Annotated in this window: 36 protein-coding genes; 16 read left to right on the top strand and 20 right to left on the bottom strand. The window is 74.7% G+C overall.

Annotated elements, in window-relative coordinates:
- Positions 1 to 98: 98 nt before the first annotated feature.
- The 4 genes from ACZ7MX_RS34460 to ACZ7MX_RS34445 all read right to left on the bottom strand — a co-directional run bounded on the left by ACZ7MX_RS34460 (position 99) and on the right by ACZ7MX_RS34445 (position 3,867).
- Positions 99 to 449, bottom strand: a complete 351-nt coding sequence (locus tag ACZ7MX_RS34460) for a PRC-barrel domain containing protein (RefSeq protein ID WP_472137971.1) — start codon at positions 447 to 449, stop codon at positions 99 to 101.
- A gap of 46 nt (positions 450 to 495) precedes the next feature.
- Positions 496 to 666: a hydrophobic protein gene (locus tag ACZ7MX_RS34455; RefSeq protein WP_472137969.1), complete on the bottom strand. Its 171-nt coding sequence runs from the start codon at positions 664 to 666 to the stop codon at positions 496 to 498.
- A gap of 79 nt (positions 667 to 745) precedes the next feature.
- A complete protein-coding gene (locus ACZ7MX_RS34450) occupies positions 746 to 1,243 on the bottom strand; it encodes a DUF6328 family protein (RefSeq protein ID WP_472137968.1) in 498 nt (165 codons plus the stop codon).
- 59 nt (positions 1,244 to 1,302) lie between these two features.
- A complete protein-coding gene (locus ACZ7MX_RS34445; protein ID WP_472137966.1) occupies positions 1,303 to 3,867 on the bottom strand; it encodes an ATP-dependent Clp protease ATP-binding subunit in 2,565 nt (854 codons plus the stop codon).
- Between the two features lie 336 nt (positions 3,868 to 4,203).
- Between ACZ7MX_RS34445 and ACZ7MX_RS34440 the strand changes: the two genes are divergently transcribed.
- Positions 4,204 to 4,842, top strand: a complete 639-nt coding sequence (locus ACZ7MX_RS34440) for a UdgX family uracil-DNA binding protein (protein ID WP_472137964.1) — start codon at positions 4,204 to 4,206, stop codon at positions 4,840 to 4,842.
- Between the two features lie 2 nt (positions 4,843 to 4,844).
- Positions 4,845 to 6,326, top strand: a complete 1,482-nt coding sequence (locus ACZ7MX_RS34435) for an aminotransferase class I/II-fold pyridoxal phosphate-dependent enzyme (RefSeq protein WP_472137962.1) — start codon at positions 4,845 to 4,847, stop codon at positions 6,324 to 6,326.
- 151 nt (positions 6,327 to 6,477) lie between these two features.
- Here the strand turns inward: ACZ7MX_RS34435 and ACZ7MX_RS34430 are convergent, their stop codons facing one another.
- Positions 6,478 to 8,670, bottom strand: a complete 2,193-nt coding sequence (locus tag ACZ7MX_RS34430; RefSeq protein ID WP_472137960.1) for an FUSC family protein — start codon at positions 8,668 to 8,670, stop codon at positions 6,478 to 6,480.
- A gap of 122 nt (positions 8,671 to 8,792) precedes the next feature.
- Here ACZ7MX_RS34430 and ACZ7MX_RS34425 point away from each other — a divergent pair, with 122 nt between their 5' ends.
- Together ACZ7MX_RS34425 and ACZ7MX_RS34420 are read left to right on the top strand one after the other, a co-directional pair.
- Entirely contained in the window at positions 8,793 to 9,398 is a 606-nt protein-coding gene (locus ACZ7MX_RS34425) for a PadR family transcriptional regulator (RefSeq protein ID WP_472137958.1), read from the top strand.
- A gap of 234 nt (positions 9,399 to 9,632) precedes the next feature.
- Positions 9,633 to 11,129, top strand: coding sequence for a DEAD/DEAH box helicase (locus ACZ7MX_RS34420; RefSeq protein WP_472137957.1), 1,497 nt, complete (start codon positions 9,633 to 9,635; stop codon positions 11,127 to 11,129).
- 96 nt (positions 11,130 to 11,225) lie between these two features.
- Here the strand turns inward: ACZ7MX_RS34420 and ACZ7MX_RS34415 are convergent, their stop codons facing one another.
- From ACZ7MX_RS34415 to ACZ7MX_RS34395, 5 genes are all read right to left on the bottom strand, one after another.
- The gene (locus ACZ7MX_RS34415) at positions 11,226 to 12,026 is read right to left on the bottom strand and encodes a uracil-DNA glycosylase (RefSeq protein WP_472137955.1); all 801 of its coding nucleotides are present in this window, start codon (positions 12,024 to 12,026) and stop codon (positions 11,226 to 11,228) included.
- A 220-nt stretch (positions 12,027 to 12,246) separates the two neighbouring features.
- Entirely contained in the window at positions 12,247 to 12,954 is a 708-nt protein-coding gene (locus ACZ7MX_RS34410) for a pyridoxamine 5'-phosphate oxidase family protein (RefSeq protein WP_472137953.1), read from the bottom strand.
- Positions 12,955 to 13,033: 79 nt separating this feature from the next.
- Positions 13,034 to 14,275, bottom strand: coding sequence for an ATP-grasp domain-containing protein (locus tag ACZ7MX_RS34405; RefSeq protein ID WP_472137952.1), 1,242 nt, complete (start codon positions 14,273 to 14,275; stop codon positions 13,034 to 13,036).
- Between the two features lie 39 nt (positions 14,276 to 14,314).
- A complete protein-coding gene (locus ACZ7MX_RS34400) occupies positions 14,315 to 15,550 on the bottom strand; it encodes an MFS transporter (RefSeq protein ID WP_472137950.1) in 1,236 nt (411 codons plus the stop codon).
- Between the two features lie 23 nt (positions 15,551 to 15,573).
- Complete coding sequence (locus ACZ7MX_RS34395; RefSeq protein ID WP_472137948.1) at positions 15,574 to 17,193, bottom strand: AMP-binding protein; 1,620 nt, start codon at positions 17,191 to 17,193, stop codon at positions 15,574 to 15,576.
- A gap of 338 nt (positions 17,194 to 17,531) precedes the next feature.
- Between ACZ7MX_RS34395 and ACZ7MX_RS34390 the strand changes: the two genes are divergently transcribed.
- From ACZ7MX_RS34390 to ACZ7MX_RS34340, 11 genes are all read left to right on the top strand, one after another.
- The gene (locus tag ACZ7MX_RS34390) at positions 17,532 to 18,803 is read left to right on the top strand and encodes a condensation domain-containing protein (RefSeq protein WP_472137946.1); all 1,272 of its coding nucleotides are present in this window, start codon (positions 17,532 to 17,534) and stop codon (positions 18,801 to 18,803) included.
- A gap of 190 nt (positions 18,804 to 18,993) precedes the next feature.
- On the top strand, positions 18,994 to 21,462 hold the full coding sequence (locus tag ACZ7MX_RS34385; protein ID WP_472137944.1) for an ATP-grasp domain-containing protein: 2,469 nt from the start codon (positions 18,994 to 18,996) through the stop codon (positions 21,460 to 21,462).
- The gene (locus tag ACZ7MX_RS34380; protein WP_472137942.1) at positions 21,459 to 23,228 is read left to right on the top strand and encodes a carbamoyltransferase C-terminal domain-containing protein; all 1,770 of its coding nucleotides are present in this window, start codon (positions 21,459 to 21,461) and stop codon (positions 23,226 to 23,228) included. The genes ACZ7MX_RS34385 and ACZ7MX_RS34380 overlap by 4 nt, the downstream gene beginning before the upstream one ends.
- Complete coding sequence (locus tag ACZ7MX_RS34375) at positions 23,228 to 24,610, top strand: KamA family radical SAM protein (protein ID WP_472137940.1); 1,383 nt, start codon at positions 23,228 to 23,230, stop codon at positions 24,608 to 24,610. Before ACZ7MX_RS34380 ends, ACZ7MX_RS34375 begins: the two co-directional genes overlap by 1 nt.
- Positions 24,607 to 25,878 (top strand): pyridoxal phosphate-dependent aminotransferase, encoded by a 1,272-nt coding sequence (locus ACZ7MX_RS34370; protein ID WP_472137939.1) that lies wholly within the window; start codon positions 24,607 to 24,609, stop codon positions 25,876 to 25,878. Before ACZ7MX_RS34375 ends, ACZ7MX_RS34370 begins: the two co-directional genes overlap by 4 nt.
- A gap of 32 nt (positions 25,879 to 25,910) precedes the next feature.
- Entirely contained in the window at positions 25,911 to 27,068 is a 1,158-nt protein-coding gene (locus ACZ7MX_RS34365; protein ID WP_472137937.1) for a hypothetical protein, read from the top strand.
- A 20-nt stretch (positions 27,069 to 27,088) separates the two neighbouring features.
- Complete coding sequence (locus tag ACZ7MX_RS34360; protein ID WP_472137935.1) at positions 27,089 to 27,367, top strand: acyl carrier protein; 279 nt, start codon at positions 27,089 to 27,091, stop codon at positions 27,365 to 27,367.
- Positions 27,364 to 28,545, top strand: a complete 1,182-nt coding sequence (locus ACZ7MX_RS34355; protein WP_472137933.1) for an acyl-CoA dehydrogenase family protein — start codon at positions 27,364 to 27,366, stop codon at positions 28,543 to 28,545. The genes ACZ7MX_RS34360 and ACZ7MX_RS34355 overlap by 4 nt, the downstream gene beginning before the upstream one ends.
- The gene (locus ACZ7MX_RS34350; protein WP_472137931.1) at positions 28,538 to 29,644 is read left to right on the top strand and encodes an acyl-CoA dehydrogenase family protein; all 1,107 of its coding nucleotides are present in this window, start codon (positions 28,538 to 28,540) and stop codon (positions 29,642 to 29,644) included. The genes ACZ7MX_RS34355 and ACZ7MX_RS34350 overlap by 8 nt, the downstream gene beginning before the upstream one ends.
- Positions 29,641 to 30,330 carry a 4'-phosphopantetheinyl transferase family protein gene (locus ACZ7MX_RS34345; RefSeq protein ID WP_472137929.1) on the top strand — a complete coding sequence of 230 codons (690 nt, stop codon included), beginning with the start codon at positions 29,641 to 29,643 and terminating at the stop codon, positions 30,328 to 30,330. Before ACZ7MX_RS34350 ends, ACZ7MX_RS34345 begins: the two co-directional genes overlap by 4 nt.
- A complete protein-coding gene (locus tag ACZ7MX_RS34340; RefSeq protein WP_472137927.1) occupies positions 30,327 to 31,889 on the top strand; it encodes an AMP-binding protein in 1,563 nt (520 codons plus the stop codon). The genes ACZ7MX_RS34345 and ACZ7MX_RS34340 overlap by 4 nt, the downstream gene beginning before the upstream one ends.
- Positions 31,890 to 31,907: 18 nt before the next feature.
- Here ACZ7MX_RS34340 and ACZ7MX_RS34335 read toward each other — a convergent pair whose 3' ends face one another.
- Together ACZ7MX_RS34335 and ACZ7MX_RS34330 are read right to left on the bottom strand one after the other, a co-directional pair.
- Entirely contained in the window at positions 31,908 to 34,310 is a 2,403-nt protein-coding gene (locus ACZ7MX_RS34335) for a glycoside hydrolase family 65 protein (protein WP_472137926.1), read from the bottom strand.
- Positions 34,310 to 35,071 carry an HAD family hydrolase gene (locus ACZ7MX_RS34330; RefSeq protein ID WP_472137924.1) on the bottom strand — a complete coding sequence of 254 codons (762 nt, stop codon included), beginning with the start codon at positions 35,069 to 35,071 and terminating at the stop codon, positions 34,310 to 34,312. Before ACZ7MX_RS34330 ends, ACZ7MX_RS34335 begins: the two co-directional genes overlap by 1 nt.
- 179 nt (positions 35,072 to 35,250) lie before the next feature.
- Here ACZ7MX_RS34330 and ACZ7MX_RS34325 point away from each other — a divergent pair, with 179 nt between their 5' ends.
- Positions 35,251 to 36,132, top strand: coding sequence for a universal stress protein (locus ACZ7MX_RS34325; protein WP_472137922.1), 882 nt, complete (start codon positions 35,251 to 35,253; stop codon positions 36,130 to 36,132).
- 73 nt (positions 36,133 to 36,205) lie between these two features.
- Here the strand turns inward: ACZ7MX_RS34325 and ACZ7MX_RS34320 are convergent, their stop codons facing one another.
- From ACZ7MX_RS34320 to ACZ7MX_RS34285, 8 genes are all read right to left on the bottom strand, one after another.
- On the bottom strand, positions 36,206 to 37,552 hold the full coding sequence (locus ACZ7MX_RS34320; RefSeq protein ID WP_472137920.1) for a nicotinate phosphoribosyltransferase: 1,347 nt from the start codon (positions 37,550 to 37,552) through the stop codon (positions 36,206 to 36,208).
- Between the two features lie 41 nt (positions 37,553 to 37,593).
- Positions 37,594 to 37,893: a DUF1876 domain-containing protein gene (locus ACZ7MX_RS34315; RefSeq protein ID WP_472137918.1), complete on the bottom strand. Its 300-nt coding sequence runs from the start codon at positions 37,891 to 37,893 to the stop codon at positions 37,594 to 37,596.
- A gap of 32 nt (positions 37,894 to 37,925) precedes the next feature.
- Positions 37,926 to 38,807: a universal stress protein gene (locus tag ACZ7MX_RS34310; RefSeq protein ID WP_472137916.1), complete on the bottom strand. Its 882-nt coding sequence runs from the start codon at positions 38,805 to 38,807 to the stop codon at positions 37,926 to 37,928.
- Positions 38,808 to 39,561: 754 nt separating this feature from the next.
- Positions 39,562 to 40,800 carry a sugar ABC transporter permease gene (locus tag ACZ7MX_RS34305; protein WP_472137914.1) on the bottom strand — a complete coding sequence of 413 codons (1,239 nt, stop codon included), beginning with the start codon at positions 40,798 to 40,800 and terminating at the stop codon, positions 39,562 to 39,564.
- A complete protein-coding gene (locus ACZ7MX_RS34300) occupies positions 40,797 to 41,573 on the bottom strand; it encodes an ATP-binding cassette domain-containing protein (RefSeq protein WP_472137912.1) in 777 nt (258 codons plus the stop codon). Before ACZ7MX_RS34300 ends, ACZ7MX_RS34305 begins: the two co-directional genes overlap by 4 nt.
- 11 nt (positions 41,574 to 41,584) lie before the next feature.
- Positions 41,585 to 42,679 (bottom strand): sugar ABC transporter substrate-binding protein, encoded by a 1,095-nt coding sequence (locus ACZ7MX_RS34295; protein ID WP_472137982.1) that lies wholly within the window; start codon positions 42,677 to 42,679, stop codon positions 41,585 to 41,587.
- Positions 42,676 to 45,135, bottom strand: coding sequence for a SpoIIE family protein phosphatase (locus ACZ7MX_RS34290; RefSeq protein WP_472137910.1), 2,460 nt, complete (start codon positions 45,133 to 45,135; stop codon positions 42,676 to 42,678). The genes ACZ7MX_RS34295 and ACZ7MX_RS34290 overlap by 4 nt, the downstream gene beginning before the upstream one ends.
- A 175-nt stretch (positions 45,136 to 45,310) precedes the next feature.
- Positions 45,311 to 46,363, bottom strand: coding sequence for a zinc-dependent alcohol dehydrogenase family protein (locus ACZ7MX_RS34285; protein WP_472137908.1), 1,053 nt, complete (start codon positions 46,361 to 46,363; stop codon positions 45,311 to 45,313).
- Positions 46,364 to 46,485 lie beyond the last annotated feature (122 nt).

The raw sequence follows: 46,485 nt of genomic DNA, 5'->3' as shown, positions 1-46,485 counted from the left end.
AAAGGGAAACTGGAAGAGAGGGGGGGACATGGGGTCGCCCCCTCCCCTTCCTTCTCCCCCCCCCCCGCGCCCGTCGGCGTCCGCCGCGGCCGGCCGGCTCAGGTGTGCGGGGCGCCGTAGTGACCGGCCAGCATCCGGTGGTACTCGTCGTCCCCGATGTGCTTCTCCCGCTCGAACTCTGGGGCGTCCTCGATGTCCTTCTTCGTGCACGCGAGGTAGATCGTGCTGCGGTCCAGGTCGATCGAGGAGATGAGCCCGGCCGGCAGCAGGATCTCCAGGCCGAAGATCCACACCCCGGTGTCGACGACCAGATAGCTGGCCCCGGCCTCGTCGGAGTGCTCGTCGACCGACCCGACGGTGCCGTCGATCGCCTCGACGGCGAAACCGGTGAGATCGGTCCCGGCCACGTACCCCACGCTGTCCTGGTAACCCCAGATGTTCTGCGTCATGGAAACCTCCCCTGTGCGTGCCGGACGACGGCCCGTGAGGCCGGCGCTACCAGCGGTACCAGCGGCCGCGCCCGCCATCCGGCCCGGGCGAGCGGACGAGGAACCCGACCAGCCAGATCGCCAGCGCCACCAGGGCGACGATCCACAGTGCCTTCAGCACGAAGCCCAGCCCGAAGAAGATCAGGACGATGAGCAGGACCAGAAGCAACGGAACCATGGCGTTCGACCTCCGTCTTCGCGGATCCCCCTGTGACCATCATGCCCCCGGCCGCCGGGCCGGGCGCCCGGGGCGGGGCTCACTCCCTCGACGAGTACCGGCGCAGGGCCCACGCCGGCAGCGCGAACCAGCAGAGCGCGAACCAGACGACCATCCCCACCACGATCCAGGGCACGACCGCGTCGCGCATCGCGAGCCGCAGGATCAGCAGCAGCGCCGAGGCGACCGTCGCCAGCAGCAGCACGAGGCCCACCAGCGCCAGCCGCGACGCCCACACCACCGTCTCCGGCTTGAGGCGGTGACCGGTGACCAGCCGGTGGAACGTCACCGTGCCGATCAGTGCGCCCGTGGTGGCCGCGCCCAGCAGCACCGTCACCACGTAGATGAGCTGGTCGGTGTGGCTGAGCGTCGGGAACCGCGGGGTGAAGACCACGGTGAGCAGGAAACCGAAGAGGATCTGCACCCCGGTCTGGATGACCCGCACCTCCTGGAGCAGCTCGATCCACCGCCGGTCGGCCCGTTCCTCCGGCGACTCGTCGCGGCCCTCCGACGTCTGACGCGGCCCCAGTGCCCGCACCGGTCCTCCCTCCGTCCGCCCGTTCCCGAAGGCTCTGCTGCAGCTTCTGCCCCGCCTCGCTACGTCCTTTCGGGTTGGTTGATGCGGAACGTCAGCTCCTGGTCCGCCACCTCCACGCACACCTCGTCGCCCGCGGACAGCGCGCCGTCCAGCAGCAGCCGCGACAGCGCGTTGTCGACCTCGCGCTGGATGGTGCGCCGCAGCGGGCGGGCCCCGTACTCGGGCTGGTGGCCGCGGTGGGTGAGCCAGTCCACGGCCTCCGGGCGGAAGTCCACGGAGATGTCCTGGGCGTGCAGCCGGCGCCGGGTGCCGTCCAGCAGCAGGCCGGTGATCTGCCGCAGCTGCTCGTCGGTGAGCCGGCGGAACACGATGATCTCGTCGAGCCGGTTGAGGAACTCCGGGCGGAAGTGCTCGCGCAGACTGGCCAGCGCCCGCTCCCGGGCCCCGTCACCGGCCTCCGGCCCGGTCATGTCCGGGCCGAAGCCCAGCACCCCGCGCCCGCCGCTGAGCGCCTCCGAGCCCAGGTTGCTGGTCATCACGATGACGGTGTTCTTGAAGTCGACGGTGCGGCCCTGGGAGTCCGTCAGATGCCCGTCGTCAAGCACCTGCAGCAGCATGTTGAAGACGTCCGGGTGGGCCTTCTCCACCTCGTCGAACAGCAGCAGCGAATACGGGTGCAGCCGCACCGCCTCGGTCAGCTGGCCGGCGTCCTCGTGGCCGACGTACCCGGGCGGCGCACCCACCAGCCGGCTGACCGTGTGCCGCTCCTGGTACTCGCTCATGTCCAGCCGCACCATGCGGTCCTCGCTGCCGAACAGCGCCTCGGCGAGCGCCCGGGCCAGCTCCGTCTTGCCCACCCCGGTGGGGCCCAGGAAGAGGAAGCTGCCGATCGGGCGGTCCGGGTCGGAGAGCCCGGCGCGCGACCGCAGGATCGCCTCGGAGACCGCCGTGACGGCGTCGTCCTGCCCGATCACCCGGGTGTGCAGCCGCTCCTCCAGCCCCAGCAGCCGCTCCTTCTCCTCCTGGGTCAGGCTGCTGACCGGCACACCGGTCTGCCGGGACACGATCTCGGCGATGTCCTCGCCGGTGACCGACACGATCCGGCCGTCCCCGCTCGGCGCCGACCCCTGGGCGGCCTCGATCCGCGCGGTCAGCTCCGCGAGCCGGTCCCGCAGTTCGGTCGCCCGCTCGTACTGCTCCGACGCCACCGCCTGGTCCTTGTCCATCGCCAGCTGCTCCACCTCGCGCTCCAGCGCCCGCACGTCGGTGGTCTTGGTGCCCGAGCGCAGCCGCACCCGCGCACCGGCCTGGTCGAGCAGGTCGATGGCCTTGTCGGGCAGGAAGCGGTGGGTGATGTAGCGGTCGGAGAGCTCGACGGCGGCACGCAGCGCCTCGGGGGTGTACCGCACCTGGTGGTGGGCCTCGTAGCGGTCCTGCAGTCCGCGCAGGATGGCCACCGTGTCCTCGACCGTCGGCTCGGGCACCAGGATCGGCTGGAAGCGGCGGGCCAGCGCGGCGTCCTTCTCGATGTGCCGCCGGTACTCCTCCAGCGTGGTCGCGCCGATCACGTGCAGCTCACCGCGGGCCAGGGCGGGCTTGAGCATGTTGCTCGCCTCCAGCGAACCGCCGTCGCCGCTGCCGCCGCCGGCCCCGACGACCGTGTGCAGCTCGTCGATGAAGATGATCAGCGAGTCCGGGTGGGCCCGGACCTCCTCCATGATCGCGTTCATCCGCTCCTCGAAGTCGCCGCGGTAGCGGGTGCCGGCCACGACGGAGGTCAGGTCCAGGGCGACCACCCGGCGGCCCGCCAGGATGTCCGGCACCTCGCCGTCGGCCAGCCGCTGCGCCAGCCCCTCGACGATCGCGGTCTTGCCCACGCCCGCGTCGCCCACCAGCACCGGATTGTTCTTCCCCCGGCGGCAGAGGACCTCGATGGTCTGCTCGATCTGCTCCTCGCGGCCGATCACCGGATCGATCCGGCCGGCCCGGGCGATGTCGGTCAGATCGCGGCTGTACTTGTCGAGGGTCGGGGTGTCGTGCTTGGGCGCGGCGCCGTGCTCGCCCCCGGAGTGGTGCGCGGAGGGGCCGTGACCGCTCTGGGGTGCGGCGTTGGGGTCGAAGTGGGCGAGGTTGAGGATCCGGCCCGCCGCCGAGTCCGGGTTGGCGGCCAGCGCGTCCAGCACGTGTTCCGGGCCGATGTACGACGCGCCGTGGTCCCGCGCCAGGTCGTGCGCGCCCAGCAGCGCCCGCTTCACCGCCGGGGTCACCGCCACGCTGGACTGCCGCGGCCCGCTGCCGGCGCTCCGGTCGATCTCGGCCGCCAGCGCGTCCGGGTCCGCCCCCGACTGCCGCAGCAGGCTCCGGGTCGGCTCCGCGGACAGCGCCGCCCGCAGCAGGTGCTCGGTGCCGAGCTCGGTGCTGCCGTGCTCGGCGGCGTACGAGGCGGCGGAGGTCACCAGGTCCCGGGCGGGCCCGCTCATCAGGCGCGCGATGTCCGCCTGCCGGGGCAGCGGCTGCCCCGCCTCCCCGCCCGTCGACTTCGCGGCGCTGCCGAAGAAGCGCGCGAGGAATTCACCGAACGGGTCCGGGCCGTAACCCTCCGGACCCATGAATCCATTGCTCATGTGTGTCCGTTCCGCTGTCACGGCCGTACCGCGACACGCTGCCTTGGTCGGGTTCGTTCCTGGGCCCGGCCCCGGGGACCGGGCCCGCTGCGGTCGCCCTCGGGCTCCTGTCCCGGCGGGTGCCCGAGCGGCGGGAGGTCACACGTCACGCGCCACTCCACTGCTTCAGGATCGGTTCCGGCCGGGCCATCCGCACCCGGGCGGGCACCCTCCGGCCACCGCGCATCCGGTGCAAAACCGCTGCCCGGGCGTTAACCGCGGCCCGGTCCGGGAACCCGTTGCGGTGGGCCGCCGGGGAAGCGCGGCGGCCGCACGAAGGGGAAGGCGGTGCCGCTCGTGGAGGAGCCTACGGACGCGGGGGAGGGGTACGACGCCACGCCGTACCTGCCCGCCCGCGGCGGTCTGGCGGCGCTGCGGCGGGCCGCGGCCGACTGCCAGGGCTGCCCGCTCTTCCGCGACGCGACGCAGACCGTCTTCGGCGCCGGCAGCGCCTCGGCCCGGACCGTGTTCGTCGGGGAACAGCCGGGTGACCAGGAGGACCGCCAGGGCGAGCCGTTCGTCGGCCCGGCCGGACGGCTGCTGCGCAAGGCGATGAACGAAGGGGGCCTCGACGAGCGCCAGGCGTACTTCACCAACGCCGTCAAGCACTTCAAGTTCACCGTCGCCGCCCGCGGCAAACGCCGCATCCACAAGGCCCCGAGCCTGCGGGAGATGACCGCCTGCCGGCCCTGGCTCAACGCCGAACTGGCCCAACTCGACCCGGAGGTGATCGTGGTGCTCGGCGCCACAGCCGCCAAGACCCTCCTCGGTTCTTCGTTCAGGGTGACGAAGGAGCGGGGCGCACCGATCGAGAGCGAGCGCGGGCTGGTGGTGGCCACCGTCCACCCGTCGTCCGTCCTGCGCTCCGACGACCGCGCCGAGGCCTACGCCGGCCTGGTCTCGGACCTGCGCGTGGTGGCCGGGCTGCTGGAGTAGCCATGGCCGACCACACCACCGCCCCCGTCCTGCAAGCCCTCGCCGACCACCGCACCAAGGGCCGGCTGCCCTTCACCCCGCCCGGCCACAAACAGGCCCGCGGCGCCGACCCGGAGGTACGGGCGGTGCTCGGCGACGCCGTCTTCCGCGGCGACGTCCTCGCCTCCGGAGGGCTCGACGACCGGCGCACCAGGGGAGAGGTGCTGGAGCGCGCCGAACGGCTGATGGCCGACGCGGTGCACGCCGACCACACGTTCTTCTCCACCTGCGGGAGTTCCCTGTCGGTGAAGGCCGCGATGCTGACCGTCGCCGGCCCGCACGAGAAACTGCTGATCGGCCGGGACGCCCACAAATCCGTGGTGTCCGGGCTGATCCTGTCCGGCATCCGGCCGGTGTGGGTGGAGCCCCGCTGGGACGCCGACCGGCACCTGGCCCACGCCCCGTCCGCAAAAGAGTACGAGCGGGCCTTCGCCGCGCACCCCGACGCCCGCGGGGCGCTGGTCACCAGCCCCACCCCGTACGGCACCTGCACCGACCTGCGGGCCCTCGCCGACGTCTGCCACCGCCGGTCCCGCCCGCTGATCGTGGACGAGGCGTGGGGCGCCCACCTGCCGTTCCACCCCGGCCTGCCGTCGTGGGCGATGGACGCCGGGGCCGATGTCTGCGTCACCAGCATCCACAAGATGGGCAGCGGCCTGGAACAGGGCTCGGTCTTCCACCTCCAGGGCGACCTGATCGACCCGGCCAAGCTCAAGATCAGGGCCGATCTGCTGGGCACCACCAGCCCGTCGGTGCTGATCTACGCCGGGCTGGACGGCTGGCGCCGCCAGATGGCCCTGCACGGCCGGGAACTGCTCGGCCGCGCCCTGGACCTGGCCGCCGAGGTCCGCACCGCCGTCGAGGCGATCGACGGACTGCACGTCAACGACCGCGCCGACCTGTGCGGCCCCGGACTCGCCGACGACTTCGACCCGCTGCCCGTCGTCATCGACGTCAGCGGCCTGGGCACGACCGGCTACCGCGCGGCGGACTGGCTCCGCGAACACCGTCACCTCGACGCGCACCTCGCCGACCACCGCCGGATCTCCACCCAGCTCACCCACGCCGACGACGAGGAGACCACCGGCGCCCTGCTGACCGCGCTGAAGGACCTCGCCCACGCGGCGGCGGACCTGCGGCCCGCGCCCAGCGTCCAGGTGCCGGACCCCGAAGGGCTGCGCATGGAACAGACCTGCCTTCCCCGGGACGCCTTCTTCGGCGACACCGAGGACATCCCGCCGGCGGAGGCCGCGGGCCGGGTCGCGGCCGAGATGATCACCCCGTATCCGCCCGGGATCCCGGCCGTGCTGCCCGGTGAGCGGCTCACCGAACCCGTCCTGCGCTATCTGTGCTCCGGCGTCGAGGCGGGCATGAACCTGCCCGACGCCACCGACCCCGGGCTCGGCACGGTCCGCGTGCTGGCCGCATCCGACTCCGCCGGCTGACCGCGCCGGAGCCACACCCACCTCCCCCGGCGCGTCCGGTCACAGCCCCGGACGTCCGCGAGCGCGCCCAGCACCTCCGGCCCGGGGCCGTGCCCGGCGGACGGGCTCCGCGCTGCCCTGACAGATCCGGACCGCCGGGCCCGGACCGACGTCAGATCTCCTCCTGGATGCGGCTCAGATCGGTGGTGAGCCCGTCCAGCCAGATGACCGAGTCCAGCAGCAGTGCCGCGGCCAGCGCCCGGGCCTCCCGGTCCGGGCTGTCCCGCGGGATCCGCTGGACGACCGCCAGCAACCCGCGGAGGTCCAGCGGCGGGCTGCGGTCCGGCGGCGCGATGTGGTCGGCGCCCAGCTGCCGGGCGAGCGCCCGGTAGCCGGCCGCGGTGTCGTCCGCCGCCCGCCGCAGCCGGTCCCCGGTCTCCCGGTGGATGATCCGGCCCGGGCGGCCGGGCAGCAGCCGTTCGCCGCGCCGGGCGTCCGCCGCGGCGACCAGCACCACGGGCCAGTCCGGCTGCCGGGCGGTGCGCTCCCGCGGCTCGCACTGGTACTGGGCCAGGCTCTCCCGCGCCAGCGCCAGCGCACGGTTGATCGCCCCGAGGTCCGCCTCGGCGTCGCGCCCCGGGGTGCCCGGCCCGCCCGTCGCCGTCATGGCACCCGTCCGGTCGGCCCCGGTCCGGTCCACGACGCGGTCGGCGGTCCGCCCGATGGACGCGGCGATCGCCGCGGACAGCGCCGCCATGCTGCGCCGCAGCTCTCTCCCCGCGCCCCGCGGCCAGGCCACCAGGCCGCAGATCAGCCCGATGACGCTGCCCGTCAGGACGTCGGTCAGCCGGACCGGCGCGAGGTGCCAGGTGACCCGGGAGACCTGCGCGAACAGCGTGGCGACGACCAGGGTGAACCCGCCCTGCGCCCAGGCGAGCCCGCGCAGCGGCCCCAGCGTGAACGCCAGCAGCATCACCAGCGGCAGCAGGACCGCGTACACCGCCGCCCGGTCGTCCACCAGGACCAGCAGCCCACCGGCCAGTACCGCGCCGGCCAGGGTGCCCAGCAGAGCCTGCCGGATCGCGGAGCGGGTCTCCAGGCTCGTCGTCCGGGTGAGCGTCAGGGTCGCCAGCAGTACCCAGAAGCCGTGCTGGAGGTCGAGCACCCCGGCGACCGCCCGGGCCGCGGCCAGCCCGAGCGCGAACCGGCAGGCGTTCTGGAAGATCACCGAACGCGGCGTGAGGTGGCTGGTCAGCCGGAGCCACCACAGCGCGGGGGCGTGCACGCGGGCGTAGCCGAAGGCGTGCCCGGCGGTGTCCCGGTCGACGCTGCGGTCGCCGAACAGCAGCCGGGTGGCCAGCACCAGTACGACGGTGGCGTCCGCGGCCTGCACCACCAGCGACCGGCGGCGCAGATAGACCAGCCGGTCGTCGGCGTCCAGCCGCTCCAGGGTGTCCAGGGCCTGGTGGGTGCGCACGGGCCCCAGCTCGCGCTCCAGGTCCGCGGCCTGCGGCCCCTGCCCGGGCCGCAGCCTGCGGCCGTCGCGGAGCGCCCGGGCGGCCCCGCGGGCGGCCTCGCCGATGCCGGTCAGCAGGGCGACCGTCTCGGGCCGGTAGGCGCGGTGCGCGTCCTCGGCGGTGTGCAGGGCGTCGAGCCGGGCCAGCAGGGTGCGGGCCGCCTCGGCGGCGTGCTGCATGGCCTTGTGGGCGACGGTGGGGGAGGCGGGCCGGTCGGCCGGCGGGACCCGGGACGGCCGCAGCGCGTCGGCGGCGGACCGGGCCCGGTCCAGCAGCGGTCCGGGAGCCGGCGCGCCGTGCAGCTCGGCGAGGTCCGCGGCCGCGTCGGCGGCCCCGGCCAGCAGCCGGCGGAACGGCGGGGTGTCCGGTTCGGGCAGCAGGAACCGCTGGGCGGCCGCGAGCAGGGCCGCACCCAGCAGGAAACCGGCCAGCCGCTGGCCCAGCAGCTCAGGGGCGTACGGCGGGAAGCACGGCAGGATGTAGAGCAGCTGCATACCGGGGGCCGCCCCGGCGATCCGCGGGCCGGTGGTCCCCGCGTAGGCGATGACGAAGCCGACGACGAGCATGCCGAGGACCGCGGCCCAGGTCCGTACCGCCAGCAGCGTGCCCAGGGTGAGCAGCAGCAGACCGGCCGGGACCGCGGTGAGCACGGTCGCGGCCCGCTGCCGCCCGGACCCGGGGATGCGGGCGAGCGCGCCCAGCGACACCGCGGTGAAGGCGGCGTACACCGCCATCGCGGTCAGGCCGAGCCCGTAGCGGCAGAGGTAGAAGCCGACGCAGGCCGCGGTGGTCACACGGACCGCGTTGCCCACCACCGAGCGGTGCCCGCGCAGGCCCTGGATGCTCACCTTTCCACTATTGGCCGACCGGCCGCGGTCCGCACCGCGCGCCGCGGCCCGGGGCCCCGGCGCAAGGGAGTTGGCGCCTTCCGGACCCGGCCGTGGCGGCGCCGGACCGTAGACTGCGCAACGTGACGGAGAAGAAGCCGGACGCGGCGGACGCCGGCGACGCGGAGCGGCCGGAGCTGCCGGCCACCGGCTGGGCGGTGCTCGGACTGCTCTCCTTCGGCGAGGAGCTGTCCGGCTACGACCTGAAGAAGTGGTCGGACCGGTCGCTGCGCTTCTTCTACTGGAGCCCGTCCTTCAGCCAGATCTACGGCGAGCTCAAGCGCCTGGAGAAGGCCGGTTACGTCAGCTCGCGGACGGTCGCCCAGGAGACCGGCCACCGCGACAAGCGGGTCTATGTGATCACCGACGAGGGGATGGCGGCGGTCCGCCGGTGGGCCCGCGAGGCGCCGGTGGAGCCCCCGGTCCTCAAACACGGGGTGATGCTGCGGCTGTGGCTCGGCCATCTGCTGGAGGACGACCGGATGCGGGAAGTCCTGGGCCGGCACCGGGAGTTCGCCGAGACGATGCGGCAGCGCGCCGAGGCCGACGCGGCGGCCGCCCGCGACGCGGAGGCCCGGTCGGGTCCGGCGCTGGTGCTGAAGTGGTCCGAGCGGTTCTATGCCGCCGAGCGCGACCTCGCCGATGCGATGCTGGCCGACCTGGAGGAACGGGACCGCGGACGCCCGTAGGGGCCCCGGCGCGCAGGGGAGTCGAACGGCTCTGACATGATCACCGGACTGCTGTGAGCGGCCGGCGTGCTAGGGTGCCAGGGTTGCAGTTCGGTACCCATGATCATGATGTGCGCCTGACGGGAATGGTCCGCAGGCGCACTTGCTGTTTTCCGGCCGGTTCACGCCTTTCCGGATGGGGGCTCGTCGGGCCCCGGCCCCGTACTGTCCCAGGCCCCCTGGAAAGGAACCCCATTGGCTCGCTCCGCACGCCCGCACCGCACCGGTACGCCCCGGCCCGCCGGATCCGGAAACCCCCGGCGCAGGAACTCCCCGGGCAAGGCCGCGGGCACGTCCGGCGGGAAGGCGGCGGGCGGGAAGGCCACGGCCCGCAAGGCCGCCCCGCCGCAGGAATTCACCGTGCCCGACCCGGTGGTCCCCGCGCTGCCCGCCGTCGCGTCCTTCGCGGAGCTCGACCTGCCGGCGGCCCTGCAGAAGACGCTCACGGCACAGGGCGTGACCGAGCCGTTCCCCATCCAGGCCGCCACCCTGCCCAACTCGCTCGCCGGCCGCGACCTCCTCGGCCGCGGCCGCACCGGCTCCGGCAAGACGCTCGCCTTCGGGCTGTCGCTGCTGGCCCGCACCGCCGGGCTGCGGGCCACCCCGCGCGCACCGCTCGCCCTGGTCCTGGTGCCCACCCGCGAACTCGCCCAGCAGGTCACCGACGCGCTGCTGCCGTACGCCACCTCCGTGCAGCTGCGCATCGCGACCGTGGTGGGCGGGATGTCGATCACCAAGCAGGCCGCCGCGCTGCGCCGCGGCGCCGAGGTGCTGGTCGCCACCCCCGGGCGGCTCAAGGACCTCATCGAGCGCGGCGACTGCGTGCTCGGACAGGTGCGCCTGACCGTGCTCGACGAGGCCGACCAGATGGCCGACATGGGCTTCCTGCCGCAGGTCACGGCGCTCCTCGCGCAGGTCGAGCCGGGCGGGCAGCGGATGCTGTTCTCGGCCACCCTGGACCGGAACGTGGACCGGCTGGTCCGGCAGTTCCTGACCGACCCGGTCGTGCACTCCGTCGACCCGTCGGCGGGCGCGGTCGCCACGATGGAGCACCATGTGCTGCACCTCGCGGACGAGACCGACAAGAAGGCCGTCGCGCTGCGGATCGCGGCCCGTGACGGCCGGGTGATCCTCTTCGTCGACACCAAGCGCGCCGCCGACCGCTTCGCCAAGCGCCTGCTGGCAAGCGGGGTGCGCGCGGCGGCGCTGCACGGCGGCCGCACCCAGCCGCAGCGCAACCGCACCCTGGACCAGTTCAAGAACGGCCAGGTCACCGCGCTGGTGGCGACCAATGTCGCGGCCCGCGGCATCCACGTCGACGCGCTCGACCTGGTCGTCAACGTCGATCCGCCGGCCGACCACAAGGACTATCTGCACCGCGGCGGCCGCACCGCCCGGGCCGGGGAGTCCGGCCGGGTGGTCACGCTGGTGCTGCCCGACCAGAAGCGCGAGATGACCCGGCTGATGCGGGACGCCGGGATCACCCCGGCGACCACCCGCCTCAAGTCCAGCGACGAGGAACTGGTCCGCCTCACGGGGGCGCGCGAGCCGTCCGGTGTCGCGGTCACCATCGAGGTTCCGGCACAGGCCACGGCCGCGAAGGCGCCGGCCGCGCGCACCACCCGGTCCCGCGCGGGCCGCCCGCCGCGCCGGGGCCGCGGCCGCGGCGGCCGCCGCCCGGTCGCGCAGTAGCCGCGGCACGGCCCGGCCGCACCGCCGGGCCACCTCGAAGCGATGCGGCCGTACGGGATGTCATCTCCCGTACGGCCGCGGGCAGTTGGGCGGGCGTCAGGGCCGCCGGGGCGAGGAGCCGGACAGTCCGGCCACGTCGGCGGCGCGGCTGAGCAGGTCGACGAGCATGTCGAAGGTGAGCTTGCCGGTGAAGGTGTTGCGCTGGCTGGGGTGGTAGCTCCCCAGGACCTTCAGTGCGGGCCGCCGGCCGGTGGCGGGCAGGGTCAGCTCGGCGCCGTGGCCGAACGCGGGGCGCGGACGGGGGATCGGCCAGCCCGCCTCGCCGAGCACGGGCAGCAGCGCCTGCCAGCCGAAGGCCCCGAGCGCCACGACCGCCCGCAACGTCGGGGCGAGCAGCTCCAGTTCGGCGGCCAGCCAGGGCCGGCAGGTGCCCCGCTCGGCCGGGGTCGGCTTGTTCTCCGGCGGGGCGCAGTGCACCGGCGCGGTCACCCGCACCCCGTACAGCTCCAGGCCGTCGTCCCGGTGCGTGGCGGTGGGTTGTGAGGCGAGGCCCACCGCGTGGAGCGCGGCGAACAGGAAGTCCCCCGAGGCGTCCCCGGTGAACATCCGGCCGGTGCGGTTGCCGCCGTGCGCGGCCGGTGCCAGGCCGACGACCGCCAGCGCGGCGTCCTCGGGCCCGAAGCCGGGGACCGGCCGCCCCCAGTACTCCCAGTCCCGGAACGCCGCACGGGGGTGCGCGGCGACCTGCTCGCGCCAGGCCACCAGCCGGGGGCAGGCGCGGCAGCGGGCGATCTGGCCGTCCAGTTCGGCAAGTCCGCGGCACCGCGCCGCCCGATGGGCGGGGAAGTTCACCTCGCCGGTGTCCGGCGGCGGCCCGTCGGGTCCCGTCTCGTCCATCCCTCCACGCTAGGGCCTGTCGTCAAATTCCCGTCGTTGCCCGAAGGGCGGCAGCGCGGCGTCTGGTGCGTGCTCTGGGGGTCCCCCCGGCCGAAGGCTGGGGGAGTGCCGGGTGGAAGTCCTCGTACTGGAGTACTTGGGCTTTCGCTCGGTGCGGCGAGAGTGCGTGCCAGGCGTCGCGGGGCAGACGGGAATTTGACGACAGGCCCTAGAGGACCCGTCAGCCGTTTCGTGGCGCCCCGGTGGCCAGCGCGGTGAGGTGTGCGGGCGGGGTGATGCCGGCGGGCAGCAGCGGGTCGGCCTCCGGCGGGCCCCAGGTGGTGTGCAGCGGCAGCACCCCCGCCCACAGGCCGAGCGCGGCGTCGGGCCCGTCGCCGTCGTCCGGCGGTCCGGTACGGACCTTCACGGACGCCTCGTCGAGGGAGAGCGCCAGCAGCGCGGTCGCGGCGAGCTCCTTGCGGTGGGGGCGGCGGGCGTAGTCCCACTGGCCCGGCGCGGCCTGCTCGGTCAGGCAGCGCAGCCCGGCCAGCTTCTCCTCGGGGTCGGTGACCGGGCGCGGGGTGCCGATCACCATCGCGCTGCGGTAGTTGACGCCGTGTTCGAAGACGGAACGGGCAAGCACCAGGCCGTCGACATGGGTGACGGTGACGCAGACCTCGGCCGCGGGTGAGGCGATCAGGCTGCGGCTGGCGACCGAGCCGTGGACGTAGAGCGTGCTGCCGTCCGCGCCGTAGACCGTGGGGACGACCAGCGGTGTGCCGTCCACCAGCACGCCGAGGTGGCAGAGGAAGCCGTCGGCCAGGACGGCGTCGAGCGCCGCGCGGTCGGTGCGGCCCTGCTCGCGCAGCCGGCGGTGGCGGGTGCGCGCGGTCTGCGACAGGCCGCGGGCGGGCCGGGCCGCCATGGAGGCATCGTCTTCTGATTCCATGGCCTCTTATCTACAGGGCGGCGGAATTCGTTGTCCAGATCTTTTGATGCGACGGATTCGGTAGGTCTTTCGCGGTCGCTCACCAGCGGGTCGCAAGCTCCACCGTGACGGACTCCAGCGCCGCGGCCGCCGCCTTGTTGACCTCGGTGGCGGTGTCGGCCCGGAGCATGATCCGGCCGATCCGGCCGAGGTTGTCGTGCGGGGCGCCGACCTGGTCGCCGGGCAGCTTCGACAGGGCGGTGGCGACGATGTGCTCTCCCCGGGGGAGGGCACCGACCCGGCGCAGGGTGCCGGCCTCCGGCGCGGTGAGGAAACGGATCGCGGCGGCCGCCGCCCGGCGCGGCGTCACGTCGGGGCGTTCGCCCAGCGCGGCCTGGAGGCAGGCGCGGGCCATGTCGATGCCGAGCGCCTCCTCGACCAGCTTCATGATGTGGTCGCCCGGGGGCCGGGCGCCCACTTCGAGGACGTACGGGCGGCCCCGGGGGCCGATCTTCACCTCGGTGTGCGCGACGCCGTGGCGCAGGCCCAGGGCCGTGCACGCCGCGGTGGCCGCCGCGAGGACCTCCGCCCGGACGTCGTGGGGGAGTTCGGCGGGCACCGTGTGGCCCAGTTCGGCGCGGTGGGTGCCGTCGGTGGTGAACTTCTCGGTGACCGCGAGGTGGTGGGGCTCGCCGCCGGCCACGATCGTCTCGACGCTGAACTCCTCGCCGGGCACGTACTCCTGCGCCAGCAGCGTGCGGTCCAGGGCGATGCCGTGCGAGGGCTTGTGCGTCTCGGAGCCGGCGAGGCCGGCGGCGGCCGGGAGTCCGGCGGCCGACCGGACGACGGACACCCCGATCGAGGCGGCGTTCTCCGCCGGTTTGACGACGAGTGGGAAGGACAGCTGCGCGTCCGCGATCCGGCGGGCCAGGGCCGCGGCGTCCGGCGCCGCCACCGTGCGCGGGGCGGGTACGCCGCGGGCCGCGAACGCCTCGGCCATCAGGTGCTTGTTGCGCCCGGCTTCGGCGAGTTCGGGCCGGTGGCCGGGCAGGCCCAGGTCCGCGGCGAGCCGGGTGGCGAGCGGGGTGAGGAACTCCCAGCAGGGGACGACGGCGGCCACGCCGTGGGCGCGGCAGAAGGCGGCCAGTTCGGCGCGGGCGGCCGCGGGGTCACCGAAGTCGGTGAAGACCGGCGCGGCGATCCGTGCCTTCAGTTCGGGGCGGTAGCGCGCGTACACGTCCTCGTGGGTGGCGGCGTAGGCCGTGAGGCCCAGGCCGGCGGCCGCGGTCAGCAGGTCCTCGCCCGCGGCGACATCGGGCTCGATCAGCAGGACTTTCTTCACGTGCGGTTCCTTCCGGTGCGCGGTGCGGCGGTTCGCCGGTCAGCCGGTGGCGCGGCGGCGCAGCGCCGGTGCCAGGGACAGCTGGCCGGCCGCGGCGAGCAGGCACAGGGCGACGCAGGTCAGCCAGAGGACGGGGGCGCTGAGGGTGAGCAGACGGGTGCCGGCGACGGGGGCGATCAGGAAGCCGGTGCCCCAGGCCATGCCGATCACGCCGTTGTAGCGGCCGCGCAGCGGGGCCGGCGCCAGATCGGCGACGACCGCCGCGGTGACCGCGAAGACCAGGATCTCGCCGACCGTGGAGACCGCGACGGCCAGCGCGTATCCGGTGGTGGCAGAGGCGGTGGCCGCCACCGCGTTGCCGCCTGCCGCGAGGGCGAACCCGGCGGCCAGGACCCGGCTCTTGTCGTGGGCGGCCAGCCGGTGGCCGATCAGCGGCTGCAGGGCGATCACGACGGCGCCGTTGACGCCCATCACCAGGCCGTACGCGCCGCTGGACAGGCCGGTGCCGCGCATCGCCAGCGGCAGGGTGGCGAACGCCTGCTGGAAGACGACCGCGTAGACCACGATGATCCCGGCGAAGGCGAGCATGGTGCGGTCGGCGAGGACGGTGCGGTAGCTGCCGGCGGTGCGGTCCCGGGCGGCCGGTCGGGTCTCCGGGACCGCCAGCCACACCAGCACCCCGAAGAACGTACAGGCGCCCGCGTCGATCCAGAAGATCAACTCGTAGCCGTGGGAGGCGAGCCGGCCGCCCAGCACCATGGCGACCGAGAAGCCGAGGTTGACCGCCCAGAGCAGCAGTCCGAAGGCGCGGGTGCGGTCGGCGGCGGGCACCGCGTCGGCGACCAGGGCCTGGGCGGCGGGGCGGAAGAGGTCGAGGGTGACGCCGAGCGTGAAGCACGCGGGGAGCAGCACGGTCAGGCCGTGGGCGTGGCCGAGGGTGAGCAGGGTCGCGCCGTTCGCCAGCATCCCGCCGGTCAGCGCCACCCGGCGGCCGAACCGGTCGGCGAGGAAGCCGCCCAGCGGCTGGGAGACGACCGAGCCGATGCCGACCACCGCGAGGATCAGCCCGGTGTCGGCGAGCGGGAGGCCGCGGACGCCGGTCAGATAGAGGCTGAGGAACGGATTGACCATCGAGCCCAGGCGGTTGACCAGCGAGCCGCCCCACAGCACCCAGAACGCGGCGGGCAGTCCGCCCGCCCGCACCCGGACGTAGCGGCGCAGCCGGCCGGGTGCGGGCGCCCCGGGCACCGGTGCGGGGGCGTCGGTGCTGCTCACGGGTACCTCCTGCGGGTGGTCGGTCACTGCGGGCCGCCGCCGGGCACGGCCGGTGCCGCGCCCCGGGCGGCGGCGTCCGCCAGGGCCGCGCGGTCGACCTTGCCGTTCGCCGTGACGGGCAGCGCGTCCAGCAGCTGGATCTGCTGCGGGACCATGTACGGCGGCAGGGTCTCGGCGCAGAACTCCCGCAGCGCGCCGGCGTCCGGCGGGGTCGGGCCGGCGCCGGGGACCACGAAGGCGGTGAGTTCGAGGCCGCCGCCGGGGAGGGGCAGGGCCAGTGCGGTCGCGGCGGCGGCACCGGGGAACTCCGTCAACCGCCGCTCCACCTCGGCGAGTTCGATGCGATTGCCGTTGATCTGCACCTGGGAGTCGGTCCGGCCGCAGAAGTAGTACTCACCGCGCTCGCCGCGTACGGCCAGGTCGCCGGTGCGCAGGACGACCTGGCCGGACTGCGGGCACAGCGGGTCGGGGACCAGCGCGGCGCGGGTGGCCTCCGGGTCGTCCCAGTACCCGGAGAACAGCGCGGGACTGCGCAGATGGAGCTCCCCGGGCACCCCCGGCCGGTCGACGACCGCCCCCGACGCGTCGACGAGCAGCAGCTCCGCGCCGGGGTGGGCGACGCCGATGGACAGCCGCTCCACGTCGTCCGGCAGCGGGCGCGGCACGTCCTCGAAGGAGCAGGCCATCGACTCGGTGGCGCCGTAGCAGTTGATGATGCGGGCCGCGGGCAGCAGTTCCTGGAGCCGGCGCAGTTCGGGCAGCGGGAACTCCTCACCGCAGAACAGCACCGAACGCAGCCGGTCGAGGGCGGCCAGCCGCTCCGGCTCGTACCGCAGCGACTGCCGCCAGATCGAGGGGACGCCGTTGACCTGGGTGGCGCCGGTCTCCCGCAGCACCCGCAGCAGATGCCGGGGCCAGCGCACCAGGTGCGGCGGGACCGGGACGACGGCGGCGCCGCTGCCCAGCGCCAGACCGATGTTGAGCAGCGAGAAGTCGAACTGCAGCGGTGAGGTGCTGGCGATGCGGTCCTCGGGCGTGGCGATCCGGTGCGCCAGCATGCCCCGGTAGAAGGCGGTCACCGCGCGGTGGCTCATCACCACGCCCTTGGGCCGCCCCGTGGTGCCGGAGGTGAAGACGAGGTACGCGGGGTCGGTGACGCAGGGCACCCGGCGGCGGGGCCGGTGGGCTGCGGGGGCACGCTCGACGGTCAGTCCGTCCGGGCCGAACCGGGCGGTGCCGAGGGCCGGCGGGAGGTCCGTCCGGGTGCCGTCCGCGGCCTGGAGGTGGAGCGCGGGCCGGGCGGTGGCGAGGATCGACTCCAGCCGCCGGCGCGGGGTTTCGGGGCTCACCGGGACGAAGGTGAGGCCGGCCCGGGAGCAGGCGAGGAGTGCCGCGACGGCCCGGGCGGTGGTGTCGGACTCCAGGACCACCCGCGAGCCGGTCTCGATGCCGAGCGCGCCGAGACCGTCCGTGTACGCGTCCACCAGGGCGGCGAGTGCGGCGTAGGTGGTGACGGTGGTCGTACCGGGCCGGTCGGACTCGATCACGGCGGGGGCGTCGGGGGTGCGCCGGGCGGCGGCGAGCAGGAAGTCGTGGAGGAATTCCCCGCCCGGACCGGCGGAGGCGGAGGGCGGCTGACTCACGGTGCTCACGGTGCGGAAGACCCCTCGTGGTGTACGGGAACGGTGAATCCGGGGCAGCCGGAACGGACATGACGATCCGTCGGCTCGCGGACGGCGTGCGCGGCGGCGCCCCGGGAAGCGCCCGGCCGAAACGGCCGAAGCGCCCTCCATCCTTCCGCAGAACGGAAGTTGGATTTCGAAAGGTGACGATCAGGCTCTCATGGGCGCGGCGGCGTTGGTGTGTGAGGTGGGTCACGTTTCGCGGCCTTCGCCGTCCGATCGACCTGGACAGACTTCAACAGCTTGTGGCAGCGTCAGCCGTGCACGGAATTCACCTTTCGCATGATGGAAGTGCAGCAATGGGGGAACATATGCTCGCGGCCGGACCGCTCTCGCTCGGCCAGCTCTCGGTGTGGCACGACATCCGCGACCTGCCGGCCCACCGGCGGTACGAACCGAACAACGCCGCCGCCTGGCCGCTGCCCCGCGGCACCGACGCCGCACAGGTCCGCACCGCACTCCGTACCCTCGCCGCCCGGCACCCCTCGCTGCGCACCCGCTACGACCTCGAAAACGCCGACGCACCACGCCAGTTGACGCCCGACGCCGACACCGACGACACCCTGCCTGCCGTATCCGACGACGGCACCGCGCCCGACCGCCGCGCCGCCGAACTGGCCCACGAGCCCTTCGACCTCGGCCGGCAGCACGGCTGGCGGGCCCGGCTGCTGACCCGCGACGGCACCCCCACCCACCTGCTGTTCGCCAAACACCACATCACCGCCGATGCCTGGGCCCAGGAACTCCTGCACCGGGAATTCCGGCAGGCGCTCACCGACCCCGACGGCCTCGGCCCCACCCTGCCCGGCCCCGCCGACCTCGCCGCGGAACAGTACGGCCCCGCCGGACTCCGCCGGCAGGCCGCCGCCCTGGAGCACTGGACCCAGCTGCTCTCCCACGCCCCGCCGGCCGCCCTGCCCCGCACCGGAGCGGCGGGCGGCACCGTCCAGGCCACCCTGTACTCCGCGGCCGCCCGCCCGGCCGCACACGCCCTCGCCGCACGCGCCCGGGTCTCCGTCGCCAGCGTCGTCCTCGCCGCCTACGTCCGCAGCGTCGCCCGCCGATGCGGCACCGACACCCTGCTCGTCCACCTGATGAGCGCCAACCGCTTCGCCGGCCGCTGGAAGACCGTGGTCACCTCGATGAACCAGTGGGTCCCCGCGCTCGTCGAACAGGCCCGCACCGACGACCTGGTCAAGCTCGCCGACGCGGTGCACTGGAGCGGCCTGACCGCCTTCCGGCACGGCATGCACGACGTCACCGCGGTCGCCGCCCTACGGACCCGGACGCCCGACGCCGCCGAACCGGCCTGCGCCTTCAACTACGTGGCCACCCCCGGCGGTTCACCGCTCGACGCCCCACCCCCGCAGGCCCCGCAGGACGCCCGTCAACCCACCCTCACCTGGGAGGAACCCTTCACCACCATCGGGCCGCGCTGTTACGCCCGCGCCCTGGAGACCGACGCCGGGCTCTCGGTCCGGCTCACCGCGAAGGACCTCGGCCGCGAGCAGTGCGCCGAACTGCTCCGCGACCTGCACGACGGCCTGCTCACCGCCGCCGGGCGGCCCTGAGGCGGCACCGCCCACCCCCACCGGCCCCGGCAGCCGCCGCGGCCCGGCGGCTCCCGCCGCACCGGCCGGTCCCGCGCCAAGATCCGCCGGACCCCACCGCGCGCCCCCGAGGCCGCGCGGCCGCACCCCGGCCGGCCCCCGCCGCCCGCCCCACCCCCCCCGTGCTCGTTCCTGCCCCAGGAGGCCGCCCGTGCCCGAACACGTCCTGGTCCTGCACCGCTGGACCGACCGCTACGCCGACTACGCCGCCTACCTCGACCACTCCGTCCACCGCGTCAGCTACCTCACCACCGAACGGGCCGCCCGCCACCTCCCCGTCGAACAGGCCGCCGCGGTACGGCTCGTGGACAGCACCGAGAACGTCAAGGAGGTCCGCGCCGCCCTCGACGCCCTGGCCGAACGGCTCGGCCCGCCCACCCGGATCGTCGCCCTCCAGGAAACCGACCTCGACCTCGCCGCCGACCTCCGGGACGCCTACGGCCTGCCCGGACAGCGCGCCGAGGACCTGCTGCCGCTGCGCGACAAACTGCTGATGGCCCAGCGGCTCGAAGCCGCCGGCCTCCCCGTACCGCCCACCGCCGCGGCCACCGGCCCCGACGCGGTGGCCGCCTTCGCCGCCCGGCACGGCTGGCCGGTCCTGCTCAAACCGCGGCGCGGCACCGCCAGCGCCGGCATCACCCGCCTCGACTCCCCGGCCGACCTCGCGCGCTACGCCTTCCCGGCGGAGACCGGCATGCTCGTCCAGCAGTGGCGCCCCGACCAGGTCCTGCACGTCGACGGGGTGCACACCGGCGACGGCCCCGGCCCCTGGCGGGCCTCCCGCTACCTCCACACCTGCCTGGAATTCGCCACCGGCGCGGCGCTCGGCTCGGTGGAGATCGACGACCCCGCACTCCTCGCCCGCATCGGCGAGATCACCGCCGCCGCCACCGGGGCCCTGTTCACCGGCCCGTCCGTCTTCCACCTCGAACTCTTCGAGAACGAGCACGGCGAACTGACCGTCCTGGAGATCGGCGCCCGCCCCGGCGGCGCCGAAGTCCCCTTCGTCTGGCGCGAGGTGCACGGCATCGACCTGATGGCCGCGGCCTTCGCCCACCAGACCGGCACCCCCGACCCGACCGCCACCGCGGGCCCCGCACCCACCGAGGTGGCCGGCTGGCTGCTCCTCCCGCCCTCCGTCCCGGCCCCCTGCCGGGTACGGGACGTCACCGGATACCCTGGCGACGACGGACCGTATGCCCAAGTCCTCCCGGAATGGGGCGCGTTGATGCGGGGCGGTGGATACGAGCACGCCGGGGCGCGGTTCCGCTTCCGCGGCCGCAGCAGCGCGGAGGTGACCGCCGCCCTCCTCCGCACCCTGCGCACCGCCCGGCTCGACTGCACCCCCGTCGACCCCGCGGCACCCGCCCGGCTCGTCCTCGTCGGCTGCGGCAACCCGCCCTACCGCGCCTACGCCCTGGACACCGTCGCCGGCCGGGTGACCACCGCCCTCGTCCATCGCACCGAACCGGACTGGCAGCGCCGGCACGTCGCCGACCGGTTCCGTACCGCGGACACCTCCGACGTCACCGACACCACCCGCGCGATCGCCGCACTGCTCACCGGCCACCCCGGCCCCGGCGCCGTCCTCACCTGGGACGAGACCCTGCTGGAGACCACCGCCGAGGCCGCCCGCCGGCTGGGCCTTGTGCACATGAGCCCCGAGGCCGCCCGCCGCTGCCGCGACAAACTCGCCACCCGCCGGCTGCTCGCCGCCGCCGGAGTGCCCTCCGCACGCTTCCACGAGGTCCACACCCCCGACGAGGCGCTCGCCGCCGCGGAGGAACTCGGCCGCCCGGTCGTCGTCAAACCCCGGGCCCTGGCCGGCAGCATCGGCGTCACCCTCGCCGCCGACCCCGAACAGGTCCGGCACGCCTTCGACCAGGCGCGCACCGCCGCCTTCCCCGGCATCCCCGGGGCCGCCGGCGCGCTCGTCGAGGAATACCTGACCGGCCCCGAGATCAGCGTGGACTGCGCGGTCGCCGACGGCACCGCCCGGATCGTGGGCGTGGCCCGCAAACGCCTCGGCTTCGCCCCGTACTTCGAGGAGACCGGACACCTCGTCGCCCCCTGGCGGCACGAGCCCTGGGCCGACGAGGTGCGCTCCGTCGTCGCCGACGCGCACACCGCCCTCGGCATCCGCACCGGCCTGACCCACACCGAACTCCGCCTCACCCCCACCGGACCCCGCGTCGTCGAGGTCAACGGCCGGCTCGGCGGCGACTTCATCCCGCTCCTTTCCACCCTCGCCACCGGAGTCGACCAGGTCGCGGCCGCCGCCGATCTCGCACTCGGCCGGACCCCGGACCTCACCCCGCACCACGACCGCTGCGCCGAGGTCAGCTTCGTCTACCCCGAGCACGACGGCACCGTCCGCTCCCTCGACCTCACCACCGCCCGGGCCGTGCCCGGCATCGTCCGCGCCGTGCCGCTCGCCGCGCCCGGCACCACGCTGCGGCTGCCGCCCCGCGGCATCGTGCCCCGCCTCGCCGCCCTCATCGCCGTCGCCGACACCGCCGGGGAGTGCGCCACCGCGCTGGCCGCCGCCCGGCACGCCGTACGCCACTCCCTCACCCCGCTTCCCGGACCGTCCACCCCGACCAAGGACTACCGCCCATGACCTGGATCCTCGGTGTCAACGCACCGCCCACCGGCTGGCACGACAGCGCCGCCTGCCTCGTCAACGGGGACGGCGAGGTCATCGCCTTCACCGAAGAGGAGCGCGTCAACCGCCACCGCCACTCCCTCTACCGCAAGCCGTTCGGCGCCGCCCGCTTCTGCCTGGCCCAGGCCGGCATCACCGCCGCCGACCTCGACGTCGTCGCCCTCGGCTGGGACAGCGAACAGCTCTACCCGCGGCGCTTCACCAGCGACGCCGAGTTCCTCGCCTACGCCGTCGGACTGGACTTCCGCGGTCGCACGCCCGAGGTGGTCCGCGTCCCCCACCACCAGGCGCACGCCGCCTCCTCCTTCTACGCCTCGCCGTTCCCCAGGGCCGGGGTGCTGGTCGTCGACGGCCACGGCGAGAACGAGTCCTCCACCATCTGGACCTACGAGGACGGCGCCGCACCCCGCCTGGAACGCAGCTGGCAGCGCACCGCCTCGCTCGGCTACGCCTACGACGCCGCCTCCACCTGGCTCGGCTTCTCCTTCCTCAACGCCGGCAAGACCATGGGCCTGGCCGCCTACGGGCGCGCCGCCCACCTGGACGTCGAGCCGCTGGTGGACCTCACCGCCGACGACTTCGCCCTGGCCGTCGAACCGCTGGCGGAGAGCCGGGGGACAGCCACCGCCGACGAGATCAAGGCGCAGTACGACGACACCGTCGGCCGCTGGCGGGAGCGCTACACCAAGATCGCCGCGGCGGACGGCCCCCGCGCGCCCGAGGAGCGGCTCACCGACGACCCGAACGCGGTCCTCGTCGCGTACACGGCCCAGCGCCTCATCGAACAGACCGTGACCCATCTCGCGGCGCTGACCCGTCAGGCGGCCGGCGTCGAGGAGCTGTGCCTGAGCGGCGGCGTCGCCCTCAACTGCAGCACCAACGGCACGCTGCCCGGCCCGCTGTACGTACCGCCCGTACCGCACGACGCGGGGGTCGCCCTCGGAGCGGCCTGGACGGTGCGGCCGCCCAGGAGGAGGGCGGGGGCGCTGACTCCCTATCTGGGCGTGGATGTGTGGGCCCCTGATCGCCTCAACGGCGGGGCGGGGGAGGGTATTCCGGGGGCGCCGGGTCCTGGGGCGGGCGCTGCGGGGGCCGGTGTCCCGGGGCGGGGCGGGCGCGGGTCCGCGGCGGGGGAGCTGGACCTCTCGGGGCTGGTGCGGGCGGATCTCGACATCGACGAGCTGACCGGGTTGCTGCTGGCCGGGCAGGTGGGAGCGGTCGCCCAGGGGCGGGCCGAAGTGGGGCCGCGGGCGCTGTGCCGGCGCTCGATCATCGCCGTACCGGACACCGCGGACGTCAACACGCGGGTCAACACCCTCAAGAACCGCGAGCAGTGGCGGCCCTTCGCCGGTGTCACCCGGCCCGGCTACGGTGCCCGGCTCTGGGAGCAGCAGGAGTACTTGAGCCGCTACATGCTCGGCGCCGCGAAGGCCACCGCGCTCGGCCGGCAGGTCGCGCCCGGTGTCGTCCACGTCGACGGCACCACCCGGCCGCAGGTCCTGCACGGCGACGAGGCGCCCGCGGTCGGCGCCGCCCTGGACGCCCTGGAACGGCACGGCGCGCCCCCGGTCCTGCTCAACACCTCCTTCAACGACAAGGGCGAGCCCATCGTCAACACCGCCGCCGACGCGCTGCGCGCCTTCCGCGCCATGGACCTGGACTTCCTGGTCCTCGGCGACGACCTCTACCGCAAGCCGCACCGGGCCGGAGGTGAGCGCTGATGCCGGCCGGCCTGCCGGAAACCGCCCGCTTCCGGGCGTTCGGCCCCCGCCACCTCGACGAGATCGCCCGCCGTCACCGCCTGCCCGACGACCTCCGCGAGACCGTGCGCCGGGTGTCGCTGGTGCTGCCGTTCCGGGTGAACGAGTACGTGCTCACCGAGCTCATCGACTGGGACCGGGTCCCCGAGGACCCGATGTTCCAACTCACCTTCCCGCAGCGCGGGATGCTCGCCCCCGCCGACGAGGACCAGCTGGCCAAGCTGTCCGCCGACCCCGCCGACACACCGCTGCTGCGCGAGGCCGTCCAGGGGATCCGCCGGCGGCTCAACCCCCACCCCTCCGGACAGCAGCAGCTCAACGTCCCCACCCAGGACGGCGTCGCCCTGCCCGGACTGCAGCACAAGTACCGCGAGACGGTGCTCTACTTCCCCGGCCAGGGCCAGACCTGCCACGCCTACTGCACCTACTGCTTCCGCTGGGCCCAGTTCATCGGCGACGCCGACCTCAAGTTCGCCGCCCCCGACCCGGGCGGACTGATCCGCTACCTCGGCGACCACCCCGAGGTCCACGACGTGCTGGTCACCGGCGGCGACCCGATGGTGATGTCCACCGAGCGGCTGCGCGGCCACCTGGAGCCGCTGCTCGGCGTCGACACGGTCCGTACGATCCGGATCGGCACCAAGTCCGTCGCCTACTGGCCGCAGCGCTTCGTCACCGACCCGGACGCCGACGACGTCCTGCGGCTGTTCGAGCGGGTGACCGCCTCCGGGCGGCAGCTCGCGGTGATGGCGCACTTCAGCCACCCCCGGGAGCTGGCGACCGGCCTCGCCCGGCAGGCGCTGGCCCGCATCCGCGCGACCGGCGCGGTGGTCTACTGCCAGGCGCCGCTGATCGCCCACGTCAACGACGACGCCCGGGTCTGGAGCGAGCTGTGGCGGGCCGAACTCGCGGCCGGCGCGGTGCCCTACTACCTGTTCGTCGAGCGCGACACCGGCCCCCACGACTACTTCAAGGTCCCGCTGGCCAGGGCCGTGGAGATCTTCACCGACGCCTACCGCACGCTGCCCGGACTGGCCCGCACCGTACGCGGCCCGGTGATGTCCGCCACCCCCGGCAAGGTCGTCGTGGACGGCGTCGAGGAGACCCCCGAGGGGGCGTACTTCCGACTGCGGATGCTCCAGGCCCGCAATCCCGACCTGGTCGGCCGGCCGTTCCGGGCCCGCTGGTCCGCCGACGCCGCCTGGCTCGACGAACTCGAACCCGACCCCGCCACCCCGGCCGACCTCGCCGCCGCCCTGCGCGGCAGTGCCCCGACCGGATCCGCCCCGGCCGGCCCCGCCCCGGCCCGCCGCACCGGCCGCGCGGAGAGGAAACCCGCATGACCGCCGTCACCGTCGCCCCGCCCTCCCCGAACCTGGCGCTCAACCAGCTCGTCGACCGGCGCCGCGCCGAAGGGGCCGCACTGGTCCACCTGGCGTTCGGCGAGGCCCGGCTGCCGGTCCTGCCCGAACTCGCCGCCCAGCTGGCGGCCGGCGCGACCCGCGCCGCGTACGGGCCGGTGGCCGGCGCCGAGAGCGTACGCCGCGCCGTGGCCGGCTACTTCACCCGCCGCCGGCTGCCCACCGAACCCGACCGGGTGATGGTCGCCCCCGGCAGCAAACCGCTGCTGATGGCGCTCCAACTCGTCGTCCCCGGCGACCTGTTGCTGCCCCGGCCGGCCTGGAACAGCTACGCCCCGCAGGCCCGCTACGCCGGCAAGAAGGTCTTCGGCGTGCCCGTCCCCGCCGAGTGCGGCGGCGTCCCGGCACCCGACGCGCTGCGCGAGACCCTGCACCGGGCCCGGGCGGCCGGTGCCGACCCCCGGCTGCTGGTCCTCACCCTCCCCGACAACCCCACCGGAACCGTGGCCCCGCCCGCGCTGATCCGCGACCTGTGCGCGCTGGCCCGCGCCGAGGACCTGCTGATCCTCTCCGACGAGATCTACCGCGACCTCGTCCACGACCCGGACACCACTCCCTACCTCAGCCCCGCCGAGGCCGCCCCGGAACGCACCGTCGTCACCAGCGGACTGTCCAAGACCCTCGGCCTCGGCGGCTGGCGGATCGGCGTGGCCCGCTTCCCCGCCGGCGACACCGGCGCCCTGCTCCGGGACGCCACCGTCGCCGCGGCCAGCGAGATCTGGTCCACCCTCGCCGGGCCCATGCAGCAGGTCGCCGAGTACGCCTACGCCGAACCGCCGGAGATCGCCGCGCGGATGCGGGCGAGCGCCCGGCTGCACGGCGCGGTGGCCCGGGCCGTGCACCGCACCGCCATCGAGGCGGGCGCCGTCTGCCGCCCGCCCACCGGCGGCTTCTACGTCTACCCCGACTTCGCGCCGCTGCGCGACCGGCTGGCCGCCCGCGGCATCACCGACGCAGCCGCGCTCGCCGCCCGCCTCCTCGACGACGCGGGCATCGTCGTCCTCGCCGGACACCTCCTCGGCGACGACCCGCACGCGCTGCGCTTCAAGGCCGCCACCAGCCTGCTCTACGGCGACGAACGGCAGCAGCACGAGGCACTGGACGCCGACGACCCCACCCGCCTGCCGCACATCGCCGCCGAACTCACCCGGATCGCCGAGGGCTTCGCCCGGCTGACGGGAGCGGCATGAGCCCCACCACCCCGCACGGAAGGACACCGGCCATGGCCGTCACAGGGGGACCGGAGCAGTTCGCGTTCGGTTCCGTCCACAGCGGTCTGCTCGACTGCATCCAGGTCAACCTGGCGGTCCTCGCGGACCACCACCACGGACCCGGGGCCCACCTCCGGCTCGGCGCACCCCTGGGCTTCCGCTCCTGGGCCCGCCCCGACGGACTGCCGACCGTCGAGCCGCCCCTGGCCGAACAACTCCGTTCGGCACCGGGCCTCCTGGGGCTCCACATCGTCCGGCGCGAGCGGATGACCCGCAGCGGCATGTTCGCCGCGGTCCGCCGGGCCGACGCCGCGCGCTACGTCGTCGCCGACGCCTTCCACCTGCCCTGGCTGCCGTACCACGGGCAGGCCCACATGGACCACAGCTTCCTGCTCGCCGCCGGGCCCGGTGGCTGGCACCTCACCGACGCCTACCGCAGCGAGACCTCCTGGGGCACCGCCGCCCCCGGCACCTGGGTGCTCACCGAGGACGAACTGGCCGGCATCGAGTCCGCCGAGGTCGTCGAGGTGGCACCGGACACCGCCCGCCCGGCCGCCGGGCCGCCCCCGCTGGTGTCCGTCGACGAGAGCGCGGTCGCCGGCTACCTCGATGCGTACGACGCCTGCCCCGACCGCGCCCGGGCGATCGGTCAACTCACCGTCGAGACCTGGCTGCTGGCCCGCTCCCGCACCCTGCACGCCACCTACCGCGCGCTCTTCGCCGACCACGCCGACGACGAACGGCGGGAGGCCGAGGCCGCGCACCTGCGGGCCTGGGACAAGGTCGTCGAGCAGACCTACCTCGCCCACCGCCGGCTGTCCCGCGGCCGCGCCGAGCCGCCGGGCATCGTGGACCGGCTGCGGGAGGTGCTCACCGCCGACCTCACCGTCTTCGGCACCCCGCCCGGCATCCCGGCCCCGGCGGCCGCCCCGCCCGCCGACGACGCGCTCCGCGACCGGGTGGCCGCCGTCGCCGCGGACGTGCTCGGCGTGCAGGTGGCCGGCCTCCTGGGCGGCGCACCCTTCGACTCCTTCCCCTCCTTCAGCTCCTTCCGGCTGATCGAGATCATCGAGCGGCTGGAGACCGCACTGGGCCGGGAGTTCGACGCCGAGGCGCTCGTACCGGAAAACCTCCGCCGGGTCGACGACCTGTGCCGCATCGCCCGCTGACCGCACCCGAAAGAGACACCATGGACGCCCGCTTCACCGCCCTGCTGCAGCCCTTCCTCAAGCACGCCGGCCCCGGCGAGACCGCCCTCACCCCCGACACCGACCTGCGCAAACTCGGCGTCGACTCCATGCAGGCCATCGAGCTGCTCTTCGCCGTGGAGGACACCTTCGGCATCTCGCTGCCGGACGAGGAGCTCAACGACACCACCTTCGCCACCGCCGGCAGCCTCTGGAACGTGATCGCCGCACAGCTGCCGGAGGGCACCGGCGACGGCCCGGCCGGCCAGGAGTCCGCATGACCACCGAGCCCGCCACCCCGCCCCCGCTCGACCTGACCGACCGCCTGGCGGCCGTCACCGAGGCCACCGAGGAACACCTGGCCCGTACCGACCGCGCCGCGGAATTCCCGGTGGCCGCACTGGACGCGCTGCGCCGCACCGGCCTGCTCGGACTGCTGGTCCCGGTGGCCCACGGCGGCCTCGGCGGCACCGTACGGGACCTGGCGGCCGCCGCCCGGACCCTCGGGCGCAGCGACATGTCCGTCGGCATGATCTTCGCGATGCACTGCCAGCAGACGGCGGCCCTGGTGCGGTACGGCAACGAGCGGCTGTGCAAGGAACTGCTGCCGCGGATCGCGGCGGGGGAGTGCTACCTCGCCTCCGTCACCACCGAGGCCGGCAAGGGCGGCCATCTGCTCAGCGCCCAGGCTCAACTGGGAGCAGATCAGGGCGAGTTGGTGGTGGAGCGGTTCGCGCCCATCGTCACCGGCGGCGCCCACGCCGACGGCTTCCTGATCACCATGCGCAGCCCCGGGGCCGACGCCACCGCCCACGAGGTGACGCTGGTCTACGCCCACCGCGACCAGCTCGACCTCACCGCCTCCGGCGACTGGCAGCCGATGGGCATGCGCGCCAGCCACAGCGCCGCGCTCACCCTGACCGGACGCCTCCCCGCCCACCAAGTCGTCGGTACGGCAGGCGAGTTCCACCGGATCGCCACCACGGTCTTCGGACCGCTGGCCCACCTGGGCTGGTCCGCGGTGTGGCTCGGCACCGCCGCCGGGGCACTCTCCCGCGTACTGCGCCTGCTGCGCAGCCCCGCCGGCCGGGCCCGCTTCGACCTCACCTCCGAGCTCCTCCTCACCCGGATCGCCCGGTCCCGGCAGCGCCTCGACACCGTGCACGCCCTGCTCCAACAGGCCCTGCACACCGTGGAGTCCGGCGCCGACCTGACCGCACCGGCCCGCCAGCTCCAGCTCAACGCGCTGAAGATCACCGCCTCCGAGGAGTGCCTGGCGGCGGTCGACGACCTGATCACCGCGCTCGGACTGCGCCACGGCTACCTCAAGGACTCACCCACCCGGCTCGAACAGGCCCTGCGCGACCTGCGCTCGGCGCCGCTCAACTACAGCAACGACCGGCTGCACCTCGCCGACGGCCGGCTGGCCCTGCGCGACCAGGGGGTGAGCTTTGTCTGACCCCCGCTACGCCCCGCTCGACGCACTGCCCCGCACCGCGCCCGGCGCGCAGGTCTGGGCCGCACTCGGCGGCGCCGGCCTGACCGGCGGCGCCTACCGCGACCGGCAGCCCGGCACCGGCATCGACCCGGCCGGCCTCGCCGACCTGCTCACCGCCGTCGACGCCCGCTTCTCCGTCCCCGCCACCCTGTCGGTCAGCGTCCAGCTGGCCACCGCGCTGCCCCTGCTCGCCACCGGGCGGGCGCCGGCCGCCCGGCAGGCCCTGGAGGGTGCGCTCACCGGCCGGGCCACCCTCGCCCTCGCCGCCACCGACGTCACCGCCGGCACCGACCTCACCGCCCTCCGCACGGAACTGCGCATCGAGGACGACGCCCTCGACGTGACCGGCGAGAAGAACTGGATCGCCAACACCACCACCGCCACCCACTTCCTCGTCCTCGCCCGGCACCGCCCGGGGCGGCACTTCACCCACTTCACCTGGGTCCTGGTACCGGCCGACGCACCGGGCGTCACCGTGCGCCCCGCCGACTCCGCCCTGTTCGCCGACTCCGGCGCCGGCCACGTCACCTTCGACGGGGTACGGCTCGGCCGCGACCATGTGCTCGGCCGCATCGGCTTCGGACTGCCGCTCTTCGCCCGCCACATCGGCACCGAACGCCTGGCCGGCGCCCAGTGGGGCGTGGCGCTGTGCCGCCGGGTGCTGGCCGACACCCACCGGCGTCTCACCGGCCGCCCGCACGGCGACGGCACCCTGTGGGACCTGGACGCGGTCCGCCAGCGGTTCGCGGGCTGCCTGCTGCGGGTACGTGAACTCCACGCGCTCACCGGCGAGCTGGCCGACGAGGTGGCGCTGCGGCACGACGCCACGGCGGCCGCCACCCTCAAGGCGGCCGCCGGCGCCACCGTCCACCACGTCCTCGCCGACTGCGCCCAGCTGTGGGGCGCGGCCGGCTTCACCACCGGAGGAATCCAGGAACTCCGTGCACAGGCCGCGCTCTTCGGCATCGGCGGCGGCGCCGACGAGGTCGTCCTCGGCACCCTCGCGGACGCCGCCGAGGACCTGCTGGCCGCCCTCGAACGGCCGGGGACCCTGCCGTGACGGCACCGATCGAGGTGGCCCGCGGGGTCTGGGTGGCCACCACGACCGCGGACCGCGCCCCCGCCGGCACCCACCGGGACGACCGGCGCCGCGCGGCCGCCCTGCCCGAATGGCGGGCCCGCGAATTCCTCGCCGGCCGCGGGCTGTTGCGGCAGCTGCTGGCCGCCGTACGGCCCGGCCCGGCCGGCGCCGAGATCGTCCCCGACCGGCGCGGCAAGCCGTGGCTGCGCGGCCACCCCGACCTCGGCATCAGCGTGTCCCACAGCCGGGGCACGCTCGCCGCCGCCGTGGCGCTGGGGCGCGCCGTCGGCGTGGACGTCCAGCACCCCGACTCCGCCGTCCGCGCCACCTTCGCCCGGCGGCTGCTCGGTGCGCACGCCGGGCGGCTCACCGCACTGCCGCCGGCCGCGGCCGCCGAAGAGGTCGCCTGGGTGTGGACCGCCCAGGAAGCCTGCGTCAAGGCCGGCGGAGCGGGGCTCGCCGGGCGGCCCTGGACCATCGACGTCCCGCCCGGCGCCCGCTCGGGCCACTGGCGAACCTACCGCTGGCTGAGCCTGCGCGACCACTCCAGCACCCCGCTGAGCTGCGCGTTCGCCCTGGCCGCAAGCCCGCCGGGCCCGCCCGCGGACACGGCCGGCACCCCGGCCCCGACCCCCCGCCCCACCCCTTGGAAAGGCGCACGGTGAGCAACCCCGACGCTCGGCACACCCTCCTCGACTGGTTCGCGGCCACGGCCGCCGCCCACCCGGACCGGCCCGCGCTGGAGACCGGCGACACCACGCTGACCTACGCCCGACTCGCCGCCCGCGCCGACGCCCTCGCGGTCGCGCTGCTCGACCGCCTGGACGGGACACCGCCCCGCCGGGTGGGCCTGCTGGCCGGCCGCACCGCCGTCGCCTACGCCGGATACCTCGCCGTACTGCGCCTCGGCGCCACCGTCGTCCCGCTCGGCCCCGCCTTCCCGGCCGGACGCAACGCCCGCATCGTCCGGGCCGCGCGGCTCGACGCCGTGCTGTCCGACGGGACCGCCGCCCGGCCCACGCCACCGGACGTACCCCTGGTCACCCGCACCGACGCCGAACTGCCGCAGCTCCCCGCCGCGCCGCTCCCCGCCCTGCCCGCCGCCCGCCCCGACGACCTCGCCTACCTCCTCTTCACCTCCGGCTCCACCGGCGTCCCCAAGGGCGTCCCCATCCGGCACCGCAACGTCTGCGCCTACCTCACCCACGCCGTCCCGCGCGCCGCCGCCGGCCCCGGCGCCCGCTGCTCCCAGACCTTCGACCTCACCTTCGACCCGTCCGTGCACGACATGTTCACCACCTGGGGCAGCGGTGCCACCCTGGTCGTCCCGTCCCGCGACGACCTGCTCGCCCCGGTCCGCTTCGTGGCCCGGCACGCCCTGACCCACTGGAACTCCGTACCGTCGGTGATCTCCCTCGCGCAGCGGTTCCGCGCCCTGAAACCGGACAGCATGCCGACGCTGCGGCACAGCATGTTCTGTGGTGAACCACTGACCCTCCAGCAGGCCGCGGCCTGGCACCGCGCCGCCCCGCACAGCCGGCTGGAGAACGCCTACGGCCCCACCGAGCTGACCGTGACCTGCACCGCCTACCGCCTGCCGCCGGACCCCGCCGACTGGCCGTCCCCGGCCAACGGCACCGTCCCCATCGGCACCCTCCACCCCGGGCTCCAACTGCACGACCACGAAGGCGAGTTGTGCGTCCGCGGCGCACAACGCTTCCCCGGCTACCTCGACCCGGCGAACAACACCGGCCGCTTCCTGGCCCCCGACGGCTCCCCCTACGACCCGGCCGGCCCGCTGACCGACGACCACTGGTACCGCACCGGCGACCGCGTCACCGCGCTGGACCCGTCCGCCGCCCCGGCCGACGCCGACCACCGGCCGCTGGTCCACCTCGGCCGCGGCGACCAGCAGGTCCAGGTGCACGGCTACCGCGTCGAACTCGGCGAGGTCGAAGCCGCGTTGCGCGCCCTTCCCGGAGTCAGGGAGGCCGCCGTTCTTCCCCGCACCACGCCCGGCGGCGTGGAACTCACCGCCGCGTACACCGGGACCGCGGCCACCACCGCCGACGGTCTCCGCGCGGCCCTGCGCGACCGGCTCCCCGCCTACATGGTCCCGGCCACCCTCACCGCCCTCGACGCCCTCCCGCTCAACACCAACGGCAAGACCGACCGTGCCGCGCTCGACGCGCTCCTCCCGGGGGCGCCGGACCGCACCCCCTGACGAGGCGCACCCGGCCCGTCAGGGGTCCGGCAGGTCGAGGCGGCGGGCCGTGCCGGGCGCCACGACGAAGGTGCGGTCGCGCAGCCGGACCCGGACCGGCGGCAGGTCCGACTCCGGCACGGCGATGCCCACCTGCTCGGCGCGGATCCGCAGATCGACGTCCCAGTGCCGGCGGTAGCGGATCCGCACCGCGAACTTCGACAACTGCGGGAGCGGGGCCGGATCCAGCCAGAGGGCCTCTTCCCGGGTCTCCAGCCCGGTCAGGCCGCGCTGCACCAGATCCAGGCTGCCGGCCATCGCCCCCAGGTGGATGCCCTCCGCGGTCGTACCGCCCTGGACGTCGGCCACGTCCCCGGTCAGCGCCTCCTCGCAGTACGCCCAGGCGTCGGGCCGCTGGACCCGGGCCAGCACCCAGGCGTGGACCAGCGCGCTGAGCGTCGAGCCGTGACTGGTCCGGCTCAGGTAGTAGTCCACGGTGGCGTGCCAGGTGTCCTCGTCCAGCGCATACCCCAACCGGTGGAACACCGTGGCGAGTTCGGCAGGGGAGAACAGATAGCCGAGCATCAGCACGTCGGCCTGCTTGGACGCCTGGTAGCGGTTGACGGTGTCGCCCTCCGCCTCCAGGATCCGGTCCAGCCGCCGGATGTCGCCGTAGCGCCGCCGGTAGCCCTCCCAGTCCAGTTCGGCGAGGTCCCCGTACCCGGCGAACTGGCTGATGACGCCGCGGTGGTGCGGTACGTGCAGCCGGTGCGCGATGTCCTCCCAGCGCTCCGGCTCGTCCGGGGTGAGCTGGATCCGTTCGAAGAGCTGCCGGCGGTGCGCCTCGGGGAGCGTGTCGCACAGCTCCAGGGCCCGCATCAGCACCCAGGCCGCGGTCACGTTGGTGTAGGCGTTGTCGTCCACACCCGGCTGCGCCGCCCCCGGATACCCGTCGTGGTACTCGTCGGGACCGACCACCCCGCGGATCCGGTACCGGCCCAGTTCGCTGTCCCAGGCCGTGGCCGAGGCCCAGAAACGGGCGATCTGCAGCAGCATCTCCGCGCCCTTGGTCCCCAGGAAGTCGCTGTCCCCGCTGGCCTGCCCGTACTGCCAGATGTTGTACGCGATGGCCGAGCCGACGTGCTGCTGCAGCCGCGAGTAGTCGGGCAGCCAGCGGCCCGAGCGCGGGTTGAGGTGCAGCTGCTGGGTCTCCTCCCGGCCGTCCCCGGCGCTCTGCCACGGATACATCGCACCGGTCCGGCCGGTCTCCCGCGCCGCATGGAGGGCGGCCGGCAGCCGCCGGTAGCGGTACTCCAGCAACGCCCGGGAGACCTGCGGCAGATGCAGGTTCAAGAACGGCAGCACGAACAGCTCGTCCCAGAAGACGTGCCCCCGGTACGACTCGCCGTGCAGACCGCGGGCCGGCACCCCCACGTCGAGCTCGGCGGTGTGCGGCGACAGGGTCTGCAGCACGTGGAACAGGTGCAGCCGCAGGATCTGGCCGGCCTCCCCGGGCACCTCCAGCTTCGCCTGCCGCCACAGGTCCGACCAGGCGCGGCGGTGCGACGCCAGCAACTGCCGGAAGTGCGGCGCCTGGATCACGCTGTCGACCGCCGCGCGCCGCGGACTCTCGATCGCCGGATCGCGGGAGGTGTACAGCGCCACGGTCTTGTCGACGACCGCGGTGCTGCCGGGGCCGATCGGCAGCACCACGGTCTGAAAGGCCCGCAGCACCGTCAGCCGGGTCTGGTGCGCCACGCCCCGGGCCGGCGTGGCCCGCAGCCGCGCCGCCAGCGCCACCAGGATGTCCGAGTCGGTGGTGCGCGAGGTCAGCCACATGGTGTCGGGCCGCTCGGAGCCCGACTCCCAGCCGCGCAGATGCTGGTCGGCCAGCCCCCGGTAGCGCGCCACACCGGCATTGCGGACCCCGCCGTCGATCGCCGCCTCCACCTCGACCGCACCGGCCCACCCGCCGGCCGTGAACGACAGGCGCTGCGCGGCCAGGTGCGGCTCGCCCATGTGCACCAGGCGGCGCTCCTCCACCCCCAGCCGCCGCCCCGCCTCGTCGGTGTACGCCGAGGAGCGGGTCAGGGTGCCGCCGCGCAGGTCCAGCGTCTGCCGGTGCTCGCCGAGATGGGGATGGTCGGGCGTCAGCCACGGGCCGGGAGCGGCGTCGGCGGGGCAGATCCGGTAGCGCAGCGGAAGCCAGTTGGGCATGTTGACCATGTCCTCGTTGTCCACCGACCGGCCCGCCACGGTGGAGGTGAGCCGGTTGTAGCAGCCCGCCACGTACGTCCCCGGATAGTGCACCGGGTCGCCCAGCACCTCGCACGCCGCACCACGGGTGACGAAGTAGCCGTTGCCCAGCGCGCACAGCGACTCCCGCAGCCGCTCGCCCGCCGGGTCATAGCCCTCGTACGACCAGGTCCAGGGGCGCGCCATCAGTCCTCCCCGGCCACCAGCAGCTCGCCGGGGTCGGCCACGACCACGTCGGCGCCGTGCCGGCGCAGGGCCGCCGCGCTGATCCGGCCGCCGGTCCGGTCCACGCCCACCACCAGCCCGAACCCGCCCCGCCGGCCCGCCTCGACACCGGCCAGCGCGTCCTCCACCACGGCGGTGTCCCGGGGCGGCACGTCCAGCCGCCGGGCCGCCTCCAGGAACAGCGCCGGGTCCGGTTTGCCGGGCAGGTCCAGCCGGCGCACCTCGTTGCCGTCCACCACGGTCTGGAACAGCGCCAGCACCCCGGCCGCGGCCAGCAGCTCGGTCGCGTGCCGGGACGCCGAGACCGCGGCGCACGGGACCCGGGCCCGCCGCAGCGCGTCCAGCAGACGCACGCTGCCGGGCCAGGCCTCGATGGTGTGGGTCCGCAGGCCGGCGGTGAAGAGCTGCTCCTTGCGGGCGGCCAGGGCCCGGACCGTGCCGGAGCCGGGGGCGTCGTCCGGGTCGCCGAGCGGCAGGTCCAGACCCCGGGACGCCAGGAAGGCACTCGCCCCGTCCAGCCGCGACCGGCCGTCGACGTGCCGCAGGTAGTCCTCCACCAGGTCGAACGGGCGCTGGCCGCCGGTGGCCTCCAGGAACGGGTCGAAGGCGTCCTTCCAGGCCTCGGCGTGCAGCCGGGCGGAGTCGATGATCACTCCGTCGGTGTCGAGGACCACGGCCCGCAGCGAGCGCAGGGCCGCGGCGAGCAACGGCGCACCGGTCATCGTGACATCCGTTCGTCGCTGTCCGTCGTCGGTTTCGTCGGGTCCGGCATCGGTGTCCTTTCCATGGCACCACGCCCGGCAGCCGCGGGCGCGTCCGGACGTGGCGGGCGCCCGTACGCGGGGTGACGATGGGAGGGCGCACCGGGAGCCGGACGACCGTGAGAAGGGCGGTGGCGGCCATGGAACGGCCCTTGGTCGTGGGTGTCGACGGTTCGGACCCCGCCCTGCGGGCCCTGGACTGGGCGGTGGACGAGGCCGCTCTGCACGGGCTCCCGCTGCGGATCGTGCACGCCTCCACCTGGGAGCACTACGAGCCCCCGGAGTCCGGACCGGACGCCGGCGAACCGCCCGGTGAACAGGTGCTCGCCGAGGCCGTCGCCGGAGCCGCCGTGGAACGCGCCCGGTCCCGCACCGCGGACGTCGAGATCGCGGCCGAGGTGCTGCCCGAGGAAGCGGTCGACGCCCTGCTGCGCGAGGCCCACTACGCGTACGCGCTGGTCCTGGGCTCCCGCGGGCGCGGCGAGGTCCTCGGCCGGCTGCTGGGCTCCGTCGGGGTGGAGGTCGCCGCCCGGGCCCGGTGCCCGGTGGTCGTGGTGCGCGGTGACCGGGCGGGCCTGGCGGGAAGCCACCGCAGCATCCTGCTCGGGGTCGGCGAGCCGGCGAAGAGCGCGGAGGCGGTGCGGTTCGCCTTCCGGGAGGCCGAGGCCCGCGGCTGTCTGCTCAAGGCCGTCCGCGCCTGGCGCTGCCCCGCCCACGAACGCAGCGACGACCCGCCGCTGCTCGCCACCCAGGCGCAGAGCTACCACGACAAGCAGGCCGCGGAGCAGCTCGACGCCGCACTGGCGGAGGCGGCCGCCGAGCACCCGGCCGTCACGGTGCGCCGCACCACCGTCGAGGGGCCGGCGCACAAGGTGCTGGTGCACCGCGCCGCCGCGGCCGACCTCCTCGTCGTCGGCGCGGGGCACCGCCACGGGCACTTCGGGCTGCCGCTCGGCCGGGTCGCCCACAGCGCGCTGTACCACGCCGACTGCCCCGTCGCGGTCGTCCCCGAACACCCCTGACGCCGCACCAGTGCGCGGCACCCCTCAAGCCGCCCCACCCCTCCCCGCCTCCCGGTTCTCGTCCCCCCGGCCGTCAGGCGTCCGCCCCGAACGGCGTCAGGGTCTCCCGCTCGGTCCGCCGCCGCACCCGCTCGGTCAGCACGGCCAGCCGGTGCGACACCACCGCCCGCACCGGCTGCGGCGACCGGATCCGCCGGGCCGGCCCGGGCAGCCCCGCGAGGTCGGCCGCCAGCCGCTGCCGTGCGTCCGCCGGCCGGTCCCGCGGCACACAGCGCGCGCCCTCCCGCATCAGCGTCGCCAGCAGCGGCACGCTGTCCGCGGGCGGCGCCTCGTCGGCCAGCCCGATCACGTCCAGGAAGCCCGGCCTGCGGAACACCTGCTTGCGGCCCGGCGCGGTCACCTTCGCCGCCGACAGCTTCATCACCGGCCGCCCGTCGTACGCCACGAGCTTGTACGCCGAGTCCAGATACGGCGCATCGGCGCTCACCCCCACCCGGGTGCCCACCGCGAAGACGTCGATCGGCGCCCCCGCGGCCACCAGGTCGTGCACCGCGAACTCGTCGAGTCCGCCGCTGGCCACGATGCGGACCTGCGGCAGGCCCGCGTTGTCGAGCATCGCGCGGGCCTGCCGCGAGAGCCGGGCCAGGTCCCCGCTGTCCAGCCGGATCGCGGAGCCGTCGCCGATGCCCAGGGCGGTCAGCACCCGGGCCGCCGCGGCGACCCCGGACGCCGTGTCGTAGGTGTCCACCAGGAAGGTCACCGGCCCGGGATGGCAGCGCGCGAACGCGGTGAAGGCCGCCTCCTCGTCCTCGAACGCCTCCACGTACGAGTGCGCCATCGTGCCGACCGCGGGCAGGTCCTCGGCGTGCGCCGCGGCGACGTTGCTGGTGCCGGCGAAACCCGCCATCGCGCCCAGCCGGGCCACCGTGTGGGCCGCCTCGATGCCGTGGGTGCGCCGCAGCGAGAAGTCCACCACCGGCCGCCCGTGCGCGGCCAGCACACAGCGGGCGCACTTCGACGCGAGGGCGGTCTGATGGCTGAGCTGGTTGAGGACGTACGACTCCAGCAGCTGGGCCTGGGGGAGCGGCGCGGTGATCTCCAGCAACGGTTCGCCGGCCAGCACCACATGCCCCTCGGGCACCGCCCGCACCTCGCCCGTGAAGCGCATGCCGAGCAGCGGGGCCACATCCTCCGCCGGCCGCCGCAGCGTCTCGGCGAACACCTCGACGTCCTCCTGCCCGACCCGGAACCCCTCCAGATGCGTCAGCACGGTCCCGACGCCCGCCGCGACCAGGAAGCCCCGCTCCGGCGGCAGTTCCCGGACGAAGCAGCTGAAGGTCGCCGGCCGCACCATGCCCTCGCGGACGTACGACAGGGCCATGGTCACCTCGTAGAGGTCGGTGAGCGTGGCATCCGACATCGCCGCCTCCTTCCACGACCGGGCACGTCCGCCACCGCGGCTCAGGCCAGTGCGTCGGTCCAGCCGTAGGCGGTGCGGGTCTCGTGCCGCGGCGGTGCGGCACCGGCGTCCTCCAGGTCGTCGTCCGCCACCCGCAGCAGCTGCCCGGCCAGGTCCCGCAGCGCCCGCCCGGCCGCGATCTCCTCCCCGATCTCCGGCACGTCCCGGTCGCCCGGGCTGCGCCGCGCCGTGCCGTGCCCGGTGAAGGACGCGGCCCGGGTACGGAGTTCCGCGCGGGCCGTGGTCGTGCCGCCCTCCTCGACGAGCTGCAACCGGACCGGCCACTCGACGGTGATCGCCATGGTTCACCTCCGCTTCGGTGCCCCTGTCGTCATCATCCGCCCTTCCCCTCGTACGGCACCACCGCCACCGGGCACGCGGCGTGGTGGACGACCGCCTGCACGATGTGGCCGATCCGCGGCGCGGGCCGCAGACGGCGGTGGCGGCGCCCGACGACCAGCAGCCCGGCGTCCGCGGTGTCGTGCAGCAGCGCCGGCGCCGGGCTCTCCAGCTCCACCCGCGCGTCCACCGCCACGTCCGGGTACTTCTCCCGCCACGGAGCCAGCGCCCGGGCCAGGTCCTTGCGGGCCACCGCGGCCGCCTCCTCGGCCGCGTACGGCTCCACCCCGCCGCCCCGGTTGTACGCGAACGACGGTAGGTGCCGGCCGTGCACGGCACGCAGGGTGACGCCGTGCCGCAGGGCGCAGTCGAAGGCGAAGGCGAGCTGCGGCTCGTGCGGCTCGTGCAGGCCGACCCCGACCACCACGTCCCCGCCGCGGCCGGCCACCGCGGCCTCCTGCCGGGTGCGGACCAGGACCGTGGGCGTGGTGGTGCGGGCGATCAGCTGCAGACCGACTTCACCCAGTACGTACCGCGACACCGGGCCCAGGTCACGGGTGCCCAGGACCAGCAGGTCCGACCGGCCGGCGGCGTCCTCCAGGGCCTCCAGCGGGTCCTTGGGCACCAGCTCCCGCTCCAGCGGAAGGTCCGGGTAGCGGGCCCGGACGGTACCGGTCACCTCGTCCATCATCCGGTGGGGCCAGTAGTTCTGGTCGCTCTCCTCGCCGGGCGGCCCGGCAGGCTCCGGGGCGAGCAGCACCCAGGCGTGCAGCAGCCGCAGCCGGGCCCTGCGCAGCTGTGCCTCCTGGGCCGCCCACAGCACGGCGGCCGACGACTCCGGCGTACCGTCCACGCCCGCGGTGATGGTCTCCTGCATCGCCTCACTCCTCTCCTGCGGGGCCCTACCTCTCCAGGGTGCGCCGATCCGCTGCGCTTGGCTTTTTCCCCACGTACTTGGCTGTCCCGCCGTGGGGGTTGCTCGCCGTTGCGCTTTGCGGCGCGCCGCACGTGGCTGGCTTTCCCGCCGCGGGGCTTGGTCGCCGTTGCGCCTGCGGCGGGCTGGGTTGTTGTGGGTGCGGTGACGGGCCTCCGGGGCCGGTTGTGTGGACTGCTGACGCTTTACGTCCACACAACCGGCCCCTCCGGCCCGTCCCCTCCCGTTGGGGGAGTGTGCGGGTGGGTGGGGGCGCGCGTCGTTGCGCGCGCACCTGGTGTCGTGAGTCGACGGAATACCGCCCCTGCCTGCCCAGTTGTGGCCCCGCAGGGGGCCCTCGCGACCCTTACGGGATCTGTTCGACCCTCCCCTACGGGACCCCCCCCACGCCCACCCCCACCCGCCCTCCCTTTTCCCCTTACGGGAGGGGACGGGCCGGAGGGGCCTTGTTCGTGGACGTAAAGCGTCAGCAGTCCACGAACAAGGCCCCGGAGGTCCGTCACCGCACCCGACACCCACCCAGCCCGCCGCAGGCGCAACGGCGAACAACAACCGCGGCGCCGCAGACAGCCACGTGCGGGGCGCCGCAAAGCGCAACGGCGAACAACAACCGCGGCGCCGCAGACAGCCACGTGCGGCGCGCCGCAAAGCGCAACGGCGAACAACACCCGCGGCGGGAAAGCCAGGTACGTGGGAATTAACGACCATGCGCCCGCCGGGCCCGGCGGGAGAGGGAGTCGATGACCACGGCGAGGAGCAGTACTCCGCCGGTGATCATGAACTGGACGGCGGTCTGGATGCCCATCAGGGCGACCCCGGAGGCGATCGACTGGATGACCAGGACGCCGAGCAGGGCGGACCAGGTCCGGCCGCGGCCGCCGAAGAGGCTGGTGCCGCCGATGACCGCGGCGGCGATCGCGTCCATCAGCAGGTTGCCGGAGCCCGCGGTCTGGGTGGCCGAGGTGACCCGGGAGGCCAGGAACAGCCCGCCGATCGCGGCCATCGTCCCGGAGACCATGAACACCGAGATCCGCACCAGGTCCACGTTGATGCCGGTGCGGCGGGCCGCCTCCACACTGCCGCCGAGCGCGAAGATCATGCGCCCGTACGGTGTCCGGCGCAGCACCTGGTCGAGGCCGACCAGGAATCCCAGGAAGATCAGCAGGGCCAGCGGCAGGCCCTGGAACTGGTTGAGCACGAACGCCGCGGCCAGTGAGACGGCCGCCAGCACCCCGGTGCGCAGCACGATCTCGCCGAGCGGCCTGGCCGGCACCCCGGCGGCCCGGCGGCGCCGGACGTCCTGGTAGGAGACGAGGAAGTAGCCGGCCGTCCCGAGCGCCGCCAGGCCGTACGCGGCCACGACCGGGGTGAAGTAATAGCCGGTCAGCTGCGCCAGCAGGCCCTGGTCGTCGAGGTTGATGGTGCCGGCGGAGCCCAGGATGTAGAGCATCAGCCCGTTCCAGCCCAGCAGTCCGGCGAGGGTGACCACGAACGCGGGCACCCCGACCTTCGCGAAGAAGAACCCCTGCACGGCCCCGATCACGGCCCCGGCGAGGACGGCCAGGACCAGCGCGAGTCCTTCCGGGACGCCCTGGTTGACGTTGAGCACCGCGAACCCGGCCGCGGCCAGACCGCTCACCGAGCCGACCGACAGGTCGATCTCGCCGAGCAGCAGCACGAACACCACTCCGGTGGAGATCAGGCCGATGCCGACGATGTCCACGCTCAGGTTGGACAGGTTGCGCGGCGAGAGGAAGTTCTCGTTGAGGCTTTCGAAGATGATCCACACCACGAGCAGCCCGAGCACGACCGGGACCGAGCCCAGCTCCCCGCTGTGGAACCGGCGCCGGAGGGCCGCGAGCGGGTTCCGGCCGGTCCGCTCCGGTGCCGGCCGGGCGCGGCGCACCGCCTCCGCGCCCTCCCGCTGCCGGGTCATCGCTCCGTCTCCCAGTGCGCCGCGCGGCGGGAGACCGCGTTGTCGGTGGCCCCGGTGATGGAGGAGATGATCTGTTCGTGGGACGTGGTGGTCACGTCGAAGAAGCCGTTGTTGCGGCCCAGCCGGAGCACCGCGATCCAGTCCGCGACCGCCTTGACGTCGCCCATGTTGTGGCTGATCAGCAGCACTCCGAGGCCGCGTTCCCGCAGCTGCTCGACGAGGTCGAGGACCTGGGCGGTCTGCTCGATGCCCAGTGACGCGGTCGGCTCGTCCAGCAGCACCAGCCGCGGTTCGCCCAGCATCGAGCGGGAGATGGCGACGGTCTGCCGCTGGCCGCCGGACAGCGAGGCGACCGGCAGCCGGACGCTGGGCAGCCGGATGGCGAGGGTGTCGAGCAGGCCGAGCGTGACCCGCTCCATCTCCACCTCGTCCAGCAGCCCGACCCGGCGGATCTCCCGGCCGAGGAAGAGGTTGCCGACCACGTCGAGGTTGTCGCACAGCGCGAGGTCCTGGTAGACGGTGGCGATGCCCAGGTCCTGGGCCTCGTGCGGCCGGGTGATCTGCACCGGTCGGCCCTGCCACTCGATGGTGCCCTCGTCCGCCGGATCCACCCCGGCGATCACCTTGATCAGGGTGGACTTGCCGGCCCCGTTGTCCCCGACGAGCGCCACGACCTGACCGGCGCGGACCTCCAGGTCGACGTCCGCGAGGGCCTGCACGGCGCCGAACCGCTTGAAGATGCCGCGCAGCGCCAGCAGCGGAGGTGCTGACATGGGTACCTGCCTTAGCTGGTGAGCCCCGCCTTCCGGCAGGCGGAGGCGTACTTGGGGGTGCAGATCTGGTCGATGGTGTACATACCGTCCTTGACCACGGTGTCCTTGATGTTCGCCTTCGTCACCTCGATGGGCGTGAGCAGCACGGCCGGTATGTCGTGCAGGGTGGGGCTGTTGATCCGGTGCGGGGCCAGCCGGCCGAGCCGCTCACCGCGCCCCAGGGCGACCGCCATCGCGGCCGCGGCGTCGGCCTCGGGCTTGAAGGGCTTGAGGACGGTCATGATCTGTTCGCCCTGGAGGAGGCGCTGAACGGCGGGCAGTTCGGCGTCCTGGCCGGTGATCGGCGGCAGCGGGGAGATCTTGGCGGCCTTCAGCGCGGAGATGATGCCGGCGGCCAGGCTGTCGTTGGCGGAGTAGACCCCGTTGATGTGGTCGGCGCCGAGCGCCGCGATCGCGGCGGTCATGTTGCCGTTGGCGGCCTCCGGACGCCAGTCGGCCGTGTCGTACGACTTCCCGATCCGCACCTTGCCCCGGAGGACGGACAGCGCACCGCGCTTGAACCACGCGGAGTTGGGGTCGGTCGAAGCGCCGTTCATCATCACGATCTGCGCGCGGCGCGCGTTCGGGCCGAGTGCCCGCAGCAGCGCCTCGGCCTGCAGCCGGCCGACCTTCGCCCCGTCGAACGACACGTATGCCGAGATCGGGCCCTCCGCCAGCCGGTCGTAGGCGACGACCGGGATGCCGGCCCGGTGCGCGTCCTCGACCGAGGAGCGCAGCGACCGGGAGTCGGTGGCGTCGAGGATCAGCACGTCGACCCGCTTGGTGATCATCGCGTCCATCTGCTGCTGCTGGGTGGCGACGTCGTGCTGGGCGCTGACGGTCTCCACCGTGCACTTGGCGCACATCTGGTGGATCCGCTGTTCGATCAGCGGCTTGTCGAAGTGGTAGAAGCGCGAGGTGCTGTCCGGCAGGAGCACCCCGATCCGCAGGGTGCCGGGGGAGGAGGCCGTCCGGTGCCCGCCGCCGGCCTCGCCGCAGGCCGCCGGGCCGGCCAGCAGTCCCAGCGCGGCCAGTGCGACGACGGCCCTGCGCAGACGCCCGGTCACCACGCCGGACCCCCTTCCCCCGCCTGGACGGTCTCGATCCGCTCGTCCGGCTGCAGGCTGATCTCGCTCCACACCTGCTTGCCGCCGCTCAGCGGCACCGAGCCCCACGACGCCGACATCGCCTCGACGAGCAGCAGTCCGCGGCCGCCGGTCGCCTCCCAGTCCACGCTCGCCGGCTTGACCGGGGTCCGCGGTGAGGCGTCGTTGACCGCGATCCGCAGCCGGTCGGCGGCCAGCGTCAGATCCAGTCGCACCTCGCCCTGGGTGTGCGCGATGGCGTTGGTGACCAGTTCGGACACCACCAGCAGCGCCACGTCCATCTCCTCGGTCACGCCCCACGTGCGCAGCGTGCGGCCGGTGAAGCGACGGGCGTGCATCACCGCGTCGGGCAGCCGCCACACCGCCCAGTGGGCGCGGGTCGGGCGGACCCGCATGCCGTCGTAGCGCAGGACCAGGACCGCCACGTCGTCGTCCCGCCGCTTGGCGCTGCCCAGCAGCTCGTCGGCGACCCGCCCGGGTTCGGCCGGATCGGCGGCCGCGAGCACGTCGCACACCCGGCGCATCCCGTCCTCCAGGGGGAGGCTGGCCGACTCGGCCAGGCCGTCGGTGAGCAGCACCAGCAGCGTGCCGGGCGTCAGCCCGACCTCGGTCAGCGGGAACTCGCCCTCCGCGGCGACCCCGAGCGGCGGCCCGCCCTCGACGGTCAGCTCCTCGGTCCGGCCGTCCGGGTGCCGCAGCACCGGCGGCAGATGCCCGGCCCGCACGAACCAGGCGATGCCCTCCTCCATGTCGAGGTCCACATAGGCGCAGGTGGCGAAGAGATCGGTCTCCATGCCGAGCAGCAGCCGGTTGGCGTGCGCGATCACCACGTCCGGCGGGTGGCCCTCCACCGCGTACGCCCGGATCGCGGTGCGCATCTGGCCCATGATCGTGGCGGCGCCCGCGCTGTGCCCCTCGACGTCCCCGATCACCAGCGCCACATGGCCGTCGGAGAGCGGGATGACGTCGTACCAGTCACCGCCCACCTCCAGGCCCATGGTGGCCGGCAGGTAGCGGACCGCGGTGACCCCGCCGGCCAGTGTCGGCAGGGTGCGGGGCAGCAGGCTGCGCTGGAGCATGGTGGCGAGCTCATGGCCCGCGTCCAGCGCGTGCGCGCGGACCAGGGCCTGGCCGACCAGCCCCGCGGTCGCGGTCAGCAGCGACCTCTCCTCCGGCCCGAAGCGGTGCTCGGTGTCCCAGCCGAGCAGGCACACGCCGACCACCCGGCCCTCGGCCGGCAGCGGCAGGACGGCCAGTCCGCCCGGCCCGATGTCCGCGAGCCCCGGTTCGAGCTCCGCCCCCGGGGGCCACAGCGCCACATGGCCGCCCCGCAGGACGCCTTCCAGCGTGGGCAGGGCGTGACACGAGGCGTCGGGCCATTCGGTGCGCCACTCGCGCTGCCAGCTCGCGGGCCAGAACTCCGGCTCGGGGGGATCGAGGACGGTGACCACGAGCCGGTCGGCCTCCAGCTCTGCGACCCCGATCCGGCTGGCGGCCAGCGGCGGCCGCAGCACGTCGACCACCGCCCGGCTGACCTCCCGGATGGTGGTCGCACCGGCCAGCGCGGTCGACAGCCGCTGGACGACGGACACCTCGTCGGCGCTGGGGCGCAGGTAGGAGGCGTCGGCGACCACCCCCAGCATCCGCTCCGGCGCCCCGCCGGCGTCGTACCGCACCCGGCAGCGCAGGCTCAGCCAGCGCAGTTCACCGTTGGGCCGGCGGATGCGGAAGGACAGCTGCTGCCCGGAGACGGGCAGTCCGCCCGGTTCCACGATCGACATCAGCGCCGGCACGTCGTCCGGCGCGGTCCGCTCCAGCAGCGTCTCGACCCGCCGGTCGAACTCCTGCTGCGGGATCCCGAACAGCTCCAGCACCAGGGCGTCCGCGTCGATCCGGCCGGTGCGCAGCACCAGCGTGAAGGCGCCGCCGCGCAGGGTGCCCAGGCCGGGGCCGAGCAGCGACTGCCGCTCGGTGCGCGCCATGACCCGGGCGGCCACCGCCTCCAGGCCGGCGGCCACCTGGTCGGCGTGCAGCTCCAACAGATGCCTCCGGTCCTCGTCGAAGGCGTGCGCCGCCTGGTCGACGACGACGAGACAGCCCAGCCGCCGGGTGTCGTCGCCCAGTGGCAGCGCCCCGAGCGAGACCTCGCCGTGCTCGTCGAGTTCGGCGGCGCCCACCCACTGCGGCCGGCCGGTGCGGAAGGCCGCGGCGACCGGCGAGTTGCCGGACACGTCGTAGCTGGCCGGCAGTCCGAAGCGGACGCCGGAGCCACCCACCATCTCGGCCAGGTGGAGTTCGCCGTCCCCTTCGGCCGGGACATAGACGGCGGTCAGCTCGGCCCCGGACGACCCGAGGACCCGCGTGGTCACTGCCTGCACCGCCTCCGTACGCGGAGGGAAGCCGTTGTCGTACGCCACGGTTGCCGAATCCGCCCTCGGGGCCAGGGCTCCACCCCGCCGCCATTTCATCGGATATGCCGTAATTTACCGCTTTGCTTCCATGGTGCGGCATCCGGCGAGTCCGGAGCCAGTCGGCATCCACGCCTGCGCACCCCGTTCACGGTGGGTGACCGAGGGCCGGGCCCCCGCCCGGTCAGGTGGGCACCAGCACCGCCGCGCCCCGCACCCGGCCTGCGGCCAGATCGGTCAGCGCCTGCGGCGCACGGGCGAGCGCATACGGACTGGCGGTGACCTGGATGCCGATCCGTGCCGCGGTCCGCAGGAACTCCTCGCCGTCCTGGCGGGTGTTGGAGGTCACGCTGCGCAGATCGCGCTCGTGGAAAAGGTGGCGCTGGTAGTCGAGCACCGGGATGTCGGTGAGGTGGATCCCGGCGATGGCGAGGGTGCCCGACCGGTCCAGTGCCTCCAGTGCCACCGGCACCAGGTCGCCCACCGGCGCGAAGAGGATCGCCGCGTCCAGCGGTTCGGGCGGCCGGTCGTACGCGTCGCGGGCCGAGGTCGCCCCCAGGTCGAGGGCGAGTTGACGGGCCGCCGCCGTCCGGGTCAGCACATGGACGCGGGCGCCCTCGGCCAGCGCGACCTGCGCGGCCAGATGCGCCGAGGCCCCGAACCCGTAGATGCCGAGCCGGCCGCCCGGCGGCAGCGCGCTGCGGCGCAGTGCCCGGTAGCCGATGATCCCGGCGCACAGCAGCGGCGCCAGCTGCACGGCGCTGTGGTCCTCCGGGAGCGGATAGGCGTAGTCCGCGGGGACCAGGGCGGCCTCGGCGAACCCGCCGTCGGCGTCCCAGCCGGTGTACCGGGAGGCCGGACAGAGGTTCTCGCGGCCCGCCCGGCAGTAACGGCAGCCCCCGCAGGTGCCGCGCAGCCAGGCCCCGCCGGCCCGGTCACCGACCCGGAACCGGCCGACCGCGGCCCCCGTGGCGACGACCCGGCCGACGATCTCGTGCCCCGGTACGGTCGACGGGCGGCGCGGCGGCAGATCCCCTTCGGCCAGATGGAGATCCGTACGGCAGACCCCGCACGCCTCGACCCGCAGCAGCAGATCGCCGGGGCCCGGCGCGGGAACGGGGCGCCGCACCGCCACCAGCGGCCCCGAGGCCACCGGACCGGGCCGTCCGACGGCCCAGGCGGACGCCAGCTCCGGGCCGGAGACCGGCGCCGGGGCTCCGGCCGTGTGTGCGGCCATGCGTCCAGCATCGCGCCGGGCAGGGAGGCGGACAAACGGGAGCGGAGCGCGTACTGCGGCGCCGGCGGGCGGGCTCCCGGGGCACGCCGCCCCGGCCTTGTCGCCCGGCTCACCTCGTCAGT

The organism is Streptomyces sp. NPDC107765 (assembly GCF_055657085.1).
This window is presented reverse-complemented; position numbering and strand designations above follow the sequence as displayed.

Excerpts from the sequence above, each read along its gene's own strand:
- ACZ7MX_RS34315 (WP_472137918.1), bottom strand. The coding sequence starts at position 37,893 with ATGGCGATCACCGTCGAGTGGCCGGTCCGGTTGCAGCTCGTCGAGGAG.
- ACZ7MX_RS34300 (WP_472137912.1), bottom strand. The coding sequence starts at position 41,573 with ATGTCAGCACCTCCGCTGCTGGCGCTGCGCGGCATCTTCAAGCGGTTC.
- ACZ7MX_RS34285 (WP_472137908.1), bottom strand. The coding sequence starts at position 46,363 with ATGGCCGCACACACGGCCGGAGCCCCGGCGCCGGTCTCCGGCCCGGAG.
- ACZ7MX_RS34310 (WP_472137916.1), bottom strand. The coding sequence starts at position 38,807 with ATGCAGGAGACCATCACCGCGGGCGTGGACGGTACGCCGGAGTCGTCG.
- ACZ7MX_RS34305 (WP_472137914.1), bottom strand. The coding sequence starts at position 40,800 with ATGACCCGGCAGCGGGAGGGCGCGGAGGCGGTGCGCCGCGCCCGGCCG.
- ACZ7MX_RS34370 (WP_472137939.1), top strand. The coding sequence starts at position 24,607 with ATGACCGCCGTCACCGTCGCCCCGCCCTCCCCGAACCTGGCGCTCAAC.
- ACZ7MX_RS34375 (WP_472137940.1), top strand. The coding sequence starts at position 23,228 with ATGCCGGCCGGCCTGCCGGAAACCGCCCGCTTCCGGGCGTTCGGCCCC.
- ACZ7MX_RS34330 (WP_472137924.1), bottom strand. The coding sequence starts at position 35,071 with ATGACCGGTGCGCCGTTGCTCGCCGCGGCCCTGCGCTCGCTGCGGGCC.
- ACZ7MX_RS34355 (WP_472137933.1), top strand. The coding sequence starts at position 27,364 with ATGACCACCGAGCCCGCCACCCCGCCCCCGCTCGACCTGACCGACCGC.
- ACZ7MX_RS34380 (WP_472137942.1), top strand. The coding sequence starts at position 21,459 with ATGACCTGGATCCTCGGTGTCAACGCACCGCCCACCGGCTGGCACGAC.
- ACZ7MX_RS34335 (WP_472137926.1), bottom strand. The coding sequence starts at position 34,310 with ATGGCGCGCCCCTGGACCTGGTCGTACGAGGGCTATGACCCGGCGGGC.
- ACZ7MX_RS34415 (WP_472137955.1), bottom strand. The coding sequence starts at position 12,026 with ATGGACGAGACGGGACCCGACGGGCCGCCGCCGGACACCGGCGAGGTG.
- ACZ7MX_RS34435 (WP_472137962.1), top strand. The coding sequence starts at position 4,845 with ATGGCCGACCACACCACCGCCCCCGTCCTGCAAGCCCTCGCCGACCAC.
- ACZ7MX_RS34325 (WP_472137922.1), top strand. The coding sequence starts at position 35,251 with ATGGAACGGCCCTTGGTCGTGGGTGTCGACGGTTCGGACCCCGCCCTG.
- ACZ7MX_RS34455 (WP_472137969.1), bottom strand. The coding sequence starts at position 666 with ATGGTTCCGTTGCTTCTGGTCCTGCTCATCGTCCTGATCTTCTTCGGG.
- ACZ7MX_RS34460 (WP_472137971.1), bottom strand. The coding sequence starts at position 449 with ATGACGCAGAACATCTGGGGTTACCAGGACAGCGTGGGGTACGTGGCC.
- ACZ7MX_RS34365 (WP_472137937.1), top strand. The coding sequence starts at position 25,911 with ATGGCCGTCACAGGGGGACCGGAGCAGTTCGCGTTCGGTTCCGTCCAC.
- ACZ7MX_RS34390 (WP_472137946.1), top strand. The coding sequence starts at position 17,532 with ATGGGGGAACATATGCTCGCGGCCGGACCGCTCTCGCTCGGCCAGCTC.
- ACZ7MX_RS34410 (WP_472137953.1), bottom strand. The coding sequence starts at position 12,954 with ATGGAATCAGAAGACGATGCCTCCATGGCGGCCCGGCCCGCCCGCGGC.
- ACZ7MX_RS34360 (WP_472137935.1), top strand. The coding sequence starts at position 27,089 with ATGGACGCCCGCTTCACCGCCCTGCTGCAGCCCTTCCTCAAGCACGCC.
- ACZ7MX_RS34445 (WP_472137966.1), bottom strand. The coding sequence starts at position 3,867 with ATGAGCAATGGATTCATGGGTCCGGAGGGTTACGGCCCGGACCCGTTC.
- ACZ7MX_RS34320 (WP_472137920.1), bottom strand. The coding sequence starts at position 37,552 with ATGTCGGATGCCACGCTCACCGACCTCTACGAGGTGACCATGGCCCTG.